At 66.2% G+C, this 52,851-nt stretch carries 57 protein-coding genes (1 of these 57 running past the window's edge); 26 read left to right on the forward strand and 31 right to left on the reverse strand.

Features of this window, described 5'->3' with window-relative positions:
• The 5 genes from ACO2Q5_RS17635 to ACO2Q5_RS17655 form a co-directional block, all read left to right on the forward strand.
• Positions 1 to 172, forward strand: the end of a protein-coding gene (locus ACO2Q5_RS17635) for an SDR family NAD(P)-dependent oxidoreductase (protein WP_423293481.1). The gene continues 599 nt to the left of window position 1, outside the view; 172 of the gene's 771 nt are visible here — the last part of the coding sequence; the start codon falls outside the window, past its left edge; its stop codon occupies positions 170 to 172.
• A gap of 10 nt (positions 173 to 182) precedes the next feature.
• On the forward strand, positions 183 to 965 hold the full coding sequence (gene badI, locus ACO2Q5_RS17640; protein WP_423293483.1) for a 2-ketocyclohexanecarboxyl-CoA hydrolase: 783 nt from the start codon (positions 183 to 185) through the stop codon (positions 963 to 965).
• Positions 966 to 1,113: 148 nt separating this feature from the next.
• Positions 1,114 to 2,274 (forward strand): cyclohexanecarboxyl-CoA dehydrogenase, encoded by a 1,161-nt coding sequence (aliB, locus tag ACO2Q5_RS17645; RefSeq protein WP_423293485.1) that lies wholly within the window; start codon positions 1,114 to 1,116, stop codon positions 2,272 to 2,274.
• Between the two features lie 27 nt (positions 2,275 to 2,301).
• Entirely contained in the window at positions 2,302 to 3,957 is a 1,656-nt protein-coding gene (gene aliA, locus ACO2Q5_RS17650; protein WP_423293487.1) for a cyclohexanecarboxylate-CoA ligase, read from the forward strand.
• A complete protein-coding gene (locus ACO2Q5_RS17655) occupies positions 3,954 to 4,718 on the forward strand; it encodes an SDR family NAD(P)-dependent oxidoreductase (RefSeq protein WP_423293489.1) in 765 nt (254 codons plus the stop codon). Before aliA ends, ACO2Q5_RS17655 begins: the two co-directional genes overlap by 4 nt.
• Positions 4,719 to 4,768: 50 nt before the next feature.
• Here the strand turns inward: ACO2Q5_RS17655 and ACO2Q5_RS17660 are convergent, their stop codons facing one another.
• The 11 genes from ACO2Q5_RS17660 to ACO2Q5_RS17710 are packed head-to-tail and all read right to left on the reverse strand — an operon-like array spanning position 4,769 to position 15,868.
• The gene (locus tag ACO2Q5_RS17660) at positions 4,769 to 5,521 is read right to left on the reverse strand and encodes an SDR family oxidoreductase (RefSeq protein WP_423293491.1); all 753 of its coding nucleotides are present in this window, start codon (positions 5,519 to 5,521) and stop codon (positions 4,769 to 4,771) included.
• 55 nt (positions 5,522 to 5,576) lie between these two features.
• Complete coding sequence (locus ACO2Q5_RS17665) at positions 5,577 to 6,764, reverse strand: ABC transporter substrate-binding protein (RefSeq protein WP_423293493.1); 1,188 nt, start codon at positions 6,762 to 6,764, stop codon at positions 5,577 to 5,579.
• 34 nt (positions 6,765 to 6,798) lie between these two features.
• Positions 6,799 to 7,497, reverse strand: a complete 699-nt coding sequence (locus ACO2Q5_RS17670) for an ABC transporter ATP-binding protein (protein ID WP_423293495.1) — start codon at positions 7,495 to 7,497, stop codon at positions 6,799 to 6,801.
• On the reverse strand, positions 7,494 to 8,207 hold the full coding sequence (locus ACO2Q5_RS17675) for an ABC transporter ATP-binding protein (protein ID WP_423293497.1): 714 nt from the start codon (positions 8,205 to 8,207) through the stop codon (positions 7,494 to 7,496). The genes ACO2Q5_RS17670 and ACO2Q5_RS17675 overlap by 4 nt, the downstream gene beginning before the upstream one ends.
• Positions 8,200 to 9,210, reverse strand: a complete 1,011-nt coding sequence (locus ACO2Q5_RS17680) for a branched-chain amino acid ABC transporter permease (protein ID WP_423293499.1) — start codon at positions 9,208 to 9,210, stop codon at positions 8,200 to 8,202. The genes ACO2Q5_RS17675 and ACO2Q5_RS17680 overlap by 8 nt, the downstream gene beginning before the upstream one ends.
• Complete coding sequence (locus ACO2Q5_RS17685) at positions 9,207 to 10,055, reverse strand: branched-chain amino acid ABC transporter permease (protein WP_423293501.1); 849 nt, start codon at positions 10,053 to 10,055, stop codon at positions 9,207 to 9,209. The genes ACO2Q5_RS17680 and ACO2Q5_RS17685 overlap by 4 nt, the downstream gene beginning before the upstream one ends.
• 52 nt (positions 10,056 to 10,107) lie before the next feature.
• Complete coding sequence (locus ACO2Q5_RS17690) at positions 10,108 to 11,892, reverse strand: FAD-dependent oxidoreductase (protein ID WP_423293503.1); 1,785 nt, start codon at positions 11,890 to 11,892, stop codon at positions 10,108 to 10,110.
• On the reverse strand, positions 11,889 to 13,319 hold the full coding sequence (locus ACO2Q5_RS17695; RefSeq protein WP_423293505.1) for an FAD-dependent oxidoreductase: 1,431 nt from the start codon (positions 13,317 to 13,319) through the stop codon (positions 11,889 to 11,891). The genes ACO2Q5_RS17690 and ACO2Q5_RS17695 overlap by 4 nt, the downstream gene beginning before the upstream one ends.
• Positions 13,320 to 13,328: 9 nt before the next feature.
• The gene (locus ACO2Q5_RS17700) at positions 13,329 to 13,562 is read right to left on the reverse strand and encodes a hypothetical protein (protein ID WP_423293507.1); all 234 of its coding nucleotides are present in this window, start codon (positions 13,560 to 13,562) and stop codon (positions 13,329 to 13,331) included.
• Between the two features lie 24 nt (positions 13,563 to 13,586).
• Positions 13,587 to 15,080 carry an FAD-dependent oxidoreductase gene (locus ACO2Q5_RS17705; RefSeq protein ID WP_423293509.1) on the reverse strand — a complete coding sequence of 498 codons (1,494 nt, stop codon included), beginning with the start codon at positions 15,078 to 15,080 and terminating at the stop codon, positions 13,587 to 13,589.
• Positions 15,077 to 15,868, reverse strand: coding sequence for an SDR family NAD(P)-dependent oxidoreductase (locus tag ACO2Q5_RS17710; RefSeq protein WP_423293511.1), 792 nt, complete (start codon positions 15,866 to 15,868; stop codon positions 15,077 to 15,079). Before ACO2Q5_RS17710 ends, ACO2Q5_RS17705 begins: the two co-directional genes overlap by 4 nt.
• A 116-nt stretch (positions 15,869 to 15,984) precedes the next feature.
• On the opposite strand from ACO2Q5_RS17710, the gene ACO2Q5_RS17715 reads away from it, so the two are divergent.
• The 7 genes from ACO2Q5_RS17715 (at position 15,985) to ACO2Q5_RS17745 (ending at position 21,810) form a co-directional block, all read left to right on the forward strand.
• Positions 15,985 to 16,449 (forward strand): MarR family winged helix-turn-helix transcriptional regulator, encoded by a 465-nt coding sequence (locus ACO2Q5_RS17715; RefSeq protein ID WP_423293513.1) that lies wholly within the window; start codon positions 15,985 to 15,987, stop codon positions 16,447 to 16,449.
• A gap of 593 nt (positions 16,450 to 17,042) precedes the next feature.
• Positions 17,043 to 18,125, forward strand: coding sequence for a cupin domain-containing protein (locus ACO2Q5_RS17720; RefSeq protein ID WP_423293515.1), 1,083 nt, complete (start codon positions 17,043 to 17,045; stop codon positions 18,123 to 18,125).
• Positions 18,118 to 18,759 (forward strand): maleylpyruvate isomerase N-terminal domain-containing protein, encoded by a 642-nt coding sequence (locus tag ACO2Q5_RS17725; RefSeq protein WP_423293517.1) that lies wholly within the window; start codon positions 18,118 to 18,120, stop codon positions 18,757 to 18,759. Before ACO2Q5_RS17720 ends, ACO2Q5_RS17725 begins: the two co-directional genes overlap by 8 nt.
• Before the next feature lie 21 nt (positions 18,760 to 18,780).
• Positions 18,781 to 19,479 carry a fumarylacetoacetate hydrolase family protein gene (locus ACO2Q5_RS17730; RefSeq protein WP_423293519.1) on the forward strand — a complete coding sequence of 233 codons (699 nt, stop codon included), beginning with the start codon at positions 18,781 to 18,783 and terminating at the stop codon, positions 19,477 to 19,479.
• Positions 19,476 to 20,114 (forward strand): maleylacetoacetate isomerase, encoded by a 639-nt coding sequence (gene maiA, locus ACO2Q5_RS17735; RefSeq protein ID WP_423293521.1) that lies wholly within the window; start codon positions 19,476 to 19,478, stop codon positions 20,112 to 20,114. Before ACO2Q5_RS17730 ends, maiA begins: the two co-directional genes overlap by 4 nt.
• Before the next feature lie 54 nt (positions 20,115 to 20,168).
• Positions 20,169 to 21,392, forward strand: a complete 1,224-nt coding sequence (locus ACO2Q5_RS17740) for a 3-hydroxybenzoate 6-monooxygenase (protein ID WP_423293523.1) — start codon at positions 20,169 to 20,171, stop codon at positions 21,390 to 21,392.
• A gap of 4 nt (positions 21,393 to 21,396) precedes the next feature.
• Complete coding sequence (locus ACO2Q5_RS17745) at positions 21,397 to 21,810, forward strand: acyl-CoA thioesterase (protein WP_423293525.1); 414 nt, start codon at positions 21,397 to 21,399, stop codon at positions 21,808 to 21,810.
• A 4-nt stretch (positions 21,811 to 21,814) separates the two neighbouring features.
• Here the strand turns inward: ACO2Q5_RS17745 and ACO2Q5_RS17750 are convergent, their stop codons facing one another.
• The 5 genes from ACO2Q5_RS17750 to dctP are packed head-to-tail and all read right to left on the reverse strand — an operon-like array spanning position 21,815 to position 25,977.
• Positions 21,815 to 22,666 carry a shikimate dehydrogenase gene (locus ACO2Q5_RS17750; protein ID WP_423293527.1) on the reverse strand — a complete coding sequence of 284 codons (852 nt, stop codon included), beginning with the start codon at positions 22,664 to 22,666 and terminating at the stop codon, positions 21,815 to 21,817.
• A gap of 4 nt (positions 22,667 to 22,670) precedes the next feature.
• Positions 22,671 to 23,099 carry a type II 3-dehydroquinate dehydratase gene (locus ACO2Q5_RS17755; protein ID WP_423293529.1) on the reverse strand — a complete coding sequence of 143 codons (429 nt, stop codon included), beginning with the start codon at positions 23,097 to 23,099 and terminating at the stop codon, positions 22,671 to 22,673.
• Between the two features lie 15 nt (positions 23,100 to 23,114).
• Positions 23,115 to 24,416, reverse strand: coding sequence for a TRAP transporter large permease (locus ACO2Q5_RS17760; protein WP_423293531.1), 1,302 nt, complete (start codon positions 24,414 to 24,416; stop codon positions 23,115 to 23,117).
• Positions 24,413 to 24,925, reverse strand: a complete 513-nt coding sequence (locus ACO2Q5_RS17765; RefSeq protein ID WP_423293533.1) for a TRAP transporter small permease — start codon at positions 24,923 to 24,925, stop codon at positions 24,413 to 24,415. The genes ACO2Q5_RS17760 and ACO2Q5_RS17765 overlap by 4 nt, the downstream gene beginning before the upstream one ends.
• A 59-nt stretch (positions 24,926 to 24,984) precedes the next feature.
• Positions 24,985 to 25,977, reverse strand: coding sequence for a TRAP transporter substrate-binding protein DctP (gene dctP, locus ACO2Q5_RS17770; RefSeq protein WP_423293535.1), 993 nt, complete (start codon positions 25,975 to 25,977; stop codon positions 24,985 to 24,987).
• A 194-nt stretch (positions 25,978 to 26,171) separates the two neighbouring features.
• Here dctP and ACO2Q5_RS17775 point away from each other — a divergent pair, with 194 nt between their 5' ends.
• From ACO2Q5_RS17775 to ACO2Q5_RS17785, 3 genes are read left to right on the forward strand one after another with little or no spacing between them, the layout of a single operon-like run.
• Positions 26,172 to 26,864, forward strand: a complete 693-nt coding sequence (locus ACO2Q5_RS17775) for a GntR family transcriptional regulator (protein WP_423293537.1) — start codon at positions 26,172 to 26,174, stop codon at positions 26,862 to 26,864.
• Positions 26,861 to 27,568 carry a GntR family transcriptional regulator gene (locus tag ACO2Q5_RS17780; protein ID WP_423293539.1) on the forward strand — a complete coding sequence of 236 codons (708 nt, stop codon included), beginning with the start codon at positions 26,861 to 26,863 and terminating at the stop codon, positions 27,566 to 27,568. The genes ACO2Q5_RS17775 and ACO2Q5_RS17780 overlap by 4 nt, the downstream gene beginning before the upstream one ends.
• 14 nt (positions 27,569 to 27,582) lie before the next feature.
• Complete coding sequence (locus ACO2Q5_RS17785) at positions 27,583 to 28,437, forward strand: sugar phosphate isomerase/epimerase family protein (RefSeq protein WP_423293541.1); 855 nt, start codon at positions 27,583 to 27,585, stop codon at positions 28,435 to 28,437.
• Here ACO2Q5_RS17785 and ACO2Q5_RS17790 read toward each other — a convergent pair.
• The 6 genes from ACO2Q5_RS17790 to pcaD form a co-directional block, all read right to left on the reverse strand.
• On the reverse strand, positions 28,434 to 29,744 hold the full coding sequence (locus ACO2Q5_RS17790) for a lyase family protein (protein ID WP_423293543.1): 1,311 nt from the start codon (positions 29,742 to 29,744) through the stop codon (positions 28,434 to 28,436). The two genes, ACO2Q5_RS17785 and ACO2Q5_RS17790, sit on opposite strands and share 4 nt — an antisense overlap.
• A 92-nt stretch (positions 29,745 to 29,836) precedes the next feature.
• The gene (locus ACO2Q5_RS17795; RefSeq protein WP_423293545.1) at positions 29,837 to 30,676 is read right to left on the reverse strand and encodes a 3-keto-5-aminohexanoate cleavage protein; all 840 of its coding nucleotides are present in this window, start codon (positions 30,674 to 30,676) and stop codon (positions 29,837 to 29,839) included.
• Positions 30,677 to 30,696: 20 nt separating this feature from the next.
• On the reverse strand, positions 30,697 to 31,311 hold the full coding sequence (gene pcaG / locus ACO2Q5_RS17800; protein ID WP_423293547.1) for a protocatechuate 3,4-dioxygenase subunit alpha: 615 nt from the start codon (positions 31,309 to 31,311) through the stop codon (positions 30,697 to 30,699).
• Positions 31,311 to 32,048 carry a protocatechuate 3,4-dioxygenase subunit beta gene (pcaH, locus tag ACO2Q5_RS17805; RefSeq protein ID WP_423293549.1) on the reverse strand — a complete coding sequence of 246 codons (738 nt, stop codon included), beginning with the start codon at positions 32,046 to 32,048 and terminating at the stop codon, positions 31,311 to 31,313. The genes pcaG and pcaH overlap by 1 nt, the downstream gene beginning before the upstream one ends.
• Entirely contained in the window at positions 32,045 to 32,437 is a 393-nt protein-coding gene (gene pcaC, locus ACO2Q5_RS17810) for a 4-carboxymuconolactone decarboxylase (protein ID WP_423293551.1), read from the reverse strand. The genes pcaH and pcaC overlap by 4 nt, the downstream gene beginning before the upstream one ends.
• The gene (gene pcaD / locus ACO2Q5_RS17815; RefSeq protein ID WP_423293553.1) at positions 32,434 to 33,225 is read right to left on the reverse strand and encodes a 3-oxoadipate enol-lactonase; all 792 of its coding nucleotides are present in this window, start codon (positions 33,223 to 33,225) and stop codon (positions 32,434 to 32,436) included. Before pcaD ends, pcaC begins: the two co-directional genes overlap by 4 nt.
• Before the next feature lie 66 nt (positions 33,226 to 33,291).
• Here pcaD and ACO2Q5_RS17820 point away from each other — a divergent pair, with 66 nt between their 5' ends.
• Positions 33,292 to 34,221, forward strand: a complete 930-nt coding sequence (locus ACO2Q5_RS17820; protein WP_423293555.1) for a LysR substrate-binding domain-containing protein — start codon at positions 33,292 to 33,294, stop codon at positions 34,219 to 34,221.
• On the opposite strand, the gene ACO2Q5_RS17825 is transcribed toward ACO2Q5_RS17820, so the two are convergent.
• Genes ACO2Q5_RS17825 through ACO2Q5_RS17850 form a run of 6 tightly spaced genes read right to left on the reverse strand, consistent with a single transcriptional unit; the run spans position 34,222 to position 40,321 of the window.
• The gene (locus ACO2Q5_RS17825; protein WP_423293557.1) at positions 34,222 to 35,139 is read right to left on the reverse strand and encodes a LysR family transcriptional regulator; all 918 of its coding nucleotides are present in this window, start codon (positions 35,137 to 35,139) and stop codon (positions 34,222 to 34,224) included.
• A gap of 50 nt (positions 35,140 to 35,189) precedes the next feature.
• Positions 35,190 to 36,008, reverse strand: coding sequence for a sugar phosphate isomerase/epimerase family protein (locus ACO2Q5_RS17830; protein ID WP_423293559.1), 819 nt, complete (start codon positions 36,006 to 36,008; stop codon positions 35,190 to 35,192).
• A gap of 5 nt (positions 36,009 to 36,013) precedes the next feature.
• Complete coding sequence (locus ACO2Q5_RS17835) at positions 36,014 to 36,625, reverse strand: NIPSNAP family protein (protein ID WP_423293561.1); 612 nt, start codon at positions 36,623 to 36,625, stop codon at positions 36,014 to 36,016.
• Between the two features lies 1 nt (position 36,626).
• A complete protein-coding gene (locus ACO2Q5_RS17840; protein ID WP_423293563.1) occupies positions 36,627 to 38,351 on the reverse strand; it encodes an FAD-dependent oxidoreductase in 1,725 nt (574 codons plus the stop codon).
• A 44-nt stretch (positions 38,352 to 38,395) separates the two neighbouring features.
• Positions 38,396 to 39,226: an IclR family transcriptional regulator gene (locus ACO2Q5_RS17845; protein ID WP_423293565.1), complete on the reverse strand. Its 831-nt coding sequence runs from the start codon at positions 39,224 to 39,226 to the stop codon at positions 38,396 to 38,398.
• 27 nt (positions 39,227 to 39,253) lie between these two features.
• Positions 39,254 to 40,321: a Gfo/Idh/MocA family protein gene (locus ACO2Q5_RS17850; RefSeq protein WP_423293567.1), complete on the reverse strand. Its 1,068-nt coding sequence runs from the start codon at positions 40,319 to 40,321 to the stop codon at positions 39,254 to 39,256.
• A 344-nt stretch (positions 40,322 to 40,665) separates the two neighbouring features.
• Between ACO2Q5_RS17850 and ACO2Q5_RS17855 the strand changes: the two genes are divergently transcribed.
• From ACO2Q5_RS17855 to ACO2Q5_RS17880, 6 genes are all read left to right on the forward strand, one after another.
• The gene (locus ACO2Q5_RS17855) at positions 40,666 to 41,478 is read left to right on the forward strand and encodes a shikimate dehydrogenase family protein (RefSeq protein ID WP_423293569.1); all 813 of its coding nucleotides are present in this window, start codon (positions 40,666 to 40,668) and stop codon (positions 41,476 to 41,478) included.
• A 117-nt stretch (positions 41,479 to 41,595) separates the two neighbouring features.
• Positions 41,596 to 42,723 carry an ABC transporter substrate-binding protein gene (locus tag ACO2Q5_RS17860; protein ID WP_423293571.1) on the forward strand — a complete coding sequence of 376 codons (1,128 nt, stop codon included), beginning with the start codon at positions 41,596 to 41,598 and terminating at the stop codon, positions 42,721 to 42,723.
• 116 nt (positions 42,724 to 42,839) lie between these two features.
• Positions 42,840 to 43,718 carry a branched-chain amino acid ABC transporter permease gene (locus ACO2Q5_RS17865; RefSeq protein ID WP_423293573.1) on the forward strand — a complete coding sequence of 293 codons (879 nt, stop codon included), beginning with the start codon at positions 42,840 to 42,842 and terminating at the stop codon, positions 43,716 to 43,718.
• A complete protein-coding gene (locus ACO2Q5_RS17870) occupies positions 43,715 to 44,689 on the forward strand; it encodes a branched-chain amino acid ABC transporter permease (RefSeq protein ID WP_423293575.1) in 975 nt (324 codons plus the stop codon). The genes ACO2Q5_RS17865 and ACO2Q5_RS17870 overlap by 4 nt, the downstream gene beginning before the upstream one ends.
• Positions 44,686 to 45,438 carry an ABC transporter ATP-binding protein gene (locus tag ACO2Q5_RS17875; RefSeq protein WP_423293577.1) on the forward strand — a complete coding sequence of 251 codons (753 nt, stop codon included), beginning with the start codon at positions 44,686 to 44,688 and terminating at the stop codon, positions 45,436 to 45,438. The genes ACO2Q5_RS17870 and ACO2Q5_RS17875 overlap by 4 nt, the downstream gene beginning before the upstream one ends.
• Before the next feature lie 3 nt (positions 45,439 to 45,441).
• A complete protein-coding gene (locus ACO2Q5_RS17880) occupies positions 45,442 to 46,164 on the forward strand; it encodes an ABC transporter ATP-binding protein (RefSeq protein WP_423293579.1) in 723 nt (240 codons plus the stop codon).
• Positions 46,165 to 46,242: 78 nt separating this feature from the next.
• Here the strand turns inward: ACO2Q5_RS17880 and ACO2Q5_RS17885 are convergent, their stop codons facing one another.
• From ACO2Q5_RS17885 to ACO2Q5_RS17895, 3 genes are read right to left on the reverse strand one after another with little or no spacing between them, the layout of a single operon-like run.
• The gene (locus ACO2Q5_RS17885) at positions 46,243 to 46,989 is read right to left on the reverse strand and encodes an SDR family NAD(P)-dependent oxidoreductase (protein WP_423293581.1); all 747 of its coding nucleotides are present in this window, start codon (positions 46,987 to 46,989) and stop codon (positions 46,243 to 46,245) included.
• Positions 46,982 to 47,755 (reverse strand): SDR family NAD(P)-dependent oxidoreductase, encoded by a 774-nt coding sequence (locus ACO2Q5_RS17890; RefSeq protein WP_423293583.1) that lies wholly within the window; start codon positions 47,753 to 47,755, stop codon positions 46,982 to 46,984. The genes ACO2Q5_RS17885 and ACO2Q5_RS17890 overlap by 8 nt, the downstream gene beginning before the upstream one ends.
• Complete coding sequence (locus ACO2Q5_RS17895; RefSeq protein WP_423293585.1) at positions 47,752 to 49,431, reverse strand: FAD-dependent oxidoreductase; 1,680 nt, start codon at positions 49,429 to 49,431, stop codon at positions 47,752 to 47,754. Before ACO2Q5_RS17895 ends, ACO2Q5_RS17890 begins: the two co-directional genes overlap by 4 nt.
• Positions 49,432 to 49,543: 112 nt before the next feature.
• Here ACO2Q5_RS17895 and ACO2Q5_RS17900 point away from each other — a divergent pair, with 112 nt between their 5' ends.
• The 4 genes from ACO2Q5_RS17900 to ACO2Q5_RS17915 form a co-directional block, all read left to right on the forward strand.
• On the forward strand, positions 49,544 to 50,440 hold the full coding sequence (locus ACO2Q5_RS17900) for a helix-turn-helix domain-containing protein (protein WP_423293587.1): 897 nt from the start codon (positions 49,544 to 49,546) through the stop codon (positions 50,438 to 50,440).
• 100 nt (positions 50,441 to 50,540) lie between these two features.
• Positions 50,541 to 51,101 (forward strand): NIPSNAP family protein, encoded by a 561-nt coding sequence (locus tag ACO2Q5_RS17905; protein ID WP_423293589.1) that lies wholly within the window; start codon positions 50,541 to 50,543, stop codon positions 51,099 to 51,101.
• 17 nt (positions 51,102 to 51,118) lie between these two features.
• On the forward strand, positions 51,119 to 52,285 hold the full coding sequence (pobA, locus tag ACO2Q5_RS17910; protein WP_423293591.1) for a 4-hydroxybenzoate 3-monooxygenase: 1,167 nt from the start codon (positions 51,119 to 51,121) through the stop codon (positions 52,283 to 52,285).
• 84 nt (positions 52,286 to 52,369) lie between these two features.
• A partial coding sequence (locus ACO2Q5_RS17915; protein ID WP_423293593.1) for a sugar phosphate isomerase/epimerase family protein occupies positions 52,370 to 52,851 on the forward strand: 482 nt, incomplete at its 3' end.

Below are 52,851 nucleotides of genomic sequence, written 5' to 3' on the forward strand. Positions count from 1 at the left end.
TGCGGGCGACAAGGAAAAGCTGCGCACCGCATTCACCCGCGCCGTGCCGCTGGGCCGGATGGGCAAGCCCGAGGATCTGCCCGGTGCCATCCTGTTCCTGGCTTCGGACGACGCGGCTTTCATCACCGGCCAGACCCTCTCGGTCTCGGGCGGTCTGACGATGCACGGCTGAGGAGAAAGCCATGGACTACACCGACATCCTTTATGAGGTGAAGGACGGCGCGGCCACCATCACCATCAACCGCCCCGACAAGATGAACGCCTTTCGCGGCAAGACCTGCGAAGAGCTGATCCATGCCTTCAACAAGGCGGGCTGGGACAAGAAGATCGGCGTCATCGTCCTGACCGGCGCCGGGTCCAAGGCGTTCTGCACCGGCGGCGACCAGTCGGCCCATGAGGGGCAGTATGATGGCCGCGGTACCATCGGCCTGCCGATGGAGGATCTGCATTCCATCATCCGCGACGTGCCGAAGCCGGTCATCGCCAAGGTCCGCGGCTATGCGGTCGGCGGCGGCAATGTCCTGTGCACCATCTGCGATTTTACCATCGCCAGTGAAACGGCCCAGTTCGGTCAGGTCGGGCCCAAAGTCGGCTCGGTCGATCCGGGTTTTGGAACGGCCTTTCTGGCCCGGGTGGTGGGAGAGAAGAAGGCGCGAGAGATGTGGTATCTCTGCCGCCGCTACAAGGCGCCCGAAGCGCTGGCCATGGGGCTTGTGAACACCGTGGTGCCTGACGATCAGCTGGATACGGAAGTCGACCGCTGGTGCGCCGAGATCATGGAGAAATCGCCCACGGCCATCGCCATCGCCAAGCGCAGCTTCAACGTCGATACCGAGCATCAGCGCGGCATCGCGGGGCTGGGGATGTATGCGCTCAGCCTCTATTACGACACGGATGAATCGAAGGAAGGCGGCATCGCCTTCAAGGAAAAGCGCAAGCCCGACTTCCGCAAATATCAGAAGTGATCTGCGGGCGGCCCCGGGGGAGGGGGCCGGCCGAAGCATCCCGCGCGCCGCGGGTCCGCGGCGTCTGCAACAATCGCCTCCCCTCCAGATGACGGGCGGCCCGGCCTTGTCCGGGTGCCCCCAGACTGTCAGCAACCGAGGGCCTGCGATGTATCCGACCATCTTCGACACCGAGGAATTGACCGCGCTGCGCGATCTTGCCCGCAAGTTCGCCACCGAAAAGCTGGCCCCGGGCTACCAGTCCCGCGAAAAGACCGGCGGCTTCGGGCCGGAGCTTCTGCGCGAGATGGGCCGCCTCGGGCTGATCGCCCCCGAACTGCCCGAAGAATTCGGCGGCCTCGGCTCGGGCGCGATCTATTCCGGCGTGATCATCGAGGAAATCGCGCGCGGCGATTTCAACATGGGCTACGTCAACATCCTTGCCTCGCTGAACGGGCAGATCCTGTCCAAATTCGCCAATCCGGAGATCAAGCGGGACTGGTTGCCGAAGCTGATCGGCGGCGAGCTGATCGTGGCCATCGCCCTGACCGAACCGCGCGGCGGATCGGATGCGGCGAACCTTGGCCTGCGGATGGAACGCGACGGCAGCCATTATGTGATCAACGGCGAAAAGACCTCGATCTCCTGCGCCGATCAGGCAAAGGGCGCCGTGGTCTTTGCCCGCACGGGACAGCCCGAGGACAGGGCGCGGGGTATTTCGGCCATCTTCGTGCCAATGGATACGCCCGGCCTTTCCACCACGCGGTTCACCGATCTGGGTCAGCACGCCATCGGTCGCGGCAGCATTTTCTTCGACAATGTGCGGGTGCCGGCCGACCATCTTCTGGGGGAAGAGGGCAAGGGCTTTGTGCAGGTGATGCAGGGTTTCGACTTCTCGCGCCCGCTGATCGGGCTGCAATGCCTTGGCACCGCGCGGCAGGCGCTGGACGAAACCTGGGCCTATATCGGAGAGCGCAAGGCCTTTGGCAAACCGCTGGCCGCCTTTCAGGGCATTACCCATCAGCTGGCCGATTTCGACACCAAGGTCGAAGCGGCCCGTCTGCTCAGCCTGAATGCGCTGTGGCTGAAGGATCAGGGCCTGCCCCATGTGGCCGAAGCCGCGATGGCGAAATGGTGGCCGCCGCTTCTGGCCTATGAGGCGATCCACGCCTGTCTGCTGATCCACGGCCATGCCGCCTATTCGAACGAACTGCCGTTCGCGCAGCGGCTGCGCGATGTGCTGGGCCTGCAGATCGGCGACGGCACCGCCCATATCATGAAGAACATCATTGCGCGGGAACGCGCCGGCAAGGCCGCTGTCGGCGGCTGAGCCAGAACGTGAGGGGAGGAGGAACCCATGCATTTTGACGCAGTCCTGATCGAACCGCGCCGCGCCCGGATGGAGGCTCTGGGCTTCTGGCCGGGCAAGACGCTGCTGGATTACTTCGAGATCTGCCTTGCCGAAAAGCCGGATGCCCCGGCGCTGACCTCGATCATGGTCAGCACAGGCGACCGGCGTGACCTGACATGGCGCGAGATCGAAAAACTGTCCTGGCGCGCGGCAGAAGGCCTGCGCCGTCTGGGGCTGGTCAAGGACGATGTGCTGGCCTGCCAGCTGTCGAACAGCTGGGAATTCGTCGTCCTCTACATCGCCTGCCGGCGGCTTGGCGTCGTGTTTAATCCGGTGATGCCGATTTTCCGCGAACACGAATTGCTGTTCATGCTGAAACATGGCGAGGCCAAGGTTTTCGTGGTGCCCAAGGTGTTTCGCGGCTTTGACCATGAGGCCATGGCCGCGGGCATGCGGCCGCAGCTTCCCGCGCTGGATCATGTGATCGTGGCGGGCGGGGCGGGGGCGAACAGCTTTGATGCGCTGCTGATGGACCCGGCGCTGGATGACGCGCCGGGCCTGCACGAGATCAGCGCCCGCGACCGGGGCGATGCCAATGATGTCTGCCAGCTGATCTATACCTCCGGCACCACAGGAGAGCCGAAGGGGGTGATGCACACCGCCAACACCATGTATTCCAACCTGATCGCCTATGCCGACCGGCTGCATCTGGGGGCAGAGGACATCGTGCTCATGGCCTCGCCCATGGCGCATCAGACGGGGTTCATGTATGGTTTCCTGATGCCCGTCATGCTGAAGGCGCGCATGGTCCTGCTGGACAGCTGGGACAAGACGCTGGCCGCCCGGGTCATTGCCGAAGAGCGTGTCAGCTTCACCATGGCCTCGACCCCGTTCCTGATGGATCTGACATCCGCCGTGGAAGAGGGGCGCACAGATGCCACGTCGCTGCGGATTTTCCTTTGCGCAGGGACAGCCATTCCCGGCGCCCTGGTTGAACGCGGGCAGCGCGTACTGGGCGCCAAGGTCATCTCGGCCTGGGGGATGACTGAAAACGGCGCGGTTACCGTGGTGGCGCCCGAAGATCCCGACGACCGTTCGGTCAATACCGATGGTTTTGCGCTTCCGGGGATGGAGCTGCAGATCCGCGGGGCGGACGGCGGTCCGGTTGCCTCGGGGCATGAGGGAGAGCTGTTCGTCCGCGGCTGTTCCAATTTCGCGGGCTATCTGAAGCGTCCGCAGTGGAACAGCACTGATGCCGAGGGCTGGTTCGACACCGGTGACCTCGCCCGGATGGATGCCGAGGGCTATATCCGGATCTGTGGCCGGTCCAAGGATGTGATCATTCGCGGGGCCGAGAATATCCCCGTCGTCGAGGTGGAGGCTTTGCTGTATCGGCATCCGGCCGTGCAGCAGGTTGCCATCGTCGCCTATCCCGACGATCGCCTGGGGGAACGCGCCTGTGCCTTTGTGGTGCCGCGCGCCGGTCAGGCGATTGACTTTTCGGGGATGGTTTCCTTTCTCGAAAGCCAGCATCTGGCCCGGCAGTATTTCCCCGAACGTCTTGAACTGCGCGACCGGCTGCCCGCCACCGCCTCGGGCAAGATCCAGAAATTCGCGCTGCGCAATGAGCTGCGGGCCGAATATGAGGCGGCCCGGACGTGACCGGGATTGCCGGGCCGCGCGTTGCCCTGACCGGGGCAGGCGGGCCGATGGGCCATGCGGTGGCCCGCCGCCTGTTGCAGGCCGGGGCGGATGTTCTGGTCCTGACAGACATATCGGGGCGGCGGCTGGCTGAAACCGCCGCCACGCTGGCGGCTGATTATCCGGCCGCCCGGATCGAAAGCCGCCGCGCTGATGTGACGGTGGCGGCCGAAGCCGCGGCCTTTGCCACGCTGGTTCTTGAAGGGGCCGGCGGGGCCGATGTTCTGGTCAACACGGTGGGCGGGATCCGTTCCGCCGACCTTTACACCCCGTTTCTGCAGATGGACGAGGCCCGCTTCCGCGCCACGTTCGATCTGAACCTGATGGGGATTTTTCATCTGGTCCGGGCATTTGCCCCGGGCATGATGCAGCGCGGGCTTGGCCGGATCGTCAATTTCGCCTCGGTCGTCTATGGGGGTGAGGCGGGGCAGGCGGATTATGCCGGTGCCAAGGCGGCGGTCGCGTCGATCACGCGCAGCCTTGCGGCAGAGCTTGGCCCTGCGGTGACCGTCAATGCCGTGGCACCGGGGCTGACCCGCACATCCGTGACCCGGAACATTCCGGCGGATGAGGTGGCACGACTGACCGCAATGGCCTTCAACCACCGTCTTGCCGAACCGGCAGAGGTGGCCGAAGCCGTGGCCTTTTTCGCCTCTGACGCCGCCCGTTTCGTCACCGGTGAAATCCTTGCCGTCTCGGGCGGTATCAGCCCGCGGCTCTGAAAGGGCGAACCCGTCTCCGGTGAACCTTGCTCGGTTGAAAGGGTGCGGGATCAGAAACTGGACCTTCCGCCGGAGGCATCGAAGGCGGCGCCGGTGACGAAGCTGCATTCCTCTGACGCGATCCACAGGATCTGTGCGGCCATTTCCTCGACTGTGCCAAGGCGGCGCAGCGGGATCTTTGCCGCGGTATCGGCAATCGCCTCGTCGGTCATCTCGCGCAGAAGTTCGGTCCGCACCAGCCCGGGGGTGATGCAGTTCACCAGAACCCCGCTGCCGGCAAGTTCCAGCCCGAGCGCCTTGGTGAAGGCGATCACCCCCGCCTTGGCGGCGCTGTAGCCGGTCATGCCGGGATTGCCCTGCTTGCCTGCGACCGAGGCGATAGAGACGATGCGGCCGTAGCCCGCCGCCTTCATCCGGGGAATGACCGCGCGGCTGCACAGGAAGGCGCTGTCCAGATTGATGCCGATGACGCGCCGCCATTCGGCCAGTGTGAACTCCTCCAGCGGCTTGGTGGGGCCGGTCACGCCCGCGCCGTTCATCAGGATGTCGATCCGCCCGCCCAGCATCCGGGCAGAGCGTTTCGTGGCGGCGACGACGGCCGCTTCGTCGGTAACGTCCAGAAGCTCGACATGAAAGGCCGCGGGCAGGGTGGCAAACGGCCCTTCCGAGGGTTCCGGTGGCCGCAGGTCCCAAATGGCGACACGGGCGCCGGAATGGTGAAGCCGGTCCGCCACGGCCCGGCCGATGCCGCGGGCGCCGCCGGTGACAATGGCGGTGCGGCCGGTGAAATCGAAGGTGATCATGGAAAGGTCCTGCATGTCAGGCACGGGCGGGGATATCCCCGCCCGTGCTGCCGGTTCAGAGCTGGCAGTCGGGGTCCGCCTCGGGCATCGAGACGCTGGCGGGAATCTCCAGCTGGATCACCGGGCGCATCACCCCATCCACGGCCTGAACCTGTCCGAAATAGTTGCCGCGGATCGCCTGATGATCGGCGGTGCGCATTTCCAGCGGGCCGATGATGGTATCGACCTTGGCCACCGCCAGCGCCCCGGCAATATCCTCGGGCGCGATGCTATCGGCCGCGTCGATGGCGGCGAACAGCATCTGCAGTCCGATATAGGCATCGGCTTCGAAATTCGTCGGCCAGGTGCCCGGATACTTCTGGTCCCAGGCGGCGACGAAGGCCTTGTTCTCGGGCGTGTCCAGCGTGGCGGAATAGTTGATGATGCCGTAGATGCCCTCGGAGGCCTCGCCCAGGGATTTCACCGTGCTGTCGGTGACAAAGCTGGTTCCGGCGACCTTGATCTTGTCCAGAAGGCCGAACTGCTTGGCCTGCTGGGCAAAGTTCACCGCATCCCGGCCCGCCAGCGCGACCCACAGCCCCTCGGCCCCGGAATCCAGAATGCTCTGGATATAGGGTGCAAAGTCATTGGTCCCCAGCCCGGCATAGCCTTCCGAGACGATCCCGCCCCCAAGGCCGCCCGCAGTTTCGGTAAAGCTGGCGCCCGAGTTGCGGCCCCATGCGGTGTCCGACCCCATGATCGCCCATTTCTTTTCCGGCTGGTCCTTCAGCCAGGCGCCGACCGCCGCCGCATCGGCATAATCCGGGATATTGGCACGGAAATACCGCGGGGTGCATTCCGCGCCGGTCAGGACATCGGCCTTGGCCGTGGTGCCCACCGCGATGGCATCCCACGGTTCCAGCATGGGCGCGATCGCCAGCGCCTCGCCCGAGGCGATGGAGCCGAAGAGGATGGTATAGCCGTCGTTCACCAGCTTTTCGGCCTGTGCCCGGGCGTTTTCGGCCTTGGCCTGGGTGTCCAGATATTGCACCTCGACCAGATGGCCGTCGATGCCGCCTTTGGCATTGATCTCATCCTTGGCGAATTCCACCGCGCGGCTGACCTGCTCACCCAGAGAGCCATAGGCGCCCGTCAGGGCGGTCGGCACGCCGATACGGATCGGCTCTCCCTCGGCCTGTGCCAGCCCCGAACCGGCCAGAAGTGCCGCCAGCGCGACACCCGCGCGCAAATTGAACTTCGTCATTCTTCTCTCCTCCCTTCCGGTCCGTGACCGGGTTTCACACCGAAACGTGTTTCTTCAGTTCCTCGTTTGTCAGGCTGGCCAGGTGGCCCTCCTCGACCACGGCGCCTTTGGACATGACGTAATGCCGGTCGCCCACGGCCCGGATCAGGCCGAAGTTCTGTTCGATCAGCAGGATCGCCGTGCCCTGATCGGCCAGCCGCCGCAGCGACAGGCCCAGCTCGTCCACGACCACCGGGGCCAGCCCCTCGCTGGGTTCGTCCAGGATCAGCAGGTCCGGGTTCGACATCAGCGCCCGGCCGATGGCCAGCATCTGCTGCTGGCCGCCGCTCATCGCGGTGCCAAGGCCATCGGCCCGTTCGCGCAGGATCGGATACATGCCGAAGACCGCATCCACCGACCACGGCCCCCTGCGCCCGGTGGCGGCCCCCAGAAGCAGGTTTTCCCGCACGGTCAGCCCCGGCACGATCCGGCGGCCCTGCGGGACGATGGAAATGCCGCTGCGCGCCGCGCCATAGGCCCGGATCGGCGATTGTGTCCGCCCCATGTAACGGATCTGGCCGCGGGTCAGCCGCGCCGCGCCGATGCAGGTGTTCACCACCGTGGTCTTGCCCACGCCGTTGCGCCCGATCAGCGCCACCCGGTCGCCCTTGTCCACCCGGATCGACACGCCGTGCAGCACCCGGGCAGAGCCATAGGCGGAATGCACATCCTCCAGTTCCAGAAGCGCGGTCATGCAAAGGTGCTCCCCAGATAGGCGCGGACGACCTCGGGGTCGTCGCGGACGGTGGCGGGGTCGCCCTCGGTCAGGACCTCGCCCAGATGCAGGACGGTCAGCCGGTCGCAGATGGCGAAGATCACCTCCATGTCGTGCTCGACAAGGACGACCGTCAGCCGCCAGCGTTCGGCCAGAGACCGCAGGTGACGGGCCAGCGACAGGGATTCCTCGATCGTCAGCCCGGCCGCGGGTTCGTCCAGCAGCAGGACCTTGGGTTTGCCCACCAGCGCCAGCGCCAGATCGACCCGGCGCTGATCGCCATAGGACACGTCCGAGGCCGGGCGGTTGGCCAGCGCCGCCAGAGACAGCTCTTCCAGAACCTCGTCGGTGTTGTCGATCTCGGCCCGGCGGGCCGCCAGTTCCACCTGTTCGCGGATGGTCAGCTCCGGGAAGATGTTGGTCTTCTGGAACGACCGCGACAGGCCGAAGGCACGCCGCTCCCGCTCGGTCAGATGCGAGATGTCGCGGCCTGCCAGCCGGACGGTGCCGGTGGGGTGGCGGCCGCGTCCGGTCAGCACATCCATGCAGGTGGACTTGCCCGCGCCGTTCGACCCGATCAGGCCGCGGATCTCGCCCTCGCGCACCCGGAGGCTGACATTGTTCAGCGCGGTGAACCCGCCATAGCGCCGGGTCAGCCCCGTGGCATCCAGCATATAGGGTTCAGTCATCGCCGTTCCTCCGCTTGGGCTGCAGGAAGCCGGTGATCACCCCGCTGATCCCCTTGGGCATCAGCAGGACGACGGCAATCAGCGTCAGCCCGACGATGGACTGCCAGTGCGTGGTGTAGTTGCTGGCCAGATCGCGCAGGATCACGAAGACAAAGGCGCCAAGCGCCGGCCCCCAGACGGCACGGGTGCCGCCGATGATGGCGATGATCAGCGCCTCTCCCGACAGGCTCCAGTGCAGGATGCCGGGCGTGACATAGCCGTGATACAGCGCGAAAAGCATGCCGCCCACGGCCGCGATGAAGGCCGAAAGCGCGATGATCAGCGCGCGCGGCATCAGGGTGCGGTAGCCGATGAAGCGGGCGCGCTCTTCATTGTTCTTGATAGCCAGGGTCAGGGTGCCGAAATTCGACCGGGCCAGCAGCACAAGCCCCAGGATGATCAGCGCCAGCACGCTCCAGCTGACCAGAAACATCGTATCGGCCTTCTGGAAGAAGGTCAGTTTCAGGCCGAACAGCTCCCGCGGGAGACGCATGCGCAACCCGTCTTCGCCATTGGCCAGATCGCGCCAGCGCATCATCAGCTCGAACAGGGCCTGTGCCACCGCAAGGCTGAGCATCGAGAAGGCCACGCCATGGGTGCGCAGAAGGATGAAGGCCAGACCGAAGGCCGCAGCCGTCACGATCACCGGGGCAGAGAGCACGATCAGCTCTCCGGGAAGGCCGGAATGCACGCTGAGCAGCACGATCAGATAGGCGGTGCCGCCATAGAATGCGGCATGGCCAAAGCTGGTCAGCCCGGCCTGCCGCACCAGAAAGCCGACGCCGGTGGCAAGGATCGCCGTCATCGAGGCCGAGGTGAGAAGCGTCAGGACATTGCGCGGCAGGCCGAGGAACGGCAGCGCATATCCCGCCAGCAGCACTGTCAGTCCAAGGACCAGCAGCGCAATGCTGCGCCGGGACCGGATCGGCGCGCGGGTCGGAACCGAGGTGGAGATATTGCTCATGCCCCCGACCTCGCAAATCCGCCGGGCCGCAGGATCAGCACGGCCACCATCAGCAGCAGCGGCAGCATCGAGGAGACATCGGGCAGATAGACGATGCCCATGTTATGGACCTGCCCGATCACCATGGCCGCCACGAAGGCCCCCGCAAAGGACCCGAGGCCGCCTGTCACCACGACGATGAAGCTTTCGATCAGGATCGTGCTGCCCATTGACGGCGAAAGCGCCAGCAGCGGCGAGGCGATCACCCCGGACAGGCCCGCCAGCGCCGTGCCCAGCCCCACGACCGAAAGGCTCAGCCGTTCGGTGTTCACCCCTTGCATGCCGGTGGTCAGCGCATCCACGCTGGAGGCGCGGACATATAGGCCGGACCGGCCAAGCTTCAGCCACAGGGTCAGGCCCGCGGCGACCGCGACGGCCACCGCCACCACGAAGAGACGGTAGACGGGGAAAGAGATTTCGCCCAGCTGCACGGTGCCCTGCAGCGGCCAGGGCGCCGCGACGGACAGGGTGTCGGCGCCCCAGATCATGTGGACGAAATCCTCGAACACCAGAAGGATGCCGAAGGTGACCAGCACCGTCACCATATGATCGGCGTTCTGCAGCGGCCGGAAGACGCCGTAATCCAAGAGGATGCCGATCAGGCCCAGGATCACCACCGCGGCGACCAGCCCGCCCCAGAACCCGAAGAGCATGGCCGCGGCATAGCCGACATAGGCGCCCAGCATGTAGAACCCGCCATGGGCAAAGTTCACCACGCGCCGCAGCCCGAAGATCAGGATCAGCCCGACCGAAACGATGTAGAGAAGCCCGCCGTAGACAAGGCCGTTCAGGATCTGGATCAGCATGTCCGGGGCTCCGTCTTGCGGGGCCTGACGGGCGGGCCGGTGTCTTTGGGTGTCATGAGCTCCTCCGCTGTAGGTCTGTCTGCCGTGCTGCACCCGGGGGCGCTTCGGCATCTGTTTGGGGAACGGGGCGCAGGGCGGCCTGAACCGCGCGCCAGGCGAAAACCACCGCCGGGCCAAGGGTCGTGCCGGGGCCGGGATAGCTGTCCGCCATGACCGAGGCCATGTCGTTGCCGCAGGCGAACAGGCCGGGGATCGGCCGTTCCCGGTCATCGACCACCCGCGCGTCTTCGTCGGTGGACAGGCCCGCGCTGCAGGCGATCTCGGCCGGCCAGACCTGCATCGCGAAAAGCTCGCCGGTGCCGACGGGGGCAAGACAGGGGTTCGGTCCTACGGAAGGATCACCGTTGAACCGGTTCAGCGCGGAATGGCCCTTGCCGTAATCCTCATCCACACCGCGGGCGGCCTGTTCGTTGTAGCGCGCCAGCGTGGTGCACAGCCCTTCGGGATCGACGCCGATCCTGCGGGCCAGTGCCTCGGGCGTGTCGCCCTGCACCAGATAGCCGCTTGCAAGATGGGGCTTCAGGTTCGTCGTGCCGGGATAGATATGGCCCAGCCCATATCTGCGGATGAAGTCCCGGTCGCAGATCAGCCAGGCCGGTATGGATGGGCCGCCATTGCCCTGCGCATACATCGCCTGCACGAAATCATGATAGGAATCCGCCTCGTTCACGAAGCGGCGCCCGGCGGCATTCACGGCGATGAGCCCGGGCTTCGCACGGTCCAGCGACAGATGCGGGAAAAGCCCGGTGGTGCCGTCCCGGCGGCGTGTTACCGAAACCGGCGTCCAGAACCCGCCGGATCCGTTTTCTGTGGGGCTGATGCGGGCACCCAGGGCTTCGGCGGCGGCAATCCCCTCGCCCTGATTGGCCGGGCTGGCAAGCGATCGCTCGGGCATCGGGTCCGGCATCAGCCGCCGGCGATAGGCGGCGTTATGGGCAAAGCCGCCGGTCGCCAGCACCACGCCATGGCGCGCGGTCACGGTGAAGGGGCCGCCGGGTCCGGTCAGAACCGCACCCGTAACGCGGCCGCCCTCGGTCACCAGCCGGTCAAGCCGGGTGTCGAACTCCGGCCGGACCCCCAGCTTCAGCAGCGAATGGAACATCCGCGCCACCAGCGCATTGCCCATCACCAGCCGCGTGCCGCGGGAAAACCGCAGCCGGTCGGTCAGATAGCGCAGGAAAAGCCCTGCCGCATAGGCAAAGTTCCCGACGGACCGGAACCGGCCCAGCAGGCGCGGGATGTCCATCTTGCCGACCATCATGCCGCCAAAGACCATGAATTCAGGGATGGGCGGGCGCACCCGTTCGAAATCGCGGCCCAGCAGGCGGCCGTCGAACGGGGCGGGCACGATGGCCCGGCCCGAGACCGCCGCGCCCAGCCGGGCGTGATAGTCGGGATGCGGGCCGCAGGGCAGGAATTTCACTTCGGTGTTGGCCTGCAGGAAATCTATCGCCTGCACGCCCGTGGCAAGATAGGCCGCGCGCTGGCGGTCTGTGCGGGGGGAGTGGCTGGAAATCAGACTGTCCAGATAGGCCGCGGCCGCGGGGATGCTGTCCCGTTCTCCGGTGGCCTTGCCCTGGCTGTTTTCCGGGATCCACAGGGTCCCGGCCGAAGTGGCGGCTGTGCCCCCGGCCTGCCCGGTCTTTTCAGCCAACAGCACCTCCAGCCCGTGCAGCCGGGCAAAAAGCGCCGCGGCCATTCCGGCGGGGCCTGCCCCGATCACCAGAAGATCGGTTTCGCGCGGCGGGGTGGCCGGTGCCTGCGGTCTCCGGCTCATGCGACCGTCTCCGACAGGGCGGCGCGGACCTGGGTGGCGGCGGTCTCGCCCGCGATCATGCCGAAGATCGCCGATTTCGACAGGCCACCCGAATAGCCCGAGCGGCTGAACCCTTCGAGCCCGCCAGTGCAGGCCCCCGCGGCCAGCAGGCCGGGGATCGGCCGCTCCTCATGGTCCAGAACCTGCGCGGCGGCATCGGTCAGGATGCCCCCCATCGTATAGGTCACACCGGCACAAAGCGGGATGGCGTGGAACGGCCCCTGCCGCAGCGGATGCGCGACACAGGCGGGGTTGCTCCGGGCAGGATCAAACGCGGCATTGCCCGCCGCGGCGGCATTCCATGCGGCGACCGAGCTCTTCAGCACATCCGGAGCAAGGCCGATCTTCCCGGCCAGTTCTTCGAGGCTGCCCGCAGTGATCAGATGGCCACCCGCGCGTTCCAGATAGGGGTTTGCAGGCAGCAGCCAGTCGCGCCCCGGCCCCTGCCAGATCGCCTCGTCAAAGATCACATGGCAGGCCAGCGGATCGTCCAGCCGCGCCATCGCATTGGCGACATGCACGCCGCCCAGGCTTTCGTCGCAGAACCGCCGTCCGGTGCCATCGACCAGAAGGGCCGAGACGCAGAGCGAATCCATCACGGGATAGGGCCAGAACCGCCCGTCGGTCATGGCGGCGCGATACTGGATATGGCCGTAGAAGCTGTTCATGCCCACCAGCCGTGCGCCCACGGTGGTGGCCATGGTCAGGCCCGCACCACGCCCGGTTTCCGCATTGCGCATCAAAAGCCGGTCCGGCGCGGGTGAGATATACTGGCCCAGCAGCGCGCGATTGCCCTGAAAGCCGCCGTCGCACAGCACCACAACCGGTGCGGCCAGTCGTTCGGTCTGTCCGTTGCGGGTGATCGTCAGCCCGGCGATGCGCCCATGCTCAAGGCTCAGGGCTTCGGCCTCGGCACCCTGCAGGAATGTTCCGCCCAGTGACCGGAGCCGGGTGTTCAGCCGGCGCAACATCACATCGCCCGCCCGCCAGCGCCAGTTCAGCCCGGTGCTGCGGACCCCGGGCGGGGCCAGCGAATTCTGCCGCAGCCCGTCCGGACCGACCCGGATCAGCCCGACGCCCTGCTGCCCCAGCCATTCCCGCGTGCGCCGCGCATTGCGGGCCAGCGTGCGGGCCAGCGGCAGGCGGGTTTCCCCGCCGGTGATGCGGGTCAGCCGGGCAACGATCTCTTCCGGCTCCGATCCCATATCGTCCATGCCGATATGGAACAGCCCGCCGGTATACCGGCTGTTGCACAGGTAATGCTCGCCCGCGCCGCGCTCTATCACACAGATGCGCAGGCCCAGTTCTGCCGCGCGGAGGCCCGCGCTCATGCCGGCAAGGCCGCCGCCCACGACCAGCACGTCATATTGTCCTTCTGCCCCGGTCATCATCCGGCCTCAGCGTGGCATCAGCGTATCGGCAAGGATGCGCAGCACTTCGGCATAGCTGCGCAGGATCAGCCACAGCACCGCCCCCGCGCCGAGGCCCAGCCCCAGCCACGGCCAGGACCAGCCGATGGTCAGGGCCCAGAGGCCCAGAAGCACGGGAACGATCCCCACGGCCAAGGCAAGACGGTTGCCCTGTGTGGCGATGAAACGGATGGCGGGGTAGGAGGGCGGGGTGCTGCTCATGATGATCTCGTTGTTTTCGGGATGTCAGGCTTCGGCCGCGGCATTGCGGGCGGCCAGCCGGCCGGAGGTGAAAGCCCAGCCGAGGTGATGGCCGTGCCCTTCCAGCAAAAGCCCGCCCTGTCCGGCCGAGCCGACGGCGTAAAGCCCGGGAATGACCGTGCCATCGCCGCGGGTCACCTGATGGCGGGTGTTCACGGTCAGTCCGCCATCGGTCAGGATGATCCAGCTTTTCACCGGGCCAAGCGCATGGAACGGCCCCTTCAGCGGCGTCGGGCGGCCATCGGCCTGTGCCTCGCGGTTGTGGGCAGCCACTTCGGATTTCAGCACTTCGGCGGGAACGCCGATCTTTGCCGCCAGTTCGGCCAGTGTCGCCCCTTTGGAATAAAGGTCAGGCCGGGTGCGGCGGTAGTCGGGCAGATAGGCATAGGCCACCCCCGGCGCGGTCGAGATGAAATAGGGCCAGGCGCTGAACTTTTTCGCCACCTCATCGTCAAAGACGATGAATGCCTGTTTCTCCGGCTGCTGGCCGAAGGCGTAGTTCGGGCGGTCCAGCTCATCGGCAAAGCGGCGGCCCTCGCGGTTCACCAGAATGGCACCCTGCTGGAACATCGTGGGTTCGGGCGACAGATAGGTCGTCACGAACTGAAGGATGAACGGACGCAAGAGCCAGGCCGGCAGCGTGGCCAGCGACCAGCGCATCGCCTTGGTGAACCAGCGCCATGGCGGCAGCTTTTGCACGAAGGCGGGCCGGGCTGGCGGCATGAACCGCAGGTTCGGGCCGTAGACCACCTGTCCGTAATGGATCACCGCGCCCAGTTCCTCGCCCATGCGCTGGCCGTCGCCGGTGTTGGTGGTGTTCACCCCGTCGATGTCGCGCACCGCAGGATTGAAGCGTCCCTTCCAGTCCGGGCTGGAGGAATAATCGCCGGAGGCAAGGATCACCGCCTTCTTTGCCCGGAGCATCCGTCCGTCTGCCCGCAACGCGACGCCCGTCACCCGGTCGCCGTCCAGCACAAGATCCTTCACCTCGGCATTGACGCGGATATCGACGCCAAGCCGCCGCGCCTCGCGTTCGAGAAAGTAGATATAGGCGCGCGAATTCGGCAGGATGTTGTGCATCCGCGGCTTGGTATGCGGCGGTTCGGGCATCGGGCCGTAGAAGGTGACGCCCAGGCTTTCCAGCCAGGCCACGCTGTCGGCCACGTTCTCGACAAGGATGCGGCGCAGCGCCTCGTTGTCGGTCTTTGCCAGCTCGGGCGCGAATTTCGGCATGTCTTCGAAATGCGACTGCGGGCTGTCAAGAATCCCGGCCTTGCGCTGCAGCGCGGTGCCGGAGGCTGTGATCGAGCCGATGGAAAGCCCGGTCGAGCCGCGCACCTCGTGGAACTTTTCCAGAAGGATGACGCTGGCCCCGGCCTTGCGGGCAAAGATCGCAGCGGTCAGCCCCGATCCGCCGCCGCCCACGACGATGATATCCGCGTCAAAGCCCGCGCGGGGGGAGAGGGAGGCGCCGCTCATTCCGCGGCCGTCAGGTCGATGCCTGCCTCAAGCGAGATGCGTCGCGCGGACCCGGCTGCCAGAAAGCCGCCGTCGATGGCGATGTCTTCGCCGGTGATATAGCCCGCCTCGTCCGAACACAGGAACAGCACAAGGCGCGCCACCTCTTCCAGCGTGCCGAACCGGCCCAGCGGCGTGGCGCGACGCCACGGCTCCAGATGGGCGCCGCCTGCATTCAGCCCGGTGACGATGACGCCGGGGCAGATCGCATTCACCCGGATGTTCCAGTCCACGTATTCCGCGGCCGCCGTGCGGGTCAGCCCGAGGACGCCCGCCTTCGAGGCAGCATAGGCCGGATCGTTGTGGCCTACATGGGACGCGACCGAGGCCATGTTCAGAACGGCACCGCCGCCCGCATCGCGAATGGCCGGGCAGGCATGTTTCAGGCCCAGAAAGACGCCGGTCAGATTGACGCCGATCACCCGGTTCCAGCGGTCCAGCGGGGTGCCGGTGATGCCGGTCCGGTTGACGATCCCGGCGTTGTTCACCAGCGTTGTGATCCGGCCCTTCCAGTCCAGCACGGCGGCGACCAGGGCCGCCCAGTCTTCCTCGCGGGTGACATCAAGCGGGAAATACCGCACCTCATGCCCTGCCTGCCGCAGCTCTGCCTCCAGCGCGCGGCCCTCGGTCTCCAGCACATCGGCGATGGCGACCGCGGCGCCCTCTTCGGCAAGGCGCTGTACATCGGCCGCCCCGACCCCCCGCGCGCCGCCGGTGACGATCGCCACCTTTCCGTCCATTCGTCCCATTTCATCCCCCGTTTCGGGTGTTTTTGCCCGGACATGCCGTTGCGGGCTGGCCATCGGCAAAGAAAATCAGCATACAACGCTTCATCATTCGCATTCCTGCAGGACCCGCGGACACCATGTCACTGGAAGAGCTTTACGCCCGCCCCGCCCATCTGATCCGCCGCGCCCATCAGATTTCCTGGGCGATCTTTCTGGACGAATGTGCCGAATTCGGCCTGACTCCGGTCCAGTATGCGGCGCTTGTCGCGATCGGCGCGCAGGAGGTGACGGATGCCACCCGCATCTCCAGCATGATTGCCTTTGACCGTTCCACCATCGGCAGCGTCTTGGACCGGCTGGAGAAGCGGGGCCTGATCGAACGCCGCGAAAGTCAGGAAGACCGCCGGCAGCGGCTGATCTCGCTGACGGATGCGGGCCGCCAGCTGCTGGAAGATTGCAAGGATGCGGTAGAGAGGGTTCAGAACCGGATCGTCGGTGTCCTGAACCGCGAGGAAAGAGAGACTTTCCTGAGGCTTATGTCGCGAATCGTCCGGCTGAACAACGATCTGACTTCCGCTCCGATCCGGCCGCAGGCCGAATAGGCGCCCCGGCGGCACGCGCTGCTTTTCATGGCTTTTCCTCCTCCCGGCCTGCCGCCCCTCCGCGGTCAGGCCCGATTCCCATTATGTATGAATACGTTCATTACGTATTCATATTAAATTTGGCCTGTCAACCGTCCGTCTTTTGGTTGTTTGTTCCCGGCTTACCATCCTGGCCATTGCGGGCGTGTTGTCTGCGGGGCTTGCCGGGTGGGTCCCTCGGATATGATTAATTATATTGACGTAAATTTCAAAGAGATTCTTAGAAATAGGCTAATAATGCCGGAGTAATCCGTATTCTATGACAATATACTGTCATAAATCTCGGCGGGATAGCTTATTGACGCCTTGCGCGGGCCGTCAGGACTCTCTCGTGAGTCGGCGACGTCTATAACTGGCGTCTCATCTGTCAGGAGACCTGAAGCGTTGAGGTGTCGGCACGGATCGACAGGGTTGACGCAGATAAATAGTATGTATACGCAATAAATGCGCAGCAGCGACAGCAGCATGTCCGGCAGGTCTGACCGTGTTTGATGGTCATCCGCCGGCCAATCCCGACATATCCGCAGCCGCGCCACAGCCGAGGGAGGAGATCAATGGACGGACACGACGGGCAGCCCGAAGACACGCCCGAACTCAGGGCGCTTTACGAAGGTTTCGACCGGGCCGGGATCAAGCCGCTCTGGACGCAGCTGGGAAATCTGATGCCACGGCATCCGCGGCCCCGGGCGGTGCCCCATCTGTGGCGCTGGTCCGATCTCTATCCCATGGCGCAAAAGGCGGGCGATCTGGTCCCCGTCGGCCGCGGCGGAGAGCGGCGGGCGCTTGGCCTTGCCAATCCGGGCTTGGACGGGAATGCCTATATCTCTCCCACGCTGTGGTGCGCGATCCAGTATCTTGGCCCGCGCGAAACCGCGCCGGAGCACCGCCACAGTCAGAATGCCTTTCGTTTCGTGGTCGAGGGGGAGGGGGTCTGGACCGTGGTCAATGGCGATCCCGTGCGGATGTCCCGCGGCGATTTTCTGCTGACCCCGGGCTGGCACTTTCACGGCCACCACAATGACACCGATCAGCCCATGGCCTGGATCGACGGTCTGGATATCCCGTTCAGCTATCACAACGACGTGGGATTCTTCGAATTCGGCTCTGACCGGGTGACGGATTATGCCACGCCGCAATTCTCGCGCGGAGAGCGGCTGTGGTGTCACCCGGGGCTGCGGCCGCTGTCAGGCCTGCAGAACACCGTCTCGTCGCCGATCAGCGCCTATCGCTGGGTCCATACGGATGCGGCGCTGACCCAGCAGCTGCTGCTGGAGGAGGAAGGCGTCCCGGCCACCGCCGGTCCCGGCCATGCGGCGGTGCGCTATATCAACCCGACCACCGGCGGCGATGTGATGGCCACGATCCGGGCCGAGTTCCACCGCCTGCGCGAAGGCACGAAAACCCCGCTGCGGCGCGAGGTCGGTTCTACCGTGTTTCAGGTGTTCGAGGGGCGCGGGAATGTGGTTCTGGGCGATCAGACGCATCGGGTGGAGAAAGGCGACATCTTCGTCATCCCGTCCTGGGTGGCATGGTCGCTGGAGGCCGAAACGATGTTCGACCTGTTCCGCTTCTCGGACGCGCCGATCATCGAGCGGCTGAATTTCAGCCGCAGCTGGGTGGAGGGGCAGGATGGCTGAGCCGGCGGGGCTGGAGGCCGCCCGCGCCGGACTGCGGCTGCGGCAGGGCCTGGGCGCGCGCTATGATGCCCCCGGTGCGCCCGCGCGGGATCTGGACTGGGCCCGGCGCGGCACGGCCTATTTCGCGCGGAAGCTGAACGAGCTCTCCGATGCCGATCTGTCCGCCCCAAGCCGCGTGCCGGGGTGGAGCCGGCGCCATGTCATCGCCTGCACCGCCTATCACGCGCGGATGCTGACGCGGATCACGACCGGCGCCCGCACCGGCCTGCCGGCGCCGGCCTATGCCGCGCCGGGCCAGCGCATGGCGGAAATCGCCGATGGAGCCACGCTTCCGGCCGGGGCGCTGCGGCATCTGGCGGATCATGCCGCCGTGCATCTGAATGTGGAATGGCGCGATCTGCCGGCAGAAGCCTGGGACAGGCCGCTGCCCTTTGCCGGGGTGCCGACGGCGCGGGCCACGGCCCTGATCCGGGCGCGGCAGGTCTGGCTGCGCGCACTGGATCTGCGCAACGGTGCAGATCCGCAAGATTTTCCGCGCGATCTGCTGGCGGCACTTCTGCCCGCTGCGACCGATGCCGAAGACCTTCCAGCCCTGGCCCGCCACATGCTGGTCCCGTCGGCCGGGGATTACTGAGCCACCCTACAGGAGATATTCATGGCGCAACGCCTGTTTGCCGACCCCCCTTATCCCGCTGCCGCGATCCGGGGGGAAGAGACGCTTTATCCCGTGCACCGGATTTTCTGTGTCGGCCGCAACTATGCCGAACATGCCAAAGAAATGGGGGTCGAGGTCGACCGTGAAGCGCCCTTCTACTTTCTGAAGGATGCGCAGGCGCTGGTTCCCTCGGGGGCGGTGCTGCCCTATCCCTGTGGCACGTCGAATTATCATTACGAGATGGAACTGGTTGTCGCCCTTGGCGCGCCGCTGTTTCGCGCGGGGACGGCGGAGGCGGGCAAGGCCGTCTTCGGCTATGCCTGCGGGCTGGACATGACCCGGCGCGACCTGCAGCTGGAGGCACGGGCGAAGGGGCGGCCCTGGGATCTGGGCAAGAACTTTGAACGCTCGGCCGTGCTGGCGCCGATCCTGCGGGCCGCGGCGGTGGCAGAGATCGGGCCGCAGCGCATCTGGCTGTCGGTCGATGGCGCCATCCGGCAAGAGGCGCATCTGTCCGATCTTGTCTGGCGCGTGGATGAGCTGCTGTCGCATCTGTCGCATTACTATCATTTGCAGCCCGGCGATCTGGTTTTCACCGGCACCCCGGCCGGGGTTGGCGCCGTCACCCCGGGTGCGGTGATCGCGGGTGGCATTGACGGTTTGCCGGATGTCACCCTGACCATCGGAGCGGCGGAATGATGCTGTTTCATGGCTTTTTCCGCAGCTCTGCGGCATGGCGTTGCCGGATCGCCTTCAATCTGAAAGGCCTGACGCCCGAGTTTCGGGCCGTGCCGCTGCGCAAGGGCGCGCAACGGGCGCCGGATTATCTGGCACTGAATCCGCAGGGGCTGGTGCCCGCGCTGGAGGTGGACGGGCAGGTTCTGACCCAGTCGCTGGCCATCATCGAATGGCTGGACGAAACACAGCCCGGGCCGCGGCTGCTGCCCCGTGATGCCGATGAACGGGCGGCTGCACGCGCCTTTGCGCTGGCCATTGCCGCCGATATCCATCCGCTGCAGAACCTGCGGGTCCTTGGCTATCTGGACCGGGTGTTCGGCGCCGATCAGGCCGCGAAAGATGCCTGGTGCGCGGCATGGATCCGCCCCGGGCTGGAGGCCTGCGAGGCATTGGCCCGCCGCCGTCCCGACGGCCCCTTCCTGTTCGGTGACACGCCGGGGATCGCCGAAATCTGCCTGATCCCGCAACTGGCCTCGGCCGCGCGCTTTGGCGTGGATGTCGCGGATCTGACCCAGCTGGCCAAGGTGAATGCGGCCTGCGCGGCGCTGGATGCATTCCGCCAAGCCGCGCCCGCAGAACAGCCCGATGCCGAATAACCGCGCCGCGCCCTGCATGCCCGGGGCCGCCATCCGCAATCCGAGGAGATTTTCATGACTCAGACCCTTCCCGTCCTGATCGCCGGAGGCGGCATTGGTGGCCTTGCCACCGCCATCGGGCTGGCCCATCGGGGCTTTCGCAGCCTTGTGCTGGAAAAGGCGCCCGTTCTGGGCGAGATCGGCGCCGGCATCCAGCTGGGACCGAATGCCTTTCACGCCTTCGATGCGCTTGGCGTGGGGGATGTGGCGCGCAACATGGCCGTCTATATCGACAGCCTGCGCATGATGGATGCGATCAGCGCCGAAGAGGTCTGCCGCATTCCGCTGGGCGATGAATTCCGCAGCCGGTTCGGCAATCCCTATGCGGTGATCCATCGGGGCGATCTGTTCGGCGTGTTCCTGAAGGCCTGTCAGGATCACCCGCTGGTCGAGTTGCGCACCAGCGCCGAGGTGACGGATTACGAACAGGAGGGCGCCTCGGTGACCGCCATTCTGGCCGGCGGGGAAAGGGTGCGCGGCCATATGCTGATCGGGGCAGACGGGCTGTGGTCCAATGTGCGCAGGCGGCTGGTGAATGACGGGGCGCCGCGCGTTTCGGGCCATACGACCTATCGTTCCGTCATCCCGACCGATGCCATGCCCGAGGATCTGCGCTGGAATGCGGCAACGCTTTGGGCCGGGCCGAAATGCCATCTGGTGCATTACCCGCTGTCGGGCTGGAAGGTTTTCAACCTTGTGGTGACCTATCATAACGACGCGCCCGAACCCGTGGCCGGACTGCCCGTCACCCATGAAGAGGTGATGCGCGGCTTCACCCATATTCATCCGCAGGCGCAGAAGATCATCCAGCATGGCCAGAACTGGAAGCTCTGGGTGCTGTGCGACCGTGATCCGGTGGCCACATGGCAGGAGGGCCGCGTCGTGCTGCTGGGCGACGCCGCGCATCCGATGATGCAGTATTTCGCGCAAGGTGCCTGCATGGCCATGGAGGATGCCGTCTGCATCGCGGCCGAACTTGACGCCGCCTCGGGCGATCCTGCGCGGGCGATTCCGGCCTATCTGGCCAGACGGCAGATGCGGACGGCCCGGGTGCAGCTGCAATCGCGCTGGATCGGAGAGAACATATACCACCCCGCGGGCGCCCATGCCGCGCTGCGCAACACGCTGATGCGGGCCAAATCGCCGGCCGACTGGTATGACACGCTGGAATGGCTTTACGGCGGCCAGCAGTTCAACGCGGGCGAGCAATCGCTGGCCCATACCCTGCGCGCGGCCTGAGCCGATGGCGTTCCGCATCAGCATGCCGGTCGGGATCGGGGATTGTGACCTGACCGGGATTGCCTTTCATCCGGCCTATGTCGCCATGCTGGTCCGGGTGCTGGAGGCGTTCTTCGGCTCGCTTGGCGCAGCTTGGCCCGAGGCGATGCGCGACCGGCAGCTGGGGTTCCCGACGGTGCGGCTGAGCCTCGAATTCCGTCGCCCCGCCCGCTATGGCGAAATGCTGGATTTCGAAGTCAGCGTTCATGCAGTGGGGCGAAGCTCCGTTGACCTTGTGACCACGGTGCAGGTCGGCGGGCAGCTGGCTTGGCGGGCCGAGCATCGGCTGGTCCAGACCTCGCTGACCGATCACCGGGCGCGGCCGTGGGACGACGTGTTGCGCGCGGGGCTGATGCGGCAGATGGGTGGGGCAGGCTGACGGGTCAGCCCCCGGTCATCCGCGCGAAATGTGCCATCATCCGCCCGGCATCCGGCTCCCTCCCGGTGAACAGGCGAAAGGCCGCGACGGCCTGAAACACCGCCATGCCGCCGCCGTCCAGCACCCGGCAGCCGCGCGCGCGGGCCGCTGTCAGCAGCGCGGTTTCCAGCGGGAAATAGACGATCTCGGCCACCCAATGCCGGGCGGTCAGCAGGCCAGGGTCCACCGGCAGGCCGGGATGCGCCTCCATCCCCATGGGGGTGGCGTTGATCAGCCCGTCGACCTGCGCCATCGCGCTGGCCAGATAGGGCGTTGCGACGGCAAGGGCGGCCCCGGCCCGCGCGTTCAGATCGGCGGCCAGCGCCTCGGCCCGGGCTGTGTCGGCGTCATGCAGCCACAGCCGGCCGACGCCAAGCCGCAGGCAGGCATGGGCCACCGCCGCCCCCGCACCCCCTGCCCCCACCAGAAGCACATTGCCGAAGGCCACATCCGGCAGGCCCCGGCGAAAGCTTTCGGCAAAGCCGGACCAGTCTGTATTGTGGCCGATGCGACGCCCGTCGCGGAACAGAACGGTGTTCACCGCACCCAGCTGGGCGGCATCCTCGGACAGCTCATCCAGCAGCGGGATCACCCGTTGCTTGCAGGGATGGGTGATGTTCACGCCCGCAAAACCCTGTGTCTCGGCCCCGGCCAGCAGGTCCGGCAGCGCCTCCGGCCCAAGGCCGCGGGCGGTCAGGTCGATCAGCTCATAGCTGAGGGGCAGGCCCTGCGCCCGCGCCTCCTCCATATGCAGAAAGGGTGATTTCGACTGCTGGATGCCTGCGCCGATCAGACCGACACGGAGTTTCCCGGCCATGATCTCAGCCGATCAGGTCCAGAAGCGCCCGCACCGCCACGCGGTAGCCGTTCGGGCCCAGCCCCGCGATCACCGCCGTCACCACCGGCGACATCAGGGACCGGTGATAGACCGCCTCGCGCGCATGGATGTTGGAGATATGCAGCTCGATTTTCGGCGCGGTGAACATCTTCAGCGCATCCATCACCGGAACCGAGGTGAAGGTCAGGCCGGCCGGATTGATGATCAACCCGGCGGCCTTTGCATCAATGGCCTCATGCACCCAGTCGATCAGCTGGAATTCGGCGTTGGTCTGGTGGAATTCCACCGGATGATCGCCCGCCGCCTCGCGCGACCAGGCCTCCACCTCGGCCAAGGTGGTATGGCCATAGATTTCGGGTTCGCGCTTGCCCAGCCGGTTCAGGTTGGGGCCGTTCAGGATGTAGATTGTCATTCAGGTCACCAAAGGTCAGCCGGCATAACCCGCCATGCGGGGCAGCCACAGCACGAGGTCGGGGAAGAAGGTGATCAGCCCAAGGCAAAGCACCATCCAGGCAAGGAAAGGCAGGCAGTCGCGGATGATGTCCTTCATGGGCGAACCGGAGATGTTCGTCATGATGAAGAGGAGCAGGCCATAGGGCGGCGTCACCAGCCCCAGCATGATGTTCACCACCACGACCACGCCGAAATGCACAAGGTCGATGCCAAGCGCCTGCGCGGCCGGGATGAAGACCGGCACGATGATCAGGAGAACCGCCGTCCCCTCCAGCACACAGCCCAGAACCAGCAGGATCACGTTTACCAGCAGCAAGAATTGCAGCGGCGTCAGCTCCCACCCCTGCAGCAGGGCGCGCAGGGTTTCGGGGATATTCTCGACGGTGACGACATAGTTGAAGACCAGCGCGCCCCCGATCATCATCCCGATCGAGGCCGAGGTCTTGGCCGAGATCAGCACGGCGTTGTAGCCCTCGCGCCAGGTCAGGCTGCGGTAAATCACGGTGGAGACCAGAACGGCATAGGCGGCGGCAAGGGCGGCGGCCTCGGTCGGTGTGGTCACACCGGAGTAGATGCAGCCCAGCAGGATCACCGGCATCAAAAGCGTCGGGAAGGCCTGCCAGGTCACGCGGGGGATATCCCGCATCGGCACCCGTTCCTCCACCGGGAAGTTCTTGCGCCGCGCGTCCCAGGCGACCTGAACCATCTGCATCGCGGTCATGACCAGCCCGGGCACCACACCGGCGAGGAACAGGTAGCCGATGGAGGCATCGGAGACGAGCGCATAGACCACCATCGGGATCGAGGGCGGCAGGATCGGCCCGATCACCGCCGTCACCGCCGTCAGCGCGGCGGCATAGGACGGCGTATAGCGGTTATCCCGCGTCATCATGTTCTGCATCATCCGGCCCGAGCCTGCGGCATCGGCGATGGCCGATCCGGACATGCCCGCGAAGATCAGCGATTGCACGACGTTGATCTGCGCCAGACCGCCGCGCATATGCCCGACCAGCACGTTGCAGAACCGCAGCAGACGTTCGGTCATGGAGCCGGAGTTCATGATCTCGGCCGCGAAGATGAACAGCGGCACGGCAAGGATGATGTAGTTGGAATACATCCCGTTCAGGAACTGCTCGGCCGCGGTGCCCATATCCATGCCGGACATCCACAGATAACCGACAGAGCCGACGATCATCGACAGGCCGATGGGCAGGCCCAGCAGCGCCAATGCGGTGATGGCGAAAATGGTCAGCGAGAAGGGGTTGGTCAGATTCATACGCCGGAACTCGCCTTGGTGGGGTCATAGGCTTCGGGACCGTGGCCATAGATGGCGCGGAAGCCGACCCAGAGGTAACGGACGATCATGGCGACCGCGAAGACGACATAGATCGCGTAAAGCCAGTCAAAGCGGATGCGCAGATAGGCCGATTTCTCGACCTTCATGAAGGTGACGTAATCCCAGGTTGCGGGCATCGACCATACGAAGGCGATGACGGTCACCGCGGCGGTGATCAGCGCGAAGACCCGGCGCGTCCGCGCGCCCACGGCGGCATAGACCAGATCAAAGCGCATCTCCTCGGCATCGCGGATCACGAAGGCGGCGCCGAACAGCACCAGCCAGATCCACAGCACCACAGAAACCTCATGCGTCCAGCCCATCGGCAGGTTCAGGAGATAGCGCGACACGATCTGAAGCAGGAACACCAGAAACATCGCCAGAAGCATCAGGACCATAACGTCCTCGGCGCGGCGGCGCAGCCACGCGGAAAGCCTTGCAAGGGGCATGGGGCGACCTCGGAGACGGAAAGCGCGGCCCCGATCCGGGGCCACGCGGAATGCGGGGATCAGAGGGCGGAAATCCGGTCGATCAGCCCTTCGGGCCAGTCTTTCGCCAGATCGGACTCGAGATAGGCCTTCTGCACATGGGCGCGGAACGCCTCGACATCCGGGGTATAGACGTCCAGCCCCCGCTCCGTCATGGTTTTGGCAAGCTCCTCCTCGCGCTTCACATGCTCGGCGGTCGAGAAGGCGATGGCGTCATCGGCGGCTTTCTGGACCGCGGCCTTCTGCTCATCCGACAGCGCCGACCAGACCTTGCCCGACATCGTCAGCAGGTCGAAGGCCACAAGGTGCGAGGTCAGCACGATCTGCTTCATCACCTCGTAGAACTTCATGTTCTCGACATTGGGCAGCGGATTGTCCTGCCCGTCGATCGCGCCGGTCTGCAGGCCGGTGTAGACCTCGGCATAGGCCATCGGCGTGGGGTTGGCGCCAAGCGCCTGACCCAGGAACTGCCACGCCTCGCCGCCCGGCATCCGCAGCTTGATCCCGGCCATATCGGCGGGGGTGCTGATCTTCTTGGTGGTCGAAAGACCCACCTGACGGGTGCCATAGAAGGTCGGCCCCAGGATCTTGATCCCAAGCTGGTCTTCGGCCAGCGCCTTCATCTCGGTGCCGGCATCGCTGGCGAAAAACGCTGTCAGATGTGCCGAATCGCGGAACAGATAGCCCGAGGTCAGCGCCGACCATGCCGGCACCTGATTGGACACATCCTGCGGCGCGATGTTCGACATTTCCAGATTGCCGCGCTGCAGGGCAACCAGCTCTGTCCCCTGCTTGAACAGCACACCGCCGTAAAAACCTTCATAGGCGAAGCCGGGGCCGATGCCTTCGACGAATTTCTTCATCATCTCAGCCCGGATGTCCTGCTCGGAAAACACGGCAGAAAAACGGATTTTCACCGGGTCCTGCGCATGGGCGATCCGGGACACGAAGGGCGTCGCCAGAACGGCAGCCCCAAGGGCGGCAAAGCTGCGCCGCGTCACTTTGATGGTCATATGTTCCTCCCTGAACGGCGATACCGCTCTCCCCAGCGGCCGGCCTGAGGCAAGACTGCCATCGGAGCTTTCTTCGATCAACCATTGATTCATGTTTCATATGATATTTTTGAAATCACCATATGATATGCGGATGAACGTGTATCTTGCGCTTGCGCGGGGGTTCAGCTTCACTGCGGGCAGGAGGACGGAAGATGATCGCGGCACAGCCCCCCGGCGCCCCGCCGGGCGAGATGACCCACAGGCGTTTGCGGGACGATATCCTGTTCGGCCACCTGCCCCCGGGCGGCAAGCTGCGGCTGGAGCGGCTGCGCGACGATTACGATGTCAGCGTCACCACCCTGCGCGAGGTGCTGGCCCGGCTGGTGGCCGAGGGGCTGATCCTGTTCGAGGCACAGAAGGGATTCGAGGTTGCCCCGATTTCGGCCCGTGACCTGCGCGAGATTTCCGAGATGCGCATCCTGCTGGAATGCCATGCCGTCGGTCCTTCTTTCGCCGCGGGCGATCTGGAATGGGAGGCGGCCGTCGTGGGTGCCCATCACAAGCTGGCCCGGATGGAGGCGCGGATGCTGGCCGGGGACCGCAGCGACACCGCCCGCTGGAAGCGCTATGACCGCGAATTCCACGTGGCGCTGATCTCGGCCTGCGGGTCGGCGGAACTGCTGGCCGCGCATGAACGGATCTTTGACCGCTTCCTGCGCTATCAGGTCCTGTTGGTGATGTTCCGCGGCACGGTGGCGGCGGAAGAACACAACGCCCTTCTGGCCGCCGCGCTGGATCGCGATGCAGACCACGCCCGCGCGCTGTTGCGGGATCATATCGGCGCCTGCATCGACTATACGGTGCAGAACGGGTTGTTCGGTAAATCCCCGGGGGCCGCGGCATGACACTCGCCTCGCCACAGGACCCGGCAGAGCTGACGGGGCGCGAAACCGTTGGCGCGACGATCTATCAACGTCTGCGCAGCGATATCATCATGGGTCGCCTGCGCCCCGGCCAGCGTCTGCGGCTGGACCAGCTGAAAGAGGATTATGCGGCGGGCGCCAGCACCCTGCGTGAGGCGTTGTCGCGGCTGACGGCGGATGGCTTCGTGCTGGCCGAGGGTCAGCGCGGCTTCGAAGTCTCGCCCATCTCGGCCGAGGGGTTGCATGAGATCGCCGCCCTGCGCCTGTTGATCGAGGAGCACGCGCTGGCGCTGAGTTTCGCCCAAGGCACGCTGGAATGGGAGGCCGAGGTGATCGCCGCCCATCACCGGCTGGACAGCCACGAATTGCGGCTGGAGGCGGGGGATGCGTCGGAAATCATCGCCTGGCGCAAGAGTGACTGGCAGTTCCATCAGGCGCTGATCGCGGCCTGCGGATCGCGGGTGCTGATGCAGACCCATGCCGAGGTTTTCGACAAATACCTGCGCTATCAGATGATTGCGCTGGCCTTCCGGCCCGCCGCCTCGCGCCCCGAACATCTGGCGCTGAAAGAGGCGGCGCTCGCGCGGGATGTGCCGGAGGCGGTGGCGCTGTTGCGCCGCCATCTTCAGGGGGGCGTGGATCAGGCGCTTTCGCTGGGCGTCTTCGGTCCGCAGACCACAGCATAACGAACGGATACTTCATGAAACTCGGCATCGACGCCTACAGCTTCCACCGCTATTTCGGCGAACTTTATGCGGGGCTGGAAACTGCGCCCGACCGCGGCATGACGGTCTGGGATTTCATCGACCTTTCCTGCGACCTTGGGGCCGAGGCGGTGTCGCTGGAAAGCTGTTTCCTGCCGGTGGGCGACCGGGAATTGACCACCGCTTTGGCTGCCCGGCTGGACCGTGCGGGGCTGGATCGGGTCTGGGCCTGGGGCCATCCGCGCGGGCTGCAGTCCGGCGCGGCCCCGCAGGCGCTGGACGACGCGCGCGCGAGCCTTGCCGATGCGGCCGCCGTGGGGGCCCGCGTCATGCGCATCTGCGCTGGCGGTCGCGGCACCCGTCCTGCGCTTTGGGCCGATCACAAGGCCGCGCTGCTGCCCCTTCTGGACCCTCTGGTGCGCGAGGCCAAGGCGGCGGGCGTGGTGCTGGCGGTGGAAAACCACATCGACCTGCTGGCCGAAGAGATGGTGGATTTGATCGAGACCATCGGATCAGACCATCTTGGCGTCTGTCTGGATACGGCCAACAATCTGCGGATGTATGAAAACCCCAAGGCGGTGATCCGCCGGCTGGCCCCCTATGCCAAGGCCACCCACATCAAGGATATCGAGGCGCGCGGCGGCGATCCGGCCACCATGGCCTTCTGGCCCAGCGTGCCCGCAGGCCGCGGGGTGATCGACCTTGATTTCGCCCTGCGCGAGTTGAAGGCGCAGGGGTATACCGGGGTGCTGGCGGTGGAAATCGACTGGCTTTCCCCCGGCTATGGCACCGAGGCGGAGGCGGTGGCCGAAAGCCTGTCCTATCTGCGCGGGGTGATGGGCCGGCTTTAGGCGCCCGCGGCTTCGGCAAAGGCCCGCGCCTCATCCGGCGCGGTGCCAAGCCCCGCAGCCGACAGGTCCAGCCCGGGAAACGCCTCGGCCGCCAGCGTTTGCAGCGACGGGCCGCCCGGACGCGCGTTGGCGCAGAGCGCCTTGATCCGCGCCTGCGCCTCGGGCCGCGGCAGGTGGCGGGCCAGCGCGAAGGACAGGGCCTCGGCATGGATCAGGCCGGAGCCGTCGTCCAGATTGTGCGCCATCGCCGCGGGTTGTGGCGCGATCCGTCCCGCAAGCTCCAGCGCCAACGCCAGCGCGCGCCCGGTCAGGATGCACAGCTGCGGCAGCGACAGCCATTCGGCGAACCACGCCGCGCCGTCGCGCTGCTGGCGGTGCAGCCCTGCGCCCTGCACCACCGCGGCCAGCGCCCCGCAGTGCCGCGCCAGCGCGACAAGGACAGAGGGGCCGACCGGGTTCTGCTTTTGCGGCATGGTGGATGATCCGCCCGCGCCCTCAATCCTGATCTCTTCAATGCCGGACTGCGCCATGAGGATCAGATCTTCGCCCAGCTTGCCCAAGGTGGCGGTCAGTCCCGCCATCCAGCCGGCAAAGGCGCCGGTCCGGTCCCGCTCGGCATGCCAGCTGTGGCCGGGGTCGGCCAGATCCAGCGCCTCGGCCAAGGCCGCGCGCACCGCCGGACCCTCGGCCCCCATGGCCGACAAAGTGCCCGCCGCCCCGCCCAGAGAGACGGTGGCAACCTGCGGCGACAGCGCGGCCAGCCGCTCACGGTGGCGCAGCACGGGATGTCCCCAGCCCGCGATCACCGCGCCAAAACTGGTGGGTGTGGCCACTTGTCCGTAGGTCCGCGCGGCCATCGGCAGATCGGCATGGGCGCGGGCCAGAGCCCCGAGCGCCTGCGCCAGCGCAGCCAGCCGCCCGTCCCAGATTGCCAGAACACGACGCAACCGCAGGTTCTGCGCGGTTTCCATGATGTCCTGACTGGTGGCGCCCCAATGCAGATATTGCGCATGTTCGGGCGCCTGCATCGCCTTGCGGAAGGCGCTGACCAGCGCGGGCACCGGCACGCCATTGGTGGCCGTTTCCCCGGCCAGCGCCGCCGGGTCGATCTGCACCTCCCGCGCGGAGCGGTCGATGAAGGCGGCGGCGGTCTCCGGGATCAGCCCGAGCCGTCCCTGCACTCGGGCAAGCGTGCCCTCGACCAGCAGCATGGCGCGGATTTCCGCGCTGTCGGTGAACAGCGCCGCGGTTTCATCGTCAGAGAACACGCCACGGTAAAGCGCGCTGTCGGCGGGAGAGGCGGGCATGGATCGGCCTTCGGTCTTTGGCGGAAAGGCCGGGGGGCCGTCTGCCCCCCGGACCCCCCGAGGATATTTGAGAACAGATGAAGAGGAAAGGATCAGCCCTGTTGCAGCATCCGCAGCCCAAGGATCTGCCGGGCCTGTTGCCATGTAGCGACGGGGCGGTCATGGCGTTCGCAGAGATCCGCGGCGCGGCGCACCAGTGCGGCGTTCGACGGCGCCAGTGTCACCCGGTCCAGCCGGACATTGTCCTCCAGCCCGGTGCGGGTGTGGCCGCCCTTGGCGATGGCCCATTCGTTCAGCGTGATCTGCGCCGCCCCGATCCCGGCTGCGCACCATTCGGCACCGGGGGCCAGCCGCGCCAGCGTCTCGATATAGAAATCAAGGATGCGCTCATCCGCGGGCATGGCGTTTTTCACGCCCATGACGAACTGCACGTAGAGCGGGCCTTTCAGGCGGCCATCCTGCTGCATTCTGGCGGCCTGCACGACATGCGACAGGTCAAAAGCCTCGATCTCGGGCTTGACCTCATGGCGCAGCATTTCCGAGGCCAGCCAATCAACCAGATCGGGCGGGTTTTCGTAGACGCGGGTCGGAAAGTTGTTCGACCCCACCGAAAGTGAGGCCATGTCGGGGCGAAGGGGCAGCATGCCGCCCCTTGCCTGCCCGGCCCCGGACCGTCCGCCGGTGGACAGCTGGACGATCAGGCCCGGGCAATGTTTCGCCAGCCCCTCCATCAGCGCGGCAAAGCGCGCGGGGTCGGATGTGGGCTGCCCCGCATCATCGCGCACATGGCAATGCGCGATGCTGGCCCCCGCCTCAAAGGCTTCGTGGGTGGATTCGATCTGCTCGGCGATCGAAACCGGCACGGCCGGATTGTCCGCCTTGGTGGGCAGCGATCCGGTGATGGCGACGCAGAGGATGCAGGGCTTGGTCATGGCGGGTCACATAGGGTGGATCAGATGTCGAAGAACACCGTCTCGCCTTCGCCTTGAAGGCGGAAGTCGAGGCTGTATTCCCCCGGTCCGGTCTTCGCCGCCACCAGAGTGGCGCGGCGTTCCACATGCTCGATCCGGTTCAGGACCGGGCAGGCGGCATTGGCCTCTGGCTCATCCCCGAAGTAGATCCGGGTCTGCAGGCCAAGGTTGATGCCGCGCGCGACCAGCCAGACCGCGATATGCGGTGCCATCAGCCGTCCGTCCGGGAAGGGCACACGGCCGGGCTTGATCGTCTCCAGCCGCCAGATCCCGGTGTCGAAATCCGCCGCCACCCGGGCCCAGCCGGTGACATTGGGGTCGGCCGTGCCCCGCGGGTCGTTCGCGGGATAGATTCCGGCCGCATCGGCCTGCCAGGTTTCGAACAGGGCGTCGCGCAGGATCATCCCCGCCCCGTCGATCACGCGGCCGGTCAGGGTGATCCGTTCGCCCTTCGCGCCATCGCGGATGGGGGAACGGCCCAGATCCTCGGGGTAGATCCCGGGATTGCCCAGTGCATTGGGGGTCAGCCCGATATGCACATAGGGGCCGGCGGTCTGCGACGGGGTTTCCTTCAAGTAGTCGAGGCGCTGCACCATCACATCCCCTCCTTGCGGTTTTCAAAGAAGGACTGGCGGCGGCCGCGCAGCACGATGTCGAACTTGTAGGCCAGGCAATCCATCGGGATCGCCCGGTTCATGTCCAAAGCCGCGACCAGCGCGCCGATGGCCTCTTTCTTGCCGATGGTGTTGACGATCGGGCAAAGGTCGATCAGCGGATCGCCTTCGAAATAGTTCTGGGTGATCAGCCGCTGCCCGAAGCCCGATCCGAACACCGACCAGTGGATATGCATGGGCCGCCAGTTGTTCACATGGTTCGGCCAGGGATAGGCACCCGGCCGGATGGTCAGGAATTCATAGCTGCCGTCGGGCCCGGTCAGCGTCCTGCCGCAGCCGCCGAAATTCGGATCCAGCGGCGCGGCATAGCCATCCTTCTTGTGGCGGTAGCGCCCGCCGGCATTGGCCTGCCACATCTCCAGAAGGACATTGGGCACGCCGCGGCCATTCTCATCCAGCACGCGGCCATGCATGATGATCCGCTCGCCAATGGCGGGCTGGCCGGTGAAGTTCATGATGAGGTTGTTGTCCAGCGCCCCGATCATCGACTGGCCGAAGGCGGGGCCGGTCTCTTCTGACAGGGTGGAGCCGAGCGCGACCAGCGGCCGGAACGGCGCCCGGGTCATCGAGGTCTTGTAGCCCGGCGTATAGGCAGCCGGGTGCCAGTCGCGGTCCCGGAAGAACAGCGGTCCCCGGTCGGTGGAATTGGAAAGGGTCATGCGTCCCCCTCTCTTTCGGCGTTCATCATTGCGAACGTCTCCTTCGCTATCTTGATGGCATGGTTCGCGCGGGGGACGCCGGCGTAAATGGCCACATGCAACAGCGCCTCCAGCACGTCATCGGGCGAGGCGCCCGTGTTCGCGGTGGCACGGATGTGCATGGCCAGTTCGTGATCGTTGCCCAGACCTGCCAGAAGGGCAATGGTCAGCATGGAACGTTCACGCGGCGATATGGTTTTGCGGGACCAGACATGGCCCCAGGCAGCCTCGGTGATCAGCGCCTGATAGGGGCTGTCGAAATCGGTCTTTTCGGATTCGGCGCGGTCAACATGGGCAGCGCCCAGGACCCGGCGCCGGGTTGCCATGCCATCGGTGTAGGTATCGCTCATCTTGCATGTTCCTGCAGGAAAGCCGCGACAGCCGCGGCCCAGTCTTCGGGGGTCTCGACACAGGGCAGATGGCCGGCATCGGGGATCAGGTGCCACAGGGCGCCGGGGATGAGATCGGCCGTCGCGCGCACCACATCCGGCGGCGAGGCGCCGTCTGCTCCGCCCGCGATCACCAGCACCGGCAGCCGCAGCGCGGCGGTGGCCGCGGTCTGGTCGGCCCCGGCCAATGCGGCACAGGCGGCGGTATAGCCCGCGGCGGGTGTGCAGATCATCATATTGCGCCAAGGCGCCAGCGCGGGCGTGGCGCGGAAGGCGGGCGCGAACCAGCGTTCCATCACCGCATCGGCGATCCCGGCCAGACCCTGCGCCTGCACGGCGGCAATCCGCGCCTGCCAGCTTTCGGCCGTGCCCAGTTTTGCCGCGGTGTTGGACAGGATCAGCGCGCGGATCAGATCGGGGCGGGCCGCAGCCACCGCCTGTGCGATCAGCCCGCCGATCGACAGGCCGACAAAGACCACCGGACGCCCGCCGGCCGTCGCCTCGATCAGGGCGATGGCATCCTGTGCCAGATCGTCCAGCGTGACCGGACCTTCCGGCCCTGTATCCGACAGGCCATGGCCGCGCTTGTCATAGCGGATCGTCCGCAGGCCGGGGGGTAAAAGCGGCAGAACCGGGTCCCACAACCGCAGATCAGTGCCAAGGGAATTGGCGAAAACCACGCAAGGCCCGTCTTCCGCACCGTCACAGAAATAGTGCATCGCCCCCCAGGGGCGGATGAGAACTTGCATGAGACCCTCCACTCTTCCATAATTTCGCACGGGAAAATCGGTTTGGATAATGCAAAGCGCGCGATAATGGATAAACCCACAGTTATGCATCCGGGGGTGAAGCTGCGCCACATCCGCGCATTTCTGGAGATCGCGGCCGAAGGCGGGCTGTCTTCTGTGGCCCGCGCGCAGGGGATTTCACAGCCTGCCCTGTCGCGTACCCTGGCCGAGCTGGAGGATCTGCTGGGCCAGCCCCTGTTCCTGCGGCAGAAGCGGCGGCTGGTCCTGACCGAGGGCGGGCGGCTTTTCCGCCGCCATGCGGCGCTGGCGCTGGAATCGCTGGAAGCGGGGGCGGCGGCGCTGCGGCCGGGCACCAGCGGGTCGCTGCGGATCGGGGTCCTGCCCACGGCGGCCACGCGGATGGTGCCTGCCGTGATGCTGCGGTTCCGTGAATTGCGGCCGGAAATCCTGCTGCGCGTCGAAACCGGGCCGCATCACCACCTGATCCGCCTTTTGCGCGATGGCGGGATCGACCTGATGGTCGGCCGCCTGCCGGATGTGTCGGAAATGCCGGGGCTCAGCTTCGAACACCTGTACGAGGAAGACGTGCTTCTGGTCGGGCGCCGGGAGCATCCGATGGCGGCCCGCCCGGTGACCGAGGCGCTGAAGGCCTCGGCCCTGATCCTGCCGCCGGAAAACGCACTGATCCGGCGGCCGGTGAATGACTACCTCGCCTCTCTGGGGCTGGTGGGCATCCAGCCCGCAGTGGAAACCGTGTCGCTGGCCGTGGGCCGCGGCATCTGTCTGGCCTCGGATGCGCTGTGGTTCATCTCGCGCGGGGTGGTGGCCGAAGAGCTGGAGCGCGGCATGCTGATCGAGTTTCAGCTGGGCGCCCGGTTCATGTCGGGGGCCGTGGGCATCACCCGCCGGCAAAGCGCCTCGGCCCCCGGTCTGGCGGCGTTCGAGGAAATCGCCCGCCAGCTTGCCCCCCGGATGCCGGAGGCGAAGGCGGGCTGATCAGTGCTTCCAGTCCGCCCGCTGCACCGCGCGCGTCAGTTCACGCCGAAAGCAGGTGATCGCATGATCGGCAAAGCTGGACAAAGCCCGCCCCTTGCGCTGCACCACCCAGGCCGAAACCTCGGTCTTTTCGGCCAGCGGGCGGCGGACGAGGCCGGGCATATAGACCTCGGCCACGGAAAATTCGTCGATCACCGCCACGCCCAGCCCGTGGCGCACCAGGCTGACCACGGTCTGCGCAAACCGGCCGCGCATCGTATAACGCGGGGTGATCCCGGCTTCGCGAAACGGGCGGGCCAGAATCGCGCCATAGGGATCGTCCGGATCGACACCCACGAAATCCTCGGCCGCCAGATCATGGACCGAGATTGCGGGCTTTTCGGCCAGAGGGTGGCCTTCGGGCACCACGGCGACCAGCCGTCCCTGCGCCAGAGGCGCGCTTTCGATGGCCGGATTGTCCATGGGAGAGGACAGGATGACGAACTCCCCCCGCTCCAGCAGCAGATAATCCGCGGTCTCTTCGATCTTCAGGATGTTCAGGTCGATGAACAGATCGGGGAATTGCTGACGCACCGACCGGATGGCCCGCGCGGCAATGAACTGTGCGATGGAGGGCGCACAGGCAAAGGACAACCGCGTGTCGCCGCCTTTTTGCAGGGCGGTCACCGCGTGGTTCAGGTTCTCCATCTGCCGGTGCAGGCGCAGGACCATTTCAAAGATGCCATGCGCTTCGGGCGCGGGGACGAACAGGCCTTCCTTCCGCTCGAACAAACGGATTTTCAGGACATCCTCGGTATGTTTCACCAGCCGCGAAATGCCGGGCGCCGAGACGTTCAGCAGACGCGCCGCGCCCTGAATCGTCCCGGCCAGCATCACGGCGCGGATCACCTCGACCTGACGAAGCGTAAGTTCGGTCATGCCGTCAGCCTATCCGATCCTGCCCCGCGGGGGGCAAGGGGAAATCCGGCCTAACGCCCGGCCGCGCGCAGGATGCCGCGGGTGGCCGCAATGGCCATTTCCGCCCGCGCCCGGGCATCCAGCTTTTCCGCCAGCGCGCGGTGCGGCACCTCGACACTGACGGTCACGCCCTCGGGGATGGCATGGGCCAGCCCGATCATGTCGATGCCGCCCTGCCCCGGGAACAGCCGTTCGCCCCGGGCGATGCGGATCAGCCCCTCGTCACTGGGGTCATAGGGCACGGCGCCGTCACAGAACTGGACGTAGTTCACCCGATCGCGGGGCAAGGCGGCGATCTGGTCCAGCGTGGTGGCGGAGCGGTCATAATGCAGCGCATCGACCAGCACCCCGCCATTTGCGGCCCCGGCCGCGGTGACGATCTCCAGCGCGGCGGTCAGGTCGGGCACCGCGGTCCAGGGCATGAACTCCAGATCTGCGGTCAGCCGGTGCGGGGCTGACAATTCGCAGAACCGGGCGAAACTGTCGGTCAGCCGGGCGCGGTCGGTGTCGTCACCCGCCACCAGAACGTGGCGAGCGGACAAAGCCTCGCAGCGGTCGCAGAACCGCGCGAAGAGATCCCAGTCAGGCTCCGCCTTCAGGCGGATGATCTCGACATCGCCCACGGTCACGCCGGTATCGGCCAGCGCGGCGCGGACTTCGGCCAGGTCGCGGTCATCGGTCAGCAGGGGATAGGCCGGTTCCCCCGCGGCGGCGGCGGGCAGGATGCGCAGCCCCACCATCTGATAGCCGGTTTCGGCCGCGACCTTCACGGCCTCGACGGGGCCAACCTCGAACGTGGTCAGGAAGGCCAGCGAAAGCGGATGGGTCATGACACTCACTTCAGCGGAGAGAAGGGGAGGGGCAAAGCGATCTGGCTGGTCATGTCGGGCGACAGCCAGTCCGGCCCGCCCTTGGGCGGCCATTTGCCATCAGCCACCGATTGCGCGCGGGCGGCGCTGCGGTCGGCAAGGCTGGCATAGGGCCAGATCTGGGTAACACGCGGTTCACCATCCAGGCCATACATGGCGACGGTCAGTTTCGAATAGGCCTCACGCGGGGGGACAGCCTCGGCCCATTTGCCCATGGTGGGCATGATGCCGTTGATCCGCGTCTTGTAGGTACGGAATTCGTAGATCGGTCCAAAGCTGCCCGGCTCCACCGGCGGCAGGAAGTCGAAGGCGCGGTAGCTTTCCATCGTCAGCCGGATCAGATGTTCGGTGCAGCCAAAGGGGTTATCGCTGCGCAACGCGCGCTCGCGTTCGGTCATCATCTGGTCAAGGCTGTCGAAGCCGCGCAGCAGGAAGACGCGGTTCAGCGTGCCGATGTCGGTGCCCCATGCGCCCAGAAAACGCCCCGCGCCTGCGGCCAGCCAGTCCTGAATGCCCGCCGCGGCTTTTCCGGCGCCGAAAATCACCGTGTCCAGCGTGGCAATCTCATAATAGCTCATGTCAGCTCTCCTCTGTCAGGCCCGGAACGGGCTGGCCGGCCAGAACGCGGCCGGCGATGTAAGCGAAGGTCATGCCGGGACCAAGGGTGATGCCTCCGGCCGGATAGTGGCCCCCCATGATGGAGGCCATGTCGTTGCCCGCGGCAAAGAGGCCGGGGATCGGGGTGCCCGTGCCGTCCAATACGCGGGACGCGGCGTCGGTCTTCAGCCCGGCAAAGCTGCCAAGGCTGCCGGGAACGATCTGCACCGCATAGAACGGCCCCTTGGTCAGCGGGGCGAGCGAGGGGTTGGGGTCATGCTCCGCATCGCCCTGCACCCGGTTGTAAAGGCTTTCGCCACGATGGAAGTCAGGGTCGCGGCCCTGCGCCGCACCTGCATTGAAGCGCGCCACCGTCTCTGCCAGCGCGGCGGGGGGCAGGCCGCAGGCCCGCGCCAGTTCGTCCAGCGTGCGGCCCCATTTCAGATAGCCGGACTGCACCGCACGGCCCAAGGGGAAGGGAAAGGGCTTGGCCGCGCCAAGGCCCCAGCGGCGCTGCGCCTTGTGGTCGGCGATCAGCCAGCAGGTCGGATATTCGCCCGGCGGCGTGGCGCCGATCAGCGCCCGCATGAAACCGTGATAGCTGTCCGCCTCGGACACGAAGCGCTGCCCCGCGGGCGTCACGGCGATGATGCCGGGCTTTGCGCGTTCGATCAGATGGGGGAAGTTGGTGAAGCTGCCATCGCCATTGGGCAGGCGGCTGACCGGCGCCATGGCCATGTTCCATGCCAATGTACTGTCGGTCGTGGCGCCCGCCGCCTCGGCCAGCCGCAGCCCGTCGCCGGTGTTCGAAGGCGGGGCAGCGGAATGATGGTCGCGCCCGCCCGCGGCACCGGCCCAGCTGGCCAGCCGCTCCGGGTCGTGCGGGAACCCGCCCGCGGCAAGGACCACCCCGCGGGCGGCCCGCACCTGCATTTCACCTTCGGGCATGGCCAACCGCGCGCCGGTGATGCGGTCCCCGTCGCGGAGCAGCGCCACCGCGGGCGCGCTGTGCAGCAGCGTGACGCCCCGGTCCAGCGCCGCCCGCATTAGCCGCGCCACCAGCGCATTCCCATTGGCCAGCCGCATGGGGCGGCCGTGCAGCAACCGGTCGCGCCAGATGCCCAGCACCCGTTTCACCACATAAAGGGCCGAAGCAGGCTTGCGGGTCGCATCGAAGAAATGCCGCAGGTCGGGCGCGGGACCGAGCCCCGAACCCCAAAGGCTCGCCGCAGGCAGCGGCGGCTTCAGCCGGTGGATCCAGTGACCCAGCCCCCGCCCGTCATAGGGCAGGACCGAGACCGAACGCCCGCCTTTCCCCGCCCCCGGCGTTTCGTGGAAATCCGGCACCCGGTTGCCGTCGATCCAGCGCATTCCGGCGCGGTCCTGCAGGAATTGCACCATCTCTGGCCCGTTTTGCAGGAACACCGGCAGCCGCGGGTCGCCTGCCCGGTTGCCCAGCTCGCTTTGCAGATAGCGCATCGGCTCTTCCGGCGGTTCGTCAATCCCGGCGGCGCGCGCAAGCGGATTGCGCGGGATCCACAGCCAGCCGCCCGACCAGGCGCTGGTGCCGCCGAACTGCGGCTCTTTCTCGGCGACCACGACGCGCAGGCCCAGTTCCGCCGCCGTCACCGCAGCGGTCAGCCCCGCAGCCCCCGATCCGATCACCAGCACATCACATTGGATGACGTGCCCGTCCGTCCGCTCCATTCAACCCCGCTTCCGCGCGGAGGCCTGCCGGGACGGACGCCAGATCATGCGCCAGACCGCCCGGGCAGCGCATCCAGCGCCCGCACATTCGCCTGAAAGAATTTCGATCCCGCCGCGGCTGCGCCCAGCTCGGTCGCGGCCAGTTGCAGCCGCCCGGCCAGTTGCATCATCCGTTCGGCATTCATCCGCACCGCCGGGCCCGCAATGGACAGACAGCCCAGCACCGGCCCGTCGCCGCGATAGCGCACCGGAACCGCCATCGCGGCCATGCCGGCGATATAGCTGTCCACCGCGGTGGCATAGCCGCGCGCCCGCGCCTCGGCCAGCTGCTCGATCAGCAGGCCAAGGCTGCGCGGCGCATTCTGGCCCTGTCCATCCGCCTGCCGGGTCAGCCCCTGCGCACCGACAAGAAGCAGCGCCTCCTCGTCACTCATGGCCGAAAGCCAGGCCTTGCCCCCGGCCGAACTGGCCAGATGGACGACGACCCCCTGTTCCTGACCGGGATCATAGCGCAGCCCGCGGGTCGCGCCCTGTGCCACGGCCACCCAGATCAGCCGGTCCCTGTCGATGACCGAAAGCCGCACCAGCTCCCCACTGTCGGCGGCCAGCGCATCCAGGATCGGCTGCGCCACATCGGTGATGCCGGCGCGGCCGATGAAACCCAGCCCCATGGCAGGCAGCTTGATCGTAAGGGCATAGTCGCCCTGCGCCTGCAACTGGCGGACATAGCCCAGACGGGCCAGTTCCTGCAGCGTCCTGTGCACTCCGCTGGCGGGCTGATCCGTCGCCGCCGCGATGGCCGACACCGGCATCCCGGCCGGGTGATCGACCAGAAGCTCTACGATCGCCAGAGATTTTTCGAGAACGCTGCTCATGACCTGTTTTCCGATGCTGAACCTGCTTCAGGTTTCAGGTCCCAGCGGCGAAAGGTCAACCGCAACGCGCTGTCCGCTTGCCGCGGCGCGGGCGATGGCATCCAGCACGATCAGGTTCGCCGTGGCATCGCGCACGGAGACCAGCGGCCTGCCGCCGTGGCGGATCAGATCGGCAAAATGCTCCAGCTGTGCGCGATAGGGATCGCCGGGCGTGACCTCCAGCCGCTGCGGCTGAAGCGGCACGGTCCAGTCCGGGGCGCCGGGCGGTTGCCACAGCGCCAGATCCGGCAGCGACAGCCCCGCGGCCGAGCCGCAGTATAGATGCGGGGTCACCGGATGGGCGGGGAACCGCGCCGGGTTTTCGCCCGCCGACAGGTCCCATGCCCAGGGGCCGACCGCCGCATCCGAGATGCAAAGCGTGGCCAGCCCGCCGCGGGCAAAGCTGACGGTGACGGCCGCGGTATCCTCGACCGCAAAGCCGCGCCGGTCATGCGAGGCGGTGGCCTGCACATGCGCGATCTCACCGAAGAAATGCCGCAGAAGATCAATCTCATGCACAAGATTGATCAGCAGCGGGCCGCCCGCGCCCGGGTTGCGGCGCCAGGCCGCGTCAAAGTAACTCTGGGGTTTTGCAAGGCTGCAGGTCACGGTGGCCATGACCAGATCCCCGATCCGGCCCGCGGCAATCGCCTCCCGGGCGGCGCGGATGATCGGATTGTGGCGCCGGTGATGGCCCACCAGAAGCGGCACGCCGGTTTCATCCGCCACCGCGATCAGGTCCAGCGCCGAAGACAGGCTTTCGGCCACCGGCTTTTCCAGCAGAACCGGCAGTCCGGCGCGCAGCAGGGCCGCGCTGACCGGCAGGTGCGTTTCGTTCGGCGTGGCGACGATGGCGGCTTTGGCCAGACCGGACTCCAGCAGATCGCCGATCTGCGGCAGGCAGGGCACATCCAGCGATTCGGCCAGCGACCGTGCGGCGGGCATCGGATCGACAATGGCCGAAAGATGCAGGCCCGGCATCCCGGCCAGCGTTTCAATATGGGTGCGCCCGATGGCGCCCGCGCCGATGACGGCGATTCCGATACTGTCGGACATGCGATCCTCCCGCTGTCGGGGACAGCCATAGCAGCGTAAAATATGGAAGTGCAATTTATTTTTGAATGACATTCAATTTTTGATGCGACTCCGGCCACCAATATCGGTACTGGCACGGCTGATGCGCGGGCAGGCGAAGCAACACCGGAAAATGCGCAAAATTGATAACTGTGGGATTATGATTTTCAGATGACTTTGCATTATCAATCACAATCCGTGTGTGGCAGCTTATGGACGGAGCGAGGACCCATGATCAGAACACAGCGAAACCATCCGTCCGGCCCGGCCGCCTTTCCGGCGGCCCGTGGCGTTCAACCGGAACCGGTTTCAGGACGGAGACCCGAATGACCGCGCAACTTCGCATCGACGGCGAAACGAAGATCTTTCCGATCATCGGCCATCCCATCGGGCAGGTGAAGTCGCCGGCCTCGCTGAGCGGCATCATGGCCGAGCGCAATTTCAACGGGATGGTCCTGCCCGTGCATATCCTGCCCGAGGATCTGGCCCCCTGGCTGGCCCAGGCCAAGGTGATGCGCAATTGCGGCGGGATCGTCGTGACCGTGCCGCACAAGGCGCCCTGCCTGCAGGTCTGCGCCCGCGTCTCTGCCCGGGCGCGTGCCTCGGGTGCGGTCAACATCATGATCCGCGATGGCGAGGACTGGGTGGGCGATGCGACCGATGGCCATGGCTATCTGGACGGGATCGCCGCCGAAGGTTTTGACGTGGCGGGCAAACCTGCGCTTCTGGTGGGGACCGGCGGCGCCGGTTCGGCCATCGCCTATGAAATTCTGGCGCGCGGCGCGTCCGAGCTGGCGCTGCACGACATCGACACCGCGCGGCGCGACAGCCTGATCGCCCGGCTGGATGCGGCCTTCCCGGGCAAGGTCCGCATCGGCAGCACCGATCCGCGCGGCTTTGCGCTGGTGGCCAATGCCACGCCCCTTGGCATGCGGGAAGGCGATCCGCTGCCGGTGCAGACCGATCTGCTGACAGCGGATCAGTTCGTGGCCGATGTGGTGACGCGCCCCGCCGTGCCGCCGCTGATTGCTGCGGCCCGGGCCAAGGGTTGCGGCACCATGCCGGGATCGGGAATGTTCAATGCGCAGGCTGTTCTGCTGGCCGAGCTGCTGATGGGGGTCCGGCGGATCGACGCCTGACACCCCGGACGGAGGAGACGGCGCGGGCCCTGCCGGGACCCCCGCCACGGGCCGGAGCGGTTACCGGATCGCCGCGCGCCCCCAAAGACAGGATTCGGAAACATGGGAGGAAACCATATGTTCAAGACTTTGCTGGGAACGGCCGCCGTTGCCCTTGCCCTGACCACCACTGCGGCGCTGGCCGAAATCAAGGTCGGCTCGATTGTCGAACTGTCCGGCGCGGGCGCCGCGGCGGGCACCAACTTCCGCGATGGCGTTCATATGGCGTTCGAGGAAATCAATGCCGCCGGCGGCATTCTGGGTGAGCAGGTGGCCATCACCGAATATGACAGCCAGACCGACCCGCAGGTCAGCCGCGCCATGGTGCAGAAGGCCATCGACGATGGCGTCTATGTCATCACCGGCACCGTCTTCTCGTCCTCGACCATCGTGAACATGCTGGTCGCTCAGCAGGCGGGCATTCCGCAGTTCACCGGCTCGGAAGCGCCGAAGATCACCCAGATGAACAACCCCTACATCTTCCGCACGGCCTTCGGTTCGCAGAAGGGCATTCCGAAGATGACCAAATACATGGCCGAGGAAATGGGGATCAAGAAGGTCGCCGTGGTCTGGGCCAATACCGAATTCGGCAAGGGCGGCCATTCCGCCTTCCTGGACGAGGTGGGCAACTACGGTATCGAGATCATCGCCGACATCCCGACCGAACAGGCGCAGACCGATTTCTCGGCCGATGTGCTGAAGGCCAAGAACTCGGGCGCGGATGCGGTCTTCGTCTACCTGACCGAAGAGGAAAGCGCCCGCTTCCTGCGCGAGGCGCAGAAGCAGTCGATCGGCCTGCCGCTGATCGGGGAAACCACGCTGATCGGCGCCAAGGTCATCGAACTGGCCGGTGATGCCGCCAACGGCGCCATGGGCCATGTGGGTCTGACCGCCGCCGCCGACATTCCCGCGATCCAGGAAATGGTGGACCGCTTCACCGAGAAGTTCAAATACACCCCCGACCACAATGCGATCAAAGGCTATACCGCGGCCTATGTGATCAAATGCGTGACCGAGAAGAACGGCAAGGTGGACAGCCAGGCGCTGGCCGATGCGATGCATGGCCTGACCCTGACCGCCGCCGAATGCCCCGGCGTCCTGATGGATGTGTCGTGGGACGAGACCGGCGAAATGTCGCGTGAAAGCTTCTTCGTCGAGGTGCAGGACGGCAAGCAGACCATCAAGGCCGTGCTGCCGCCGAACTGACCCAAGACTGGTGCCGCCCTTCGGGGCGCGCACACATCGCCCGGACAGGTGCCGCTCCCGCGCCTGTCCGGTTTTCCCTGCCATCCGGCTGAACAACGCGCTGTGAGGATGACCCCGTGGCCGAGCTAATCCAGATTCTCGTCTCCGGCCTGGCGGCCGGTTCGATCTACGCCCTCGCTGCGGTCGGGTTCACCCTGCTGTGGCAGGCCTCGCAGACGATCAACTTCGCCCAGGGCGAATTCGTGATGCTTCCGGCCTTCTTTGTGCTGGTCGGCATGAACTTTCTGGGCCTTTCGATGTGGCCCGCCATCGGTTTCGCGCTGGTGCTGTCGTTGCTGCTTCTGGGCGTGACCTTCAAGAAGGTCATCGTGGAGCCGATGCTGCCCCATGGCACGCTGCCGCTGGTCATCGCCACCATCGCGCTTGGCCTTCTGATGAAGGAAAGCGTCAAGGAATTCTACGGCGCCACGGCGCAGCCCTTCCCGGCGATCTTTCCGCAGACGGTCTATAACGTGGCAGGCGCCAGCGTTTCGGTGCAGGACATCTGCAACCTTGCGGTGTCGATGCTGGCCATCGGCGGCTTGCAGCTGTTCCTGTCGCGGACCCGCACCGGGCGCTGCATGCAGGCCAGCGCGCAGAACCCGGCCGTGGCCGAAATTCTGGGCGTCAACGTCAAGCGGATGGTGATGTACACCTTCCTGATCAATGCGGCGCTGGCGACCATCGCCTCGGTCCTGATCTCTCCCATCTATCTGGCCAAGTTCTCGAACGGCGAAACGCTGGGTCTGGTGGCCTTCATCGCGGCCATCGTCGGCGGGTTCAACCAGATCCGCGGCGCGCTGGTGGGCGGTCTGCTGATCGGGGTCATCGACAACCTGTCGGCGGTTTATGTCTCGGCTGAATACCGCTCGGCCATGCCGCTGATCCTGCTGATCGGCATCATCCTCCTGCGTCCGCAGGGCCTGCTCGGCACCAAGGAGGGCCGCACGGTATGAAGAACTTCAAGATCATCCTCCTTTCCCTTGCGCTGGCCGCTCTGGTCGCCGCGCCCATCGGGCAGGGGAATTACATCATCTACACGCTCTGCTCGTGGCTCCTGTTCTCGATCTCGGCGATGGGGCTGAACCTTACGCTGGGCTATGCCGGGCAGGTGTCGCTGGCGCAGGCCGCCTTCATGGGGATCGGGGCCTATATCACCGCGCTGATGACGCTGGCGGGCATTCACTGGGTCGTTGCGGCCGGGGTGTCCATCACCTCCAGCTTCGCGGTCGGGCTGATCCTCGGCTATCCGGCGCTGCGCGTGCAGCACCACTTCCTGGCCTTCGTGACGCTGGCCTTCAACACGCTTCTGTTCCTTGTGCTGCGGAACGAGGAAGAGGTGACCGGCGGTTCCTTCGGCCTTGTCGGCATGCCGCGGCCTGAGTTCTTCGGCCTCTCCACCAACTCGAACCTGGGCTTCTACTACTTCAGCCTCGTCTGCTTCCTGATCGCGGCGGGCACGATGTGGTGGATCCTGCGCTCTCCCTGGGGCCGCGCGTTCAAGGCGCTGCGGGAAAACCCGGTCCGGGCGGAAAGCCTTGGCCTGAAGATCCGCCGCCAGACCCTTCTGGCCTTTGCCATCGGTTCGGCCTTCGGCGGCCTGGCCGGTGCGATGCAGGCGCCTCTGGTGCAGTTCATCGAACCGGGCAGCTTTGCCCTCGTCCATTCGCTGAAGATCCTCTTGATGGTCGTCGTGGGCGGAGCCGGCTTCTTCTATGGCCCGATGCTGGGCGCCGCCGTGGTGATCCTGCTGCCCGAATTGCTGCGCTTCACCGAAGGCTATTACCTGATCATCTATGCCGCGCTGGTTATCGTGCTGATGGTCTTCTCTCCCAATGGCCTGATCGGTGCCGGGCAGAAGATCTGGCTGAAGTTCAAGCCCAAGCATGAAGAGCGTCGCGATATGCAGAAGGGGTTCCAGCTGTGAACGCACATGCACCCATCCTGTCCGTCCGCAACATCTCCAAGCAGTTCGGCGGCATCCGCGCGGTCAACAACGTCAGCTTCGACGTGCAGAAGGGCGAGATCCTGGGCCTGATCGGGCCGAACGGATCGGGGAAATCCACGCTTTTCAACTGCATCCTTGGCCAGCTGAAGCCGACCGAGGGGCATTGTGAGATCGAGGGCAAATCCACCGATGGCGTGCGCCCGGCAGACCTGTCGCTGATGGGCGTGGGCCGCACCTTCCAGCAGCTGTCGGTGTTTCCGAAGATGACCGTCCTCGACAATGTCATCCTTGCCGGGCAGGAGCATGAGGGCTCGATGCTCTCGCGCCTGTTCGGCAAATCCGATGCCGGGCTGACGGAAAAGGCCAAGCAGCTGGTCGAGTTCTTCCGGCTGACCCCCTATCTGGATACCGAAGCGGGCTCGCTCTCCTACGGCCAGCAGAAGCTGGTCGATGCGGCCATGGCCTTCATGGCGGGTCCCGGCATCGTCCTTCTGGACGAACCGGCGGGCGGGGTGAACCTGACGATGCTGGCGCATCTGAAGGACCGGCTGATGACCTACAACCGCGACCACGGCACCACCTTCGTCGTGATTGAGCACAATATGGAATTCGTCATGTCGCTGTGCACCCGCATCATCGTGCTGGCGCAGGGCGAGATCATCGCCGAGGGGACGCCGGACGAAATCCGGTCGAACCAGATGGTCATCGACGCCTATCTGGGGGGCTGAGCCATGCTGGAACTGAAGAATGTGACCGGCGGTTACGGCCGCATCACCATCCTGAACGGCACCTCCTTCGCCATTCCGAAAGGGTCGATCACCACGGTGATCGGGCCGAACGGGGCGGGGAAATCCACCGTGTTCAAGGCGGTCTTCGGGCTTCTGAACATCCATTCCGGCCAGATCCTGCTGGACGGGCAGGATGTGACCCGGCAAAGCCCGGCGAAGATGATCGCCCGCGGCGTGACCTATGTGCCCCAAGGGCGCAATGTCGTGCCGCAGCTGTCGGTCTGGCACAATCTGGAACTGGGCGGCATCACCGCCAAGGATCAGGCCAAGGTGCGCCGCCGGATGGAAGAGGTGATGGACCAGTTCCCCATGCTGCGCCAGCGCAAGGACCAGAAGGCGATCGAGCTTTCGGGCGGGCAGCAGAAGCAGCTGGAAATCGCCCGGGCGCTGCTGCTGGATCCGAAGCTTCTGCTGATCGACGAACCCTCCATCGGCCTGTCGCCCAATCTGGTGCAGGAAGTGTTCCAGACCCTGATCAAGCTGCGCGACAGCGGTGTGACCATCCTGATGGTGGAACAGAACGCTAAGGCGGCGCTGGCCATGTCGGATTACGGGCTGGTGCTGGAACTGGGCCAGACCCGGATGTTCGACCGCGCCGACAAGCTGCTGGCCGATCCGCGGGTGGGGCAGCTGTTCCTGGGCGGCCATATCGAGGATGCAGCCTGACAGTCCTCCTCCCCGGATCAGGCAAAAGGAAAGGCCCGGCAGAGCGATCTGCCGGGCCTTTTCCATTCTGCGGCAGGTCTACCCGGCCGAGGCGTCGCCGAAATCGCCGAAAGCGGTCCAGCCGCCATCGACCGGCAGCACCGCGCCGGTGATCCCGCTGGCCGCATCCGAGGCGAGGAAGGCCACCGCCGCCGCAACTTCCTTTGCCGCGATCAGCCGCCCGATGGGCGTGCGGCGCGCGATGGTGGGCAGGTCGATCCGCCCGGCCTCGGCCAGTTTCCGCACCAGAGCCGTTTCGACAAAGGCCGGGGCCACGGCATTGACCCGCACCCCCTGCCCCGCCCATTCGCAGGCCATGGCGCGGGTCATCGCCACCACGCCCGCCTTGGCCGCGCCATAGGCGTTGCGCTTGGGCAATCCGGTCAGCCCGGCGATGGAGGACAGGTTGACCACCGCCCCCCGCCGCCGCGCCACCATGCCGCGCGCCACCTCCCGCGTCATCAGGAAGGTGCCGGACAGATGCACGTCCAGCACGCGGCGGAAGGCATCGATCCCCTGATCCAGCGTCGGCAGATGGCTGTCGCCGATGCCCGCATTATTCACCAGCACATCAAAGGGCGCGCGGGCCGCCGTGGCCGCCGCCTGCGCCTCATCGGTGATGTCGCAGGCACAGCCCTGATGGTCTGGACCCAGTTCCGCAGCCCGGGCCGCGGCCTTTTCTCCATCCAGATCGGCAATGGTGACGCGGGCTCCTCTCGCGGCCAGCGCCTGTGCGATGGCCCAGCCGATGCCCTCGGCCCCGCCTGTGACCAGCGCCTCACGCATAGCCGGGCCTTGGCACCAGCCCCATGAGGCATTGCGACAGCCCGCCATCCACCACGATATCCTGCCCGGTGACATAGCCTGCCCGGTCCGAGGCGAGGAACAGCGCCACATCCGCCATGTCCTGCGGCGCGGCGATCCGGCGCAGCGGCACCATCGCCTCGCGCCGGGCCTTCACGTCAGGGTCAGCATAGAAGGCGGCGGACATCGGCGTCAGCACCAGCCCCGGGCTGACGCAGTTCGACCGCACGCCGCGCGGCCCCCATTCCTGCGCCAGTTGCCGCGACATCATCAGCGTGGCCGCCTTCGACGCGGAATAGGCCCCGCTTGCGGGCTGCGGCTGGCTGCCCGCGATGCTGGCGATATGGACAAGACTGCCCCGCCCGCGTGTCAGCATGCCGCGGCCAAAGGCCTGTGCGGCGGTCAGATAGCCGGTCAGGTTCACCGCCAGCATGGCCGACCAGTCGGCGGTGCTGACCGTATCCAGCGCGCCGGGCCGCAGGATCGCTGCGGCATTCACCAACACATCGGCGCCGCCCTCGGCCTCAACCCGGGTGGCGGCTTCCGCCACGCTGTCCGGATCGGCCAGATCGCAGATCAGCGCCAGCCCACCCAGTTCCGCGGCCAAGGGGGCCGAGCGGTCCAGATCGCGGTCGAGCAGCACGACCTGCGCCCCTTCGGCCGCGAAGCTGCGCGCCAGCACCTGCCCGATGCCGCCCCCCGCGCCGGTGATGACCGCGCGTTTTCCTGTCAGTCCAAGCCAGCTCATGCCTTCCCTCCCGTCTCGATACCCGCCAGATGCCGCCCGGTGATCCAGCCAAAGGTCATGGCCGGACCCAGCGTGATGCCCGCGCCGGGGTAATTGCCGCCCATGATGCTGGCGCGGTCGTTGCCCACGGCATAAAGCCCCGGAATGGCCGTCCCCTGCCGGGTGACGACCTGCCCCTGAACGGTGGTCTTCAGCCCGTCGAAGGTGCCGAGATCGCCCATTTCCAGCCGGACCGCGTAATAGGGCCCGCGGGCCACCGGAGCGACGCAGGGGTTCGGCTTGTGGTCCGGGTCCGCCAGATAGCGGTTGAAGCTGGTCTCACCCCGGTGGAATTCCTCATCCCGGCCCTGAACCGCGCCCTGATTATAGCGGTTGACGGTTTCCTGCAGCGCAGCCGCGTCGATGCCGCAGGCCCGGGCCAGATCGGCCAGCGTGCGGCCCTTTTTCAGATAGCCGCTGTGGGTCCACAGCCACAAAGGCATGGGCGCCGGTTTCGCGTGGCCCAGACCGTATTTGCGGATGGTCCGGTGATCGCAGATCAGCCAGCAGCTGGCATCGCCGCCGTTGCGCATATTGGTGACCATCGCGGCGCCCACGTCATGATAGCTTTCGCTTTCATTGGTGAAGCGGCGGCCATCGGTGCCCACGGCAATCATCCCGGGCTTGTAGCGGTCCAGAAGATGCGGAAACACGCCCTGTCCGGGCACCCGGCTGACCGGCATCCAGGCCGCGGGCTGGGCGAATTCGGCGTCAAAGGCGCCGCCGGCCTCTTCGCCCAGCCGGATGCCGTCGCCGGTATTGCCCTCGGGCACCGGGCTGAAATGCTGGCCGCCCGCCTTCAGATGGGCATAGACCCCGGCCCGCCGGGCCAGATCCTGCGCATAGCCGCCGCAGGCCAGCACCACGCCCTTGCGCGCGGTGAGTGTGCCGCCGGGTGTTTCGACCCCGGTGACCCGCCCCTCTTCCGTCACCAGCCGCAGCGCGGGCGCGGCGGTGCGGATCTCGATCCCCAGATCGAAACAGCTTTTCGCCAGCCGTGCGGCCAGCGCATTGCCCGAGGTGACCTGAACCCCGCGTCCGTGGCGCGCGACCTCGGCCGCATGGGCCGCCAGCCGTTTCGTGACATAGGCGAAGGAGACCACGGATTTCGTGGCGTTGAAGAAATGCTTGATGTCCGCGTTCGAGGAATTGAACATCATCCCCATGAAGGTGATCGTCGACAAGGGCGGCCGCAGCCGTTTCAGGTTCGGCCCCAAGGACGAACTGTCGAAGGGCGCCGCCAGAACCGACCGGCCGATGTCCACCCCGCCCGGCATGGTGGGGTGATAGTCGGGATACAGGGTGGGGACGAATTTCACCTCGGTCTCGCGCTCGAACCAGTCGAGCATCTTGGGACCGGCCTCCAGATAGGCATCGACGGCGCCGGGGTCGTAGAAATTGCCGGTCTCGGCCTGCAGATAGCTGCGGGCCGCCTCGGCGGTGTCGCCCGGGTTGTTGGCGCGGCCATGGCGGTTGCCCGGCACCCACAGCACGCCGCCGGAAAAGGCGGTGGTGCCGCCGAACACCGGCTCTTTCTCGATCACGAGCACCGAAAGCCCGTGCTTTTTCGCCGTGATCGCGGTGGCCAGCCCTGCCGCCCCCGAGCCGATCACCAGCACATCGTATGACGGATCCATCGCAATCTCCTCCTGCCCGTGCTTCTTTGCTAACGGCGCGCCGGTCCGGGACCAATGGACGCTGCCGGGCATTTCTTGCACAATTCATGCGGCATTCAGGGCGGAGGGGCGGATGGCCGGTGCGCGGACAGGGGGCATCCCGCTGTATTATCTGTACGGGGATCAGGGGCAGGATGTCGAACTGGACCTTCTGCATGTCGAGCCGATCCGCGACCGCTCCGGTCCGAATGACTGGAGGATCCGTCCCCATGCCCATCCGGAACACATGCAGGTGCTGCTGGTCTGGCACGGGGCGGGCACCATCCGGTTCGAGGACCGGCAGGTGCCGATTGCCGCGCCCGCGGTGATGTGCATTCCGGCGGGGATCGTCCATCAGATCGACTTTGAGCCGGGGACGGATGGCTATGTGGTGACGGCGGCGCTTGGCTGTCTGCAGGCGGCCTCGGCCCAGGATGCGCGGCTGGCGCAGGCGGCGGGGCATGCTGCGGTCTATCCGGTGGCGGGTTCAGGCCTGCCGTTGCCCGCCGTGCTGGAGACGTTCGAGGCGCTGCACCGCGAATTCATCTGGTCCGCGCCCGGACGGCGGGTGGCGATCATGGCCTTGTTCATGCGGGTTCTTGTCATGATCCTGCGGCTGTCGGTGGCGGCCGAGGGGCAGACGAGTGGCGCCCCCGACCGCGATTATGACCTGCTCTTGCGTTATCGCGCGCTGCTGGAGGACCATTTCCGGTCGCAGCGCGCCCTGACCTTCTATGCGGGTGAACTGGCGGTGACCCCGGCCCGGCTGAATGCCGCCTGCAAGGCGCGGGCGGGCAAGACCGCTTCGGAACTTCTCCATGACCGGCTGATCACCGAGGCGAAGCGCTATCTGATCTATACCGAAAGCAGCGTCGCGCAGGTGGCGCATCTGACCGGCTTTGACGATCCGGCCTATTTCAACCGTTTCTTCACCCAGCGGGTGGGGCAGTCGCCCGGGGCCTTCCGCAAAGTGGCGCATCCCGACGGCTGAGGCCGGGAATCGTCCAATCTTTCCGATCCCCGGTCCATTTCCTGAACCCGCCATCTGCGCGAGACAGGGAACGGGAGACTGAGGGCGGGAGGACGCAGGCATGATCCATGAATGGCGAAGCTATCGGCTGAAGCCCGGCGCGGCCGCTGAATATCTGACGCTGCTGGCCGATGAAGGCCTGCCGCTGGTCACCCGGCATCTGCCGCTGATGGGCTATTGGCTGGCCGAGACCGGCGCGCTGAACGTGATCCATCATCTCTGGTCCTATGCCAGCTGGGCCGAGCGTGAGGCCGCCCGTGCCGGGCTGGCGACCGAAGAGGGCTGGACCCACGGCTTCATCCCGCGCGCCTTTGCGCTGGTCGAGGAGCAGCAGAACCGTCTGTTGCGGCTGGATCGCTGTTCCGCCGCGTTTGAGGCGGCCTTGTCCCGCCGCCGCAATCCGCATCCGGCCCGGGCGGCAGGGGCACCTCTCTTTACTGCCGAATGTGCCGGGCTGGTCATCGGACGGCCCATCGAAGACGCGGTTGCTGACTGGACGCCGCTCACCGGCGACCCGCGGCCGTTGTCCCTGTTGCCGCGCCGCGCCGATCCGGTGCCTGCGGCCCCGCTGTCCGGGGCGGACCATACGGTCCTGCGCCCGCTTGTCTTTTCCCCGCTCTGACGAACCGGAGATCCCCCATGCGTCATCAGGTCTGCATCATCGGCGGCGGTCCCTCGGGCCTTTTGCTGTGCCTTCTCCTCCGCCGTGCCGGGGTGGATGCCATCGTGCTGGAACAGCGCAGCCGCGCCTATGTGCTGGGCCGCATCCGTGCCGGCGTGCTGGAGCAGGGGCTGGTGGATATCCTGCACCATGCAGGCGTGGGTCAGCGGCTGGCGGCGGAAGGTTTTGTCCATGACGGCACGCTGATCGTGGCCCATGGTCGCCGGGTGCATATCGACTTCAAGGCGCTGACCGGCAAGACGGTGACCATCTATGGCCAGACCGAAGTGACGCGCGACCTCTATGACGCGCTGGACGCCATGGGCGCGCCGGTGCTGCATGAGGCCGAAGGTGTCACGATCCACGGCGCCGAGACCGACGCGCCTTATGTGACCTTCACCCGGGGCGGACAGGCGCAGCGCATCGACTGCGACTATATCGCCGGATGCGACGGGTTCCACGGTGTCAGCCGCCGCACCATCCCCGAAGCCCTGCGGCAGGAGTTCGAGCATGTCTATCCCTTCGGTTGGCTGGGCATCCTGTCGGAAACGCCGCCCTTGCACCATGAACTGGTCTATGCCGGGCATGAGCGCGGCTTTGCGCTGTGTTCCATGCGCAATGCCAACCTGTCGCGCCATTATCTGCAGGTGCCGCTGACCGACCGGGTGGAAGACTGGACGGATGAGACGTTCTGGGCCGAACTGCGCCGCCGCCTGCCCCCGGATCTGGCGGAGGTGCTGGTGACCGGCCCGTCGATCGAGAAATCCATTGCGCCCCTGCGCAGCTTCATTTCCGAACCGATGAGCTGGGGCCGCCTGTTCCTTGCCGGTGACGCCGCCCATATCGTGCCGCCCACCGGGGCCAAGGGGCTGAACCTTGCGGCCTCGGATGTATGGTATCTGAGCCAGGCTTTGATCGCCCAGTATCAGGGCGATGCGGCACCCCTGGCCGGCTATTCGGCACAGGCGCTGGCGCGGGTCTGGAAAGCCTCGCGCTTTTCATGGTCGATGACGCGGATGCTGCACAGCTTTCCGTCCGAAGGGCCGTTCCTTGCCCGGATGCAGGCGGCCGAGGTGGATTATCTGGCCGGAGCCCCCGCCGCGCAGACCGCGCTGGCCGAGAATTATGTGGGGCTGCCCTATTAACATCATGTTCCGGCAGGCATCATATCGGTATTTCTGGTTAGCGTCCGGATAGCGGATACTGCGGCCATCCGTCAGGGGGCCGCCATGAAAACCTCAATCGCCACCGTCTCGATCTCCGGCACTTTCCGCGAGAAGCTGGAGGCGATTGCTGCCGCCGGCTTCGACGGGATCGAGATTTTCGAACAGGATTTCCTCGCCTCGGACCATACCCCGGCCGAGGTGGGGCGGATGGTCCGCGACCATGGGCTGGAGATCACCCTGTTCCAGCCCTTCCGCGATTTCGAGGGTCTGCCGGAACCACAGCGGAGCCGCGCCTTTGCCCGCGCCCGCGCCAAGTTCGAGCTGATGGCCGAACTGGGCACCGATCTGGTGCTGTTCTGCTCCTCCACCCATCCCGAAGCCATGGGCGGGATCGACCGGATCGCGCAGGATTTCCGTGAGCTTGGCGACATCGCCGCCCCCTATGGCATCCGCGTCGGATACGAGGCTTTGTGCTGGGGCCGCCATATCAACGATCACCGCGACGCATGGGAGGTGGTGCGGCGAGCGGATCATCCCAACATCGG

The sequence above is a fragment of the Neotabrizicola sp. VNH66 genome, from assembly GCF_049445895.1.
Classification (GTDB): domain Bacteria; phylum Pseudomonadota; class Alphaproteobacteria; order Rhodobacterales; family Rhodobacteraceae; genus Pseudogemmobacter.

Excerpts from the sequence above, each read along its gene's own strand:
- badI (WP_423293483.1), top strand. The coding sequence starts at position 183 with ATGGACTACACCGACATCCTTTATGAGGTGAAGGACGGCGCGGCCACC.
- aliB (WP_423293485.1), top strand. The coding sequence starts at position 1,114 with ATGTATCCGACCATCTTCGACACCGAGGAATTGACCGCGCTGCGCGAT.
- aliA (WP_423293487.1), top strand. The coding sequence starts at position 2,302 with ATGCATTTTGACGCAGTCCTGATCGAACCGCGCCGCGCCCGGATGGAG.
- ACO2Q5_RS17660 (WP_423293491.1), bottom strand. The coding sequence starts at position 5,521 with ATGATCACCTTCGATTTCACCGGCCGCACCGCCATTGTCACCGGCGGC.
- ACO2Q5_RS17665 (WP_423293493.1), bottom strand. The coding sequence starts at position 6,764 with ATGACGAAGTTCAATTTGCGCGCGGGTGTCGCGCTGGCGGCACTTCTG.
- ACO2Q5_RS17670 (WP_423293495.1), bottom strand. The coding sequence starts at position 7,497 with ATGACCGCGCTTCTGGAACTGGAGGATGTGCATTCCGCCTATGGCTCT.
- ACO2Q5_RS17675 (WP_423293497.1), bottom strand. The coding sequence starts at position 8,207 with ATGACTGAACCCTATATGCTGGATGCCACGGGGCTGACCCGGCGCTAT.
- ACO2Q5_RS17680 (WP_423293499.1), bottom strand. The coding sequence starts at position 9,210 with ATGAGCAATATCTCCACCTCGGTTCCGACCCGCGCGCCGATCCGGTCC.
- ACO2Q5_RS17685 (WP_423293501.1), bottom strand. The coding sequence starts at position 10,055 with ATGCTGATCCAGATCCTGAACGGCCTTGTCTACGGCGGGCTTCTCTAC.
- ACO2Q5_RS17690 (WP_423293503.1), bottom strand. The coding sequence starts at position 11,892 with ATGAGCCGGAGACCGCAGGCACCGGCCACCCCGCCGCGCGAAACCGAT.
- ACO2Q5_RS17695 (WP_423293505.1), bottom strand. The coding sequence starts at position 13,319 with ATGACCGGGGCAGAAGGACAATATGACGTGCTGGTCGTGGGCGGCGGC.
- ACO2Q5_RS17700 (WP_423293507.1), bottom strand. The coding sequence starts at position 13,562 with ATGAGCAGCACCCCGCCCTCCTACCCCGCCATCCGTTTCATCGCCACA.
- ACO2Q5_RS17705 (WP_423293509.1), bottom strand. The coding sequence starts at position 15,080 with ATGAGCGGCGCCTCCCTCTCCCCCCGCGCGGGCTTTGACGCGGATATC.
- ACO2Q5_RS17710 (WP_423293511.1), bottom strand. The coding sequence starts at position 15,868 with ATGGGACGAATGGACGGAAAGGTGGCGATCGTCACCGGCGGCGCGCGG.
- ACO2Q5_RS17715 (WP_423293513.1), top strand. The coding sequence starts at position 15,985 with ATGTCACTGGAAGAGCTTTACGCCCGCCCCGCCCATCTGATCCGCCGC.
- ACO2Q5_RS17720 (WP_423293515.1), top strand. The coding sequence starts at position 17,043 with ATGGACGGACACGACGGGCAGCCCGAAGACACGCCCGAACTCAGGGCG.
- ACO2Q5_RS17725 (WP_423293517.1), top strand. The coding sequence starts at position 18,118 with ATGGCTGAGCCGGCGGGGCTGGAGGCCGCCCGCGCCGGACTGCGGCTG.
- ACO2Q5_RS17730 (WP_423293519.1), top strand. The coding sequence starts at position 18,781 with ATGGCGCAACGCCTGTTTGCCGACCCCCCTTATCCCGCTGCCGCGATC.
- maiA (WP_423293521.1), top strand. The coding sequence starts at position 19,476 with ATGATGCTGTTTCATGGCTTTTTCCGCAGCTCTGCGGCATGGCGTTGC.
- ACO2Q5_RS17740 (WP_423293523.1), top strand. The coding sequence starts at position 20,169 with ATGACTCAGACCCTTCCCGTCCTGATCGCCGGAGGCGGCATTGGTGGC.
- ACO2Q5_RS17745 (WP_423293525.1), top strand. The coding sequence starts at position 21,397 with ATGGCGTTCCGCATCAGCATGCCGGTCGGGATCGGGGATTGTGACCTG.
- ACO2Q5_RS17750 (WP_423293527.1), bottom strand. The coding sequence starts at position 22,666 with ATGGCCGGGAAACTCCGTGTCGGTCTGATCGGCGCAGGCATCCAGCAG.
- ACO2Q5_RS17755 (WP_423293529.1), bottom strand. The coding sequence starts at position 23,099 with ATGACAATCTACATCCTGAACGGCCCCAACCTGAACCGGCTGGGCAAG.
- ACO2Q5_RS17760 (WP_423293531.1), bottom strand. The coding sequence starts at position 24,416 with ATGAATCTGACCAACCCCTTCTCGCTGACCATTTTCGCCATCACCGCA.
- ACO2Q5_RS17765 (WP_423293533.1), bottom strand. The coding sequence starts at position 24,925 with ATGCCCCTTGCAAGGCTTTCCGCGTGGCTGCGCCGCCGCGCCGAGGAC.
- dctP (WP_423293535.1), bottom strand. The coding sequence starts at position 25,977 with ATGACCATCAAAGTGACGCGGCGCAGCTTTGCCGCCCTTGGGGCTGCC.
- ACO2Q5_RS17775 (WP_423293537.1), top strand. The coding sequence starts at position 26,172 with ATGATCGCGGCACAGCCCCCCGGCGCCCCGCCGGGCGAGATGACCCAC.
- ACO2Q5_RS17780 (WP_423293539.1), top strand. The coding sequence starts at position 26,861 with ATGACACTCGCCTCGCCACAGGACCCGGCAGAGCTGACGGGGCGCGAA.
- ACO2Q5_RS17785 (WP_423293541.1), top strand. The coding sequence starts at position 27,583 with ATGAAACTCGGCATCGACGCCTACAGCTTCCACCGCTATTTCGGCGAA.
- ACO2Q5_RS17790 (WP_423293543.1), bottom strand. The coding sequence starts at position 29,744 with ATGCCCGCCTCTCCCGCCGACAGCGCGCTTTACCGTGGCGTGTTCTCT.
- ACO2Q5_RS17795 (WP_423293545.1), bottom strand. The coding sequence starts at position 30,676 with ATGACCAAGCCCTGCATCCTCTGCGTCGCCATCACCGGATCGCTGCCC.
- pcaG (WP_423293547.1), bottom strand. The coding sequence starts at position 31,311 with ATGGTGCAGCGCCTCGACTACTTGAAGGAAACCCCGTCGCAGACCGCC.
- pcaH (WP_423293549.1), bottom strand. The coding sequence starts at position 32,048 with ATGACCCTTTCCAATTCCACCGACCGGGGACCGCTGTTCTTCCGGGAC.
- pcaC (WP_423293551.1), bottom strand. The coding sequence starts at position 32,437 with ATGAGCGATACCTACACCGATGGCATGGCAACCCGGCGCCGGGTCCTG.
- pcaD (WP_423293553.1), bottom strand. The coding sequence starts at position 33,225 with ATGCAAGTTCTCATCCGCCCCTGGGGGGCGATGCACTATTTCTGTGAC.
- ACO2Q5_RS17820 (WP_423293555.1), top strand. The coding sequence starts at position 33,292 with ATGGATAAACCCACAGTTATGCATCCGGGGGTGAAGCTGCGCCACATC.
- ACO2Q5_RS17825 (WP_423293557.1), bottom strand. The coding sequence starts at position 35,139 with ATGACCGAACTTACGCTTCGTCAGGTCGAGGTGATCCGCGCCGTGATG.
- ACO2Q5_RS17830 (WP_423293559.1), bottom strand. The coding sequence starts at position 36,008 with ATGACCCATCCGCTTTCGCTGGCCTTCCTGACCACGTTCGAGGTTGGC.
- ACO2Q5_RS17835 (WP_423293561.1), bottom strand. The coding sequence starts at position 36,625 with ATGAGCTATTATGAGATTGCCACGCTGGACACGGTGATTTTCGGCGCC.
- ACO2Q5_RS17840 (WP_423293563.1), bottom strand. The coding sequence starts at position 38,351 with ATGGAGCGGACGGACGGGCACGTCATCCAATGTGATGTGCTGGTGATC.
- ACO2Q5_RS17845 (WP_423293565.1), bottom strand. The coding sequence starts at position 39,226 with ATGAGCAGCGTTCTCGAAAAATCTCTGGCGATCGTAGAGCTTCTGGTC.
- ACO2Q5_RS17850 (WP_423293567.1), bottom strand. The coding sequence starts at position 40,321 with ATGTCCGACAGTATCGGAATCGCCGTCATCGGCGCGGGCGCCATCGGG.
- ACO2Q5_RS17855 (WP_423293569.1), top strand. The coding sequence starts at position 40,666 with ATGACCGCGCAACTTCGCATCGACGGCGAAACGAAGATCTTTCCGATC.
- ACO2Q5_RS17860 (WP_423293571.1), top strand. The coding sequence starts at position 41,596 with ATGTTCAAGACTTTGCTGGGAACGGCCGCCGTTGCCCTTGCCCTGACC.
- ACO2Q5_RS17870 (WP_423293575.1), top strand. The coding sequence starts at position 43,715 with ATGAAGAACTTCAAGATCATCCTCCTTTCCCTTGCGCTGGCCGCTCTG.
- ACO2Q5_RS17880 (WP_423293579.1), top strand. The coding sequence starts at position 45,442 with ATGCTGGAACTGAAGAATGTGACCGGCGGTTACGGCCGCATCACCATC.
- ACO2Q5_RS17885 (WP_423293581.1), bottom strand. The coding sequence starts at position 46,989 with ATGCGTGAGGCGCTGGTCACAGGCGGGGCCGAGGGCATCGGCTGGGCC.
- ACO2Q5_RS17890 (WP_423293583.1), bottom strand. The coding sequence starts at position 47,755 with ATGAGCTGGCTTGGACTGACAGGAAAACGCGCGGTCATCACCGGCGCG.
- ACO2Q5_RS17895 (WP_423293585.1), bottom strand. The coding sequence starts at position 49,431 with ATGGATCCGTCATACGATGTGCTGGTGATCGGCTCGGGGGCGGCAGGG.
- ACO2Q5_RS17900 (WP_423293587.1), top strand. The coding sequence starts at position 49,544 with ATGGCCGGTGCGCGGACAGGGGGCATCCCGCTGTATTATCTGTACGGG.
- ACO2Q5_RS17905 (WP_423293589.1), top strand. The coding sequence starts at position 50,541 with ATGATCCATGAATGGCGAAGCTATCGGCTGAAGCCCGGCGCGGCCGCT.
- pobA (WP_423293591.1), top strand. The coding sequence starts at position 51,119 with ATGCGTCATCAGGTCTGCATCATCGGCGGCGGTCCCTCGGGCCTTTTG.